At 69.6% G+C, this 55,914-nt stretch carries 57 protein-coding genes, 1 rRNA gene and 1 riboswitch (1 of these 59 only partly in view); of the genes, 45 read left to right on the forward strand and 13 right to left on the reverse strand.

Translation table 11 applies throughout. From position 1 onward, the window contains the following. Positions 1-3 precede the first annotated feature (3 nt). From rrf to recN, 7 genes are all read left to right on the forward strand, one after another. Positions 4-120 (forward strand): 5S ribosomal RNA (rrf, locus tag AAEX60_RS05580). 107 nt (positions 121-227) lie between these two features. Next, entirely contained in the window at positions 228-1,832 is a 1,605-nt protein-coding gene (locus AAEX60_RS05585; RefSeq protein WP_342101778.1) for a hypothetical protein, read from the forward strand. After that, positions 1,829-2,833, forward strand: coding sequence for an HAD-IIA family hydrolase (locus tag AAEX60_RS05590; protein ID WP_342101779.1), 1,005 nt, complete (start codon positions 1,829-1,831; stop codon positions 2,831-2,833). The genes AAEX60_RS05585 and AAEX60_RS05590 overlap by 4 nt, the downstream gene beginning before the upstream one ends. Before the next feature lie 13 nt (positions 2,834-2,846). Continuing rightward, entirely contained in the window at positions 2,847-3,104 is a 258-nt protein-coding gene (locus tag AAEX60_RS05595; RefSeq protein WP_342101780.1) for a hypothetical protein, read from the forward strand. Further along, positions 3,097-3,843, forward strand: coding sequence for a TlyA family RNA methyltransferase (locus AAEX60_RS05600; protein WP_342101781.1), 747 nt, complete (start codon positions 3,097-3,099; stop codon positions 3,841-3,843). Before AAEX60_RS05595 ends, AAEX60_RS05600 begins: the two co-directional genes overlap by 8 nt. A gap of 85 nt (positions 3,844-3,928) precedes the next feature. Continuing rightward, positions 3,929-4,804: an NAD kinase gene (locus tag AAEX60_RS05605; RefSeq protein WP_342101881.1), complete on the forward strand. Its 876-nt coding sequence runs from the start codon at positions 3,929-3,931 to the stop codon at positions 4,802-4,804. Continuing rightward, the gene (recN, locus tag AAEX60_RS05610; protein WP_342101782.1) at positions 4,804-6,507 is read left to right on the forward strand and encodes a DNA repair protein RecN; all 1,704 of its coding nucleotides are present in this window, start codon (positions 4,804-4,806) and stop codon (positions 6,505-6,507) included. The genes AAEX60_RS05605 and recN overlap by 1 nt, the downstream gene beginning before the upstream one ends. Here the strand turns inward: recN and AAEX60_RS05615 are convergent. The 6 genes from AAEX60_RS05615 to AAEX60_RS05640 all read right to left on the reverse strand — a co-directional run bounded on the left by AAEX60_RS05615 (position 6,498) and on the right by AAEX60_RS05640 (position 12,425). Beyond that, positions 6,498-7,310, reverse strand: a complete 813-nt coding sequence (locus AAEX60_RS05615) for an ABC transporter ATP-binding protein (RefSeq protein WP_342101784.1) — start codon at positions 7,308-7,310, stop codon at positions 6,498-6,500. The genes recN and AAEX60_RS05615 overlap by 10 nt on opposite strands. After that, positions 7,307-8,305 (reverse strand): iron chelate uptake ABC transporter family permease subunit, encoded by a 999-nt coding sequence (locus AAEX60_RS05620; protein WP_342101785.1) that lies wholly within the window; start codon positions 8,303-8,305, stop codon positions 7,307-7,309. Before AAEX60_RS05620 ends, AAEX60_RS05615 begins: the two co-directional genes overlap by 4 nt. Continuing rightward, positions 8,302-9,294: a FecCD family ABC transporter permease gene (locus AAEX60_RS05625; RefSeq protein ID WP_342101786.1), complete on the reverse strand. Its 993-nt coding sequence runs from the start codon at positions 9,292-9,294 to the stop codon at positions 8,302-8,304. The genes AAEX60_RS05620 and AAEX60_RS05625 overlap by 4 nt, the downstream gene beginning before the upstream one ends. Then, positions 9,291-10,331 (reverse strand): iron-siderophore ABC transporter substrate-binding protein, encoded by a 1,041-nt coding sequence (locus AAEX60_RS05630; RefSeq protein ID WP_342101787.1) that lies wholly within the window; start codon positions 10,329-10,331, stop codon positions 9,291-9,293. The genes AAEX60_RS05625 and AAEX60_RS05630 overlap by 4 nt, the downstream gene beginning before the upstream one ends. Positions 10,332-10,420: 89 nt before the next feature. Then, on the reverse strand, positions 10,421-11,302 hold the full coding sequence (locus tag AAEX60_RS05635; RefSeq protein ID WP_342101788.1) for a siderophore-interacting protein: 882 nt from the start codon (positions 11,300-11,302) through the stop codon (positions 10,421-10,423). Between the two features lie 85 nt (positions 11,303-11,387). Next, positions 11,388-12,425: an ATP-dependent DNA ligase gene (locus tag AAEX60_RS05640; RefSeq protein WP_342101789.1), complete on the reverse strand. Its 1,038-nt coding sequence runs from the start codon at positions 12,423-12,425 to the stop codon at positions 11,388-11,390. 92 nt (positions 12,426-12,517) lie between these two features. Between AAEX60_RS05640 and AAEX60_RS05645 the strand changes: the two genes are divergently transcribed. From AAEX60_RS05645 to pflA, 6 genes are all read left to right on the forward strand, one after another. Next, positions 12,518-14,155: a CTP synthase gene (locus AAEX60_RS05645; RefSeq protein ID WP_342101792.1), complete on the forward strand. Its 1,638-nt coding sequence runs from the start codon at positions 12,518-12,520 to the stop codon at positions 14,153-14,155. Then, a complete protein-coding gene (locus AAEX60_RS05650) occupies positions 14,152-14,823 on the forward strand; it encodes an NUDIX hydrolase (protein ID WP_342101793.1) in 672 nt (223 codons plus the stop codon). Before AAEX60_RS05645 ends, AAEX60_RS05650 begins: the two co-directional genes overlap by 4 nt. Then, the gene (xerD, locus tag AAEX60_RS05655) at positions 14,816-15,772 is read left to right on the forward strand and encodes a site-specific tyrosine recombinase XerD (protein WP_446721274.1); all 957 of its coding nucleotides are present in this window, start codon (positions 14,816-14,818) and stop codon (positions 15,770-15,772) included. The genes AAEX60_RS05650 and xerD overlap by 8 nt, the downstream gene beginning before the upstream one ends. A 350-nt stretch (positions 15,773-16,122) precedes the next feature. Further along, complete coding sequence (locus AAEX60_RS05660; protein WP_342101795.1) at positions 16,123-18,222, forward strand: pyruvate formate lyase family protein; 2,100 nt, start codon at positions 16,123-16,125, stop codon at positions 18,220-18,222. A 23-nt stretch (positions 18,223-18,245) separates the two neighbouring features. Then, positions 18,246-18,497 (forward strand): autonomous glycyl radical cofactor GrcA2, encoded by a 252-nt coding sequence (gene grcA2 / locus AAEX60_RS05665; RefSeq protein WP_446721275.1) that lies wholly within the window; start codon positions 18,246-18,248, stop codon positions 18,495-18,497. Continuing rightward, the gene (gene pflA / locus AAEX60_RS05670; RefSeq protein WP_342101796.1) at positions 18,497-19,375 is read left to right on the forward strand and encodes a pyruvate formate-lyase-activating protein; all 879 of its coding nucleotides are present in this window, start codon (positions 18,497-18,499) and stop codon (positions 19,373-19,375) included. Before grcA2 ends, pflA begins: the two co-directional genes overlap by 1 nt. A gap of 243 nt (positions 19,376-19,618) precedes the next feature. On the opposite strand, the gene AAEX60_RS05675 is transcribed toward pflA, so the two are convergent. Then, positions 19,619-19,831 (reverse strand): hypothetical protein, encoded by a 213-nt coding sequence (locus AAEX60_RS05675; RefSeq protein ID WP_342101797.1) that lies wholly within the window; start codon positions 19,829-19,831, stop codon positions 19,619-19,621. 303 nt (positions 19,832-20,134) lie between these two features. Between AAEX60_RS05675 and AAEX60_RS05680 the strand changes: the two genes are divergently transcribed. Genes AAEX60_RS05680 through AAEX60_RS05710 form a run of 7 tightly spaced genes read left to right on the forward strand, consistent with a single transcriptional unit; the run spans position 20,135 to position 26,484 of the window. Beyond that, positions 20,135-21,103, forward strand: a complete 969-nt coding sequence (locus tag AAEX60_RS05680; protein ID WP_446721276.1) for a ParA family protein — start codon at positions 20,135-20,137, stop codon at positions 21,101-21,103. Further along, complete coding sequence (locus AAEX60_RS05685; RefSeq protein WP_342101798.1) at positions 21,088-21,453, forward strand: hypothetical protein; 366 nt, start codon at positions 21,088-21,090, stop codon at positions 21,451-21,453. Before AAEX60_RS05680 ends, AAEX60_RS05685 begins: the two co-directional genes overlap by 16 nt. A gap of 1 nt (position 21,454) precedes the next feature. Then, entirely contained in the window at positions 21,455-22,318 is an 864-nt protein-coding gene (locus AAEX60_RS05690) for a segregation and condensation protein A (protein WP_342101799.1), read from the forward strand. Continuing rightward, positions 22,315-23,088 carry an SMC-Scp complex subunit ScpB gene (scpB, locus tag AAEX60_RS05695; RefSeq protein ID WP_342101801.1) on the forward strand — a complete coding sequence of 258 codons (774 nt, stop codon included), beginning with the start codon at positions 22,315-22,317 and terminating at the stop codon, positions 23,086-23,088. The genes AAEX60_RS05690 and scpB overlap by 4 nt, the downstream gene beginning before the upstream one ends. Continuing rightward, a complete protein-coding gene (locus AAEX60_RS05700) occupies positions 23,081-23,926 on the forward strand; it encodes a pseudouridine synthase (protein ID WP_342101802.1) in 846 nt (281 codons plus the stop codon). The genes scpB and AAEX60_RS05700 overlap by 8 nt, the downstream gene beginning before the upstream one ends. Then, positions 23,923-25,410 (forward strand): proteasome accessory factor PafA2 family protein, encoded by a 1,488-nt coding sequence (locus tag AAEX60_RS05705; RefSeq protein ID WP_342101803.1) that lies wholly within the window; start codon positions 23,923-23,925, stop codon positions 25,408-25,410. Before AAEX60_RS05700 ends, AAEX60_RS05705 begins: the two co-directional genes overlap by 4 nt. Before the next feature lie 9 nt (positions 25,411-25,419). After that, positions 25,420-26,484, forward strand: a complete 1,065-nt coding sequence (locus AAEX60_RS05710) for an FKBP-type peptidyl-prolyl cis-trans isomerase (RefSeq protein ID WP_342101804.1) — start codon at positions 25,420-25,422, stop codon at positions 26,482-26,484. On the opposite strand, the gene gluQRS is transcribed toward AAEX60_RS05710, so the two are convergent. Then, positions 26,485-27,393 (reverse strand): tRNA glutamyl-Q(34) synthetase GluQRS, encoded by a 909-nt coding sequence (gene gluQRS, locus AAEX60_RS05715; protein ID WP_342101805.1) that lies wholly within the window; start codon positions 27,391-27,393, stop codon positions 26,485-26,487. A gap of 65 nt (positions 27,394-27,458) precedes the next feature. Between gluQRS and AAEX60_RS05720 the strand changes: the two genes are divergently transcribed. The 6 genes from AAEX60_RS05720 to AAEX60_RS05745 all read left to right on the forward strand — a co-directional run bounded on the left by AAEX60_RS05720 (position 27,459) and on the right by AAEX60_RS05745 (position 31,772). Continuing rightward, the gene (locus AAEX60_RS05720; RefSeq protein ID WP_342101807.1) at positions 27,459-28,421 is read left to right on the forward strand and encodes a helix-turn-helix transcriptional regulator; all 963 of its coding nucleotides are present in this window, start codon (positions 27,459-27,461) and stop codon (positions 28,419-28,421) included. Next, positions 28,418-29,428, forward strand: coding sequence for a helix-turn-helix transcriptional regulator (locus AAEX60_RS05725; RefSeq protein WP_342101810.1), 1,011 nt, complete (start codon positions 28,418-28,420; stop codon positions 29,426-29,428). The genes AAEX60_RS05720 and AAEX60_RS05725 overlap by 4 nt, the downstream gene beginning before the upstream one ends. Further along, positions 29,428-29,667 carry a hypothetical protein gene (locus AAEX60_RS05730; RefSeq protein WP_342101812.1) on the forward strand — a complete coding sequence of 80 codons (240 nt, stop codon included), beginning with the start codon at positions 29,428-29,430 and terminating at the stop codon, positions 29,665-29,667. Before AAEX60_RS05725 ends, AAEX60_RS05730 begins: the two co-directional genes overlap by 1 nt. A 15-nt stretch (positions 29,668-29,682) precedes the next feature. Further along, positions 29,683-29,916 (forward strand): twin-arginine translocase TatA/TatE family subunit, encoded by a 234-nt coding sequence (gene tatA / locus AAEX60_RS05735; protein WP_342101814.1) that lies wholly within the window; start codon positions 29,683-29,685, stop codon positions 29,914-29,916. Positions 29,917-29,918: 2 nt separating this feature from the next. Beyond that, a complete protein-coding gene (gene tatC, locus AAEX60_RS05740; protein WP_342101815.1) occupies positions 29,919-30,767 on the forward strand; it encodes a twin-arginine translocase subunit TatC in 849 nt (282 codons plus the stop codon). Between the two features lie 99 nt (positions 30,768-30,866). Continuing rightward, positions 30,867-31,772 carry a diacylglycerol/lipid kinase family protein gene (locus AAEX60_RS05745; protein WP_446721277.1) on the forward strand — a complete coding sequence of 302 codons (906 nt, stop codon included), beginning with the start codon at positions 30,867-30,869 and terminating at the stop codon, positions 31,770-31,772. A 336-nt stretch (positions 31,773-32,108) separates the two neighbouring features. On the opposite strand, the gene AAEX60_RS05750 is transcribed toward AAEX60_RS05745, so the two are convergent. Further along, positions 32,109-32,558 carry a DoxX family protein gene (locus AAEX60_RS05750; RefSeq protein WP_342101817.1) on the reverse strand — a complete coding sequence of 150 codons (450 nt, stop codon included), beginning with the start codon at positions 32,556-32,558 and terminating at the stop codon, positions 32,109-32,111. An 82-nt stretch (positions 32,559-32,640) separates the two neighbouring features. On the opposite strand from AAEX60_RS05750, the gene AAEX60_RS05755 reads away from it, so the two are divergent. The 12 genes from AAEX60_RS05755 to AAEX60_RS05810 all read left to right on the forward strand — a co-directional run bounded on the left by AAEX60_RS05755 (position 32,641) and on the right by AAEX60_RS05810 (position 45,592). Then, positions 32,641-33,192, forward strand: a complete 552-nt coding sequence (locus AAEX60_RS05755; RefSeq protein WP_342101818.1) for a TetR/AcrR family transcriptional regulator — start codon at positions 32,641-32,643, stop codon at positions 33,190-33,192. 236 nt (positions 33,193-33,428) lie between these two features. Beyond that, positions 33,429-36,347, forward strand: coding sequence for a DEAD/DEAH box helicase (locus AAEX60_RS05760; protein WP_342101819.1), 2,919 nt, complete (start codon positions 33,429-33,431; stop codon positions 36,345-36,347). Between the two features lie 89 nt (positions 36,348-36,436). Next, positions 36,437-37,384 (forward strand): DUF808 domain-containing protein, encoded by a 948-nt coding sequence (locus AAEX60_RS05765; protein ID WP_342101821.1) that lies wholly within the window; start codon positions 36,437-36,439, stop codon positions 37,382-37,384. A 27-nt stretch (positions 37,385-37,411) separates the two neighbouring features. Further along, positions 37,412-38,173 (forward strand): imidazole glycerol phosphate synthase subunit HisF, encoded by a 762-nt coding sequence (gene hisF, locus AAEX60_RS05770; protein WP_342101822.1) that lies wholly within the window; start codon positions 37,412-37,414, stop codon positions 38,171-38,173. Positions 38,174-38,187: 14 nt separating this feature from the next. Then, complete coding sequence (locus AAEX60_RS05775; RefSeq protein ID WP_342101823.1) at positions 38,188-38,583, forward strand: HIT family protein; 396 nt, start codon at positions 38,188-38,190, stop codon at positions 38,581-38,583. A 157-nt stretch (positions 38,584-38,740) separates the two neighbouring features. Continuing rightward, a complete protein-coding gene (locus tag AAEX60_RS05780; protein WP_342101824.1) occupies positions 38,741-39,235 on the forward strand; it encodes an aromatic ring-opening dioxygenase LigA in 495 nt (164 codons plus the stop codon). A 373-nt stretch (positions 39,236-39,608) separates the two neighbouring features. Next, a complete protein-coding gene (locus AAEX60_RS05785; protein WP_446721278.1) occupies positions 39,609-41,357 on the forward strand; it encodes an acetolactate synthase large subunit in 1,749 nt (582 codons plus the stop codon). Further along, complete coding sequence (gene ilvN / locus AAEX60_RS05790) at positions 41,354-41,863, forward strand: acetolactate synthase small subunit (RefSeq protein ID WP_342101828.1); 510 nt, start codon at positions 41,354-41,356, stop codon at positions 41,861-41,863. The genes AAEX60_RS05785 and ilvN overlap by 4 nt, the downstream gene beginning before the upstream one ends. A gap of 56 nt (positions 41,864-41,919) precedes the next feature. Beyond that, entirely contained in the window at positions 41,920-42,948 is a 1,029-nt protein-coding gene (gene ilvC, locus AAEX60_RS05795; protein WP_342101829.1) for a ketol-acid reductoisomerase, read from the forward strand. A gap of 206 nt (positions 42,949-43,154) precedes the next feature. After that, positions 43,155-43,505, forward strand: coding sequence for a GntR family transcriptional regulator (locus AAEX60_RS05800; protein WP_342101830.1), 351 nt, complete (start codon positions 43,155-43,157; stop codon positions 43,503-43,505). Beyond that, positions 43,502-44,509 (forward strand): DUF1648 domain-containing protein, encoded by a 1,008-nt coding sequence (locus AAEX60_RS05805; RefSeq protein WP_342101831.1) that lies wholly within the window; start codon positions 43,502-43,504, stop codon positions 44,507-44,509. Before AAEX60_RS05800 ends, AAEX60_RS05805 begins: the two co-directional genes overlap by 4 nt. A 192-nt stretch (positions 44,510-44,701) precedes the next feature. Beyond that, positions 44,702-45,592, forward strand: coding sequence for a patatin-like phospholipase family protein (locus AAEX60_RS05810; protein ID WP_342101832.1), 891 nt, complete (start codon positions 44,702-44,704; stop codon positions 45,590-45,592). A 29-nt stretch (positions 45,593-45,621) separates the two neighbouring features. On the opposite strand, the gene AAEX60_RS05815 is transcribed toward AAEX60_RS05810, so the two are convergent. Then, positions 45,622-46,188 carry an O-methyltransferase gene (locus AAEX60_RS05815; protein ID WP_342101833.1) on the reverse strand — a complete coding sequence of 189 codons (567 nt, stop codon included), beginning with the start codon at positions 46,186-46,188 and terminating at the stop codon, positions 45,622-45,624. Between the two features lie 83 nt (positions 46,189-46,271). Between AAEX60_RS05815 and AAEX60_RS05820 the strand changes: the two genes are divergently transcribed. From AAEX60_RS05820 to ribH, 5 genes are all read left to right on the forward strand, one after another. Beyond that, a complete protein-coding gene (locus AAEX60_RS05820; protein ID WP_342101834.1) occupies positions 46,272-47,132 on the forward strand; it encodes a DUF3152 domain-containing protein in 861 nt (286 codons plus the stop codon). A 172-nt stretch (positions 47,133-47,304) separates the two neighbouring features. Next, positions 47,305-47,435: riboswitch (FMN riboswitch) on the forward strand. 145 nt (positions 47,436-47,580) lie between these two features. Further along, positions 47,581-48,621 (forward strand): bifunctional diaminohydroxyphosphoribosylaminopyrimidine deaminase/5-amino-6-(5-phosphoribosylamino)uracil reductase RibD, encoded by a 1,041-nt coding sequence (gene ribD / locus AAEX60_RS05825; protein WP_342101835.1) that lies wholly within the window; start codon positions 47,581-47,583, stop codon positions 48,619-48,621. Then, positions 48,622-49,230 (forward strand): riboflavin synthase, encoded by a 609-nt coding sequence (locus AAEX60_RS05830; RefSeq protein WP_342101836.1) that lies wholly within the window; start codon positions 48,622-48,624, stop codon positions 49,228-49,230. Continuing rightward, on the forward strand, positions 49,227-50,438 hold the full coding sequence (gene ribB / locus AAEX60_RS05835) for a 3,4-dihydroxy-2-butanone-4-phosphate synthase (protein ID WP_342101837.1): 1,212 nt from the start codon (positions 49,227-49,229) through the stop codon (positions 50,436-50,438). Before AAEX60_RS05830 ends, ribB begins: the two co-directional genes overlap by 4 nt. Continuing rightward, positions 50,435-50,908, forward strand: a complete 474-nt coding sequence (gene ribH, locus AAEX60_RS05840; protein ID WP_342101838.1) for a 6,7-dimethyl-8-ribityllumazine synthase — start codon at positions 50,435-50,437, stop codon at positions 50,906-50,908. Before ribB ends, ribH begins: the two co-directional genes overlap by 4 nt. Before the next feature lie 329 nt (positions 50,909-51,237). Here ribH and AAEX60_RS05845 read toward each other — a convergent pair whose 3' ends face one another. Further along, positions 51,238-52,311, reverse strand: coding sequence for a 3-isopropylmalate dehydrogenase (locus AAEX60_RS05845; RefSeq protein ID WP_342101840.1), 1,074 nt, complete (start codon positions 52,309-52,311; stop codon positions 51,238-51,240). Positions 52,312-52,385: 74 nt separating this feature from the next. On the opposite strand from AAEX60_RS05845, the gene AAEX60_RS05850 reads away from it, so the two are divergent. Both AAEX60_RS05850 and cimA read left to right on the forward strand, forming a co-directional pair. Next, positions 52,386-53,468: a branched-chain amino acid aminotransferase gene (locus tag AAEX60_RS05850; protein WP_342101842.1), complete on the forward strand. Its 1,083-nt coding sequence runs from the start codon at positions 52,386-52,388 to the stop codon at positions 53,466-53,468. Between the two features lie 94 nt (positions 53,469-53,562). After that, positions 53,563-55,188 (forward strand): citramalate synthase, encoded by a 1,626-nt coding sequence (gene cimA / locus AAEX60_RS05855; RefSeq protein ID WP_446721279.1) that lies wholly within the window; start codon positions 53,563-53,565, stop codon positions 55,186-55,188. Here cimA and AAEX60_RS05860 read toward each other — a convergent pair. Both AAEX60_RS05860 and AAEX60_RS05865 read right to left on the reverse strand, forming a co-directional pair. Continuing rightward, positions 55,173-55,670, reverse strand: a complete 498-nt coding sequence (locus tag AAEX60_RS05860) for a GNAT family N-acetyltransferase (RefSeq protein ID WP_342101844.1) — start codon at positions 55,668-55,670, stop codon at positions 55,173-55,175. The two genes, cimA and AAEX60_RS05860, sit on opposite strands and share 16 nt — an antisense overlap. Before the next feature lie 107 nt (positions 55,671-55,777). Further along, on the reverse strand, positions 55,778-55,914 hold the final stretch of the coding sequence (locus tag AAEX60_RS05865) for a thymidine phosphorylase (RefSeq protein WP_342101845.1). The gene runs 1,159 nt beyond the window's last position; only the last 137 of its 1,296 coding nucleotides appear in the window; the start codon falls outside the window, past its right edge — the gene reads right to left on this strand; the stop codon is at positions 55,778-55,780.

A 55,914-nucleotide genomic window follows, 5' to 3' on the forward strand; every position in this document is an offset into this window, starting at 1 on the left:
TGTTTCGGTGGTCATGTCAAAAGGGAAACACCCGGTCCCATTCCGAACCCGGAAGTTAAGCCTTTTAGAGCCGATGGTACTGCAGGGGGGACCCTGTGGGAGACTAGGACACCGCCGGACTTACAAATACCCCTGGAGGGATCATTAATTTGATGCCTCCAGGGGTATTTTCATGTTCTGGAACGGAAACGATCGCACGTGTTGTGCCCGTGCGGCAGGATGGACTCATGGCTGACTACCCAAGCAACAACTCCCGCGACGACCGTCGTCGTGATGACGGCCCACGCCGCGATGACCGCGGGCCGGGCAATGACCGCCCCTCCCGTGAGGGCCGGGGCTACCGCGGGGAGGACCGTCGGGACAATCGCTCCGGCGGATACTCGGGGCGGCCCAGCCAGGACCGTGGTGGCTACCGCGGCCGCGGGGACGACGAGGGACGCCGGTACCAGAGCAGCGGATGGACCGGTCGGAGTGAGGGCCGGGACCAGGAACGCGGCTACCGCCGAGACGATGATCGTCCTCGCTCCGAGCGGGGCCGTGGCTATGGTCGGGATGACGAGCGTCCCCGCGGTGGGGAGCGGGGCTACCGCGGTGAGGGTGAGCGGTCCGAGCGTGGTGGTGAGCGGGGCTACTCCCGTCGCCCGGAGCAGGGCCGTGGCTATGGTCGCGATGACGAGCGTCCCCGCGGTGGGGAGCGGGGCTACCGCGGTGAGGGCGAGCGGTCCGAACGCGGCGGTGAGCGGGGCTACTCCCGTCGCCCCGAGCAGGGCCGTGGCTATGGTCGCGATGACGAGCGTCCCCGCGGCGGTGAGCGTGGCTATCGTCGCGAAGACGACCGACCCCGCGGTGACGAGCGGGGGCGGGGCTACGGCCGCGACGACCGGCGCGGTGGATCGGGCCGGGGCGAGGTGCGTCGGGACTTCCGGGAGGACCGTCCCCGCCGTGACGAGGAGAACTTCGTTCGGCCCGGACTCGCGGCCCGCGCCGACGAGCCGCCGACCCCGGAGGACGTCGACGAGAAGGAACTGCCCTTCGGGGTGCGGGCCGAGCTGAAGGGCCTGCCCAAGGACCTGGGGCAGATCGTGGCCGCTCACCTGGTGGCCGCCGGTCAGCTGATCGACGAGGACCCGGAGCTCGCCTACCGGCACGCGGAGGCCGCCCGTCGTCGGGCCGCCCGGCTGCCCGTGGTGCGGGAGGCCACGGCCGAGACTGCCTACGCGGCAGGGGAGTACGCCGTCGCGCTGAACGAGTACCGCGCGCTGCGTCGGATGACGGGCGGGGCCGAGTACCTGCCCGTGATGGCCGATTGCGAGCGCGCCCTGGGGCGGGCCGAGGCGGCCCTCAAACTGGCCAAGGAAGCGGCCGAGCAGCGCCTGGACGCCACCCAGCGGGTGGAGATGCTGCTGGTGGAGGCCGGTGCCCGGGATGACTTGGGCCAGCGGCCCGAGGCCCTGCGCCTGCTCAAGAATGCGATCGGCAACAAGGCGGTCAGCCCGCAGGGTCAGGCGCGGCTGCGGTATGCCTACGCCGACCTGCTGGAACGCAGCGACCAGCCCGAGGCGGCCAAACAGTGGTTCGCCTCCGCCGCCAAGTATGACGCCGAAGGGCTGCTGGACACCGAGGACCGGCTGAACCAGCTGGACGGCTTCGTGCTCGAATTCGACGAATCCGAGGACGACGAGGAGGACGAGGGCGCTGTGGAACCGGTGGCCGAGGCTCCGAAGGATGCCGAGGACGGTGAGGACGAGGGCGCTCGGGAGGCGGCGGCCGAGGCCCCGCAGGACGACGAGGACGGCACCCGGGAATCCCACGAACGGGCGGAGCAGGAATGAGCGATCGGACTGGCCAGATGGTGGTGGACCGATACGAGGCGGCGCTGTTTGATCTGGACGGCGTGGTCTACCTGGGCCCCGCCCCGGTGGCAGGGGCTCCTGAGGGAATCCAGCAGCTCAAGGAACACGGCACCCGGCTGGGTTATGTCACCAACAACGCCGCCCGCAAGCCGCAGGTGGTGGTTGACCAACTCACCGCACTGGGCGTCCCGGCGGAGATCTCCGACGTGGTGACCAGTGCTCAGGCCGGTGCCCGGATGTTGGCGGAGGAGCTGGCGCCAGGCAGCAACGTGCTGGTGGTGGGAACCCAGGCGCTGGCCGACGAGGTGGCCGCCGTCGGGATGCGGCCGGTGTGGACCTCGAACGAGGAACCCGCGGCCGTGATCCAGGGCTACGACCCGCAGATGACCTGGCCACGGCTGGACGACGCCTGCCTGGCGGTGCAGCGCGGTGCCCGGTGGTTCGCCACCAACACCGACTCCACCCGCCCCACCGACAAGGGCCTGGTGCCCGGCGCGGGTGCCCAGATCGCGGCCGTGCAGGCGACGGTGAAGGTCACCCCGCAGGTGGCGGGCAAGCCCTGTCCGCCACTGTTGCTGGAGACCATGCGCAGGATCGGCACCGAGCGGGCGATCTTCGTCGGGGACCGGCTGGACACCGACGTGATGGGCGCGGTGGCGGTGCAGATGGACTCGCTGTTCGTGTTCACCGGGGCGCACGGCAAGCATGACCTGCTGTCCGCCGACGAAGACTCGCGACCCAGCCACATTGGCTACGACCTGCGGGCGCTGCTGGCACCGGCGCGGGAGGCCGTCGTGGATCAGGACTCCTGCACCGTGAACGGGCAGACCGCCACCTGGTCCGACGACACGGTCACCCTGGCCGCGGTGCCGGCCGAGCGGGAGCAGCAACTCGATGCCCTGTGGGCGGTGCTGCAGCTGGTCTGGAGCCATCCCGGGGCGGCGGCGCCCGTCGTCGACGAGCTCACCCTGCTGCCCTGAGCGGGGAACGACCATGACCGAACAGGACGCCGAGAACCCCCGTTTGCCGGACCCGCCACGGACCGGAAATGCGGTGATCGACCAGGCGTTGGCCGAGCTGGTGGGGCTCCAGGAGAGCGACGTCGCCGGGCACCACGACCGGTTGGCTGCCGCGCAGGATGTGCTGACCGGGGTGCTGGAGACCAGCCGCAATGCCGTACAGACCCCGATCCCCGGGGTGCTGCGGCCCCGCCCGTCCCAGGACGATCCGGGAGCACGTCGCCATGGCTGACGGGGTGCGGCTGGACGTTGCCATGGTGGAGCGCGGCCTGGCCCGCAGCCGCAGCCTGGCCCGCAAGCTGGTGGAGGACGGCCTGGTGCAGGTGGCCGGCAAGCCCGCCGGCAAGGCCTCCCAGATGGTGCCCGCCGATGCCGAGATCACCATGACCGAACACGTCCAGTGGGCCTCCCGGGCCGCCTTCAAGCTGCTCGGGGCACTGGACTCGCTGGGCTGGGAGCGGGTACCGGAACGGGTGCTGGACGCCGGTGCCAGCACCGGCGGCTTCACCGAGGTGCTGCTGAGCCGCGGGGCGCTGCAGGTCTATGCCGTCGATGTTGGCCACGGGCAGCTGGTGGATGGGCTGCGGACCGATCCCCGGGTGGTGGTCCGCGAAGGCCTCAACCTGCGTGACCTGAGCGTGGCCGACCTGGGCAACCGCCCGGTGGACCTGGTGGTCTGCGACGTCTCCTTCATCAGCCTGAAACTCCTGCTGGAGCCGCTGTTCGGGGCCCTTGCCCCTGCTGGCCGGGCGCTGTTGATGGTCAAGCCACAGTTCGAGGTGGGGCGCAAGAACCTGACGTCGACGGGTGTGGTGCGCGACGAGCAGTTGCGGCTGGCCGCCGTCGACGACGTGGTGGCGCACGCCGCGGACCTGGGCTGGCGGGCAGTCTGGCGGGAGCCGAGCCAGCTGCCGGGACCGGCCGGCAACATCGAGTACTTCGTGTTGTTCGAGCGCTCGCAGGGTGACTGAGGCGCCAGAACTGTCGGCGGGGCCAGCTAGGGTGATTTCCGTGAGTGAGCAGCTAAGGACAACGCACGGGCGCCGGGTGGCCGTGATGCTGCATCCCCACCGGGCCGAGGCGCTGGACGCCGCCGTCGACTTCGTGGTGCAGCTGGCCAACCGGGGGATCGGCACCGTGGTGCTGCCCGACTGCCGGGACCGGATGGTGCCCGCGCTGGCCGGCCGCGCGGAACTGGACGTGCTGGGCGACGAGGACCCGCAGGTGGAGCTGGTGGTGATCTTCGGCGGCGACGGGTCCATCCTGCGCGGCGCCGAGATCGCCCTGCCCTGGGGTGTTCCGCTGCTGGGCGTCAACCTGGGCCACGTCGGCTTCCTGGCCGAGCTGGAGGCCTCCGAGACGGCGCAGCTGGTGGACCAGGTGGTGGCCCGCAGCTACCAGGTGGAGCGCCGGCTCACGCTGTCCGTCGAGGTCTTCGACGCCCACGGAAAACTGCGGTGGAGCAATTTCGCCGTCAACGAGGTCTCGGTGGAGAAGATCGCCCGGGAGCGGATGATCGAGGTGCTGGCGATGGTGGACGACCGTCCGCTGTCCCGCTGGGGCTGCGACGGGGTGCTGGTGTGTACCCCCACCGGCTCCACCGCCTACGCGTTCTCCGCCGGTGGCCCGGTGATGTGGCCCGACGTGGAGGCAATCGAGCTGGTGCCATTGAGTGCCCACGCCCTGTACGCCCGGCCGTCGGTGCTCAGCCCCAAGTCCCGGGTGGACCTGGTGGTCAGCCTGGAGCGGCAGGTGCCGGCCGTGGTCTGGGCCGATGGCGCCCGCACCACCGACGCCGCACCGGGCAGCCGGATCAGCCTGCGCCGCGGGGACCATGACCTGCTGATCGCCCGGCTGGCACCGCAACCCTTCACCACCCGTCTGGTGAAGAAGTTCGAGCTGCCCGTCGAGGGATTCCGGGGCCGTCGCTGATGCTCACCGAGCTGCGGATCGAAGGGCTCGGGGTGATCGCGGAGACCGGGATCGAGTTCCATCCCGGGATGACCGCGGTCACCGGCGAGACCGGCGCGGGCAAGACGATGGTGGTCTCCAGCCTGGGCCTGCTGATGGGTGCCCGGGCCGATTCGGGCGTGGTGCGGCACGGGGCCCGACGGGCCCTGGTGGAGGGCCGCTTCACCGGCGTCGCGTCGGTAACCGAACGGGTAGAGTCCGCGGGCGGCCTGGTGGAGGACGGCGAACTGCTGTTGGCCCGGCAGGTGAGCAGCGCCGGGCGATCCCGCGCCTTCGTCGGCGGGGCGCAGAGCTCGGTGGGCGCGCTGGCGGAGATCAGCGGGGAGCTGGCCACCATCCACGGCCAGTCCGAGCAGATCCGGCTGGGCACCCCGGAACGGCAACGGGAGGTGCTGGACCGCTTCTGCGGATCGCGGCATGCGGCCGCGCTGCGGACCTACCGGGCCGACTTCGAGCGGCGCGGCCGGCTGGCCACCGAGCTGGCTGAGCTGGAGACCCGGGCCCGGGAACGCGCCCGGGAGCAGGACCTGCTGCGCTTCGGGCTGGACGAGATTGCCGCGGTGGAGCCGCAGCCCGGGGAGGACGAGGCGTTGGCGGCGGAGGCCAACCGCTTGCAGGCCGTCGACGACCTGCGCCAGCTGGCCGAGACCGCCTCGGCAGCCCTGAGTGGATCGGTGGACGGCTACGACGACGCCCCCGGTGTGGTCGGGCTGTTCGGACAGGCCCGCAAGGCGATGGAGCAGGCCGAGACGCTGGACCCGGCCGCCGCCGAGGTGGCCCGGCAGATGCGCGAGGCCGGTTTCCAGCTGAACGAGGCCGCCGCCCAGGTGGCCGGCTATCTTGCCGACCTGGATGCCGACCCGCTGCGGCTGGAGGCGATCGCCGAGCGCCGGGCCGCGCTGGCCGGCCTGCAGCGCAAGTACGGCGAGACCATCGACGACGTGCTGGAGTGGTCACGCACGTCGGCGGCCCGGCTGACCGACCTGCTCGGCTCCGACGACCGGATCGAGGAATTGCGGGCCGAGATCGGCCGGCTGGACGATTCCCTGGCCCAGCAGGCGTCGGCCCTGACCCAGACCCGCACCGACGCCGCCGAACGGCTGGCGACGGCGGTGCAGTCCGAGTTGGCCGCGCTTGCCATGCCGCATGCCCGGCTGGGCTTCGAGCTCCGTCCGACGCCGGAGCTGACCCCGCACGGTGCGGAGCAGGTGCAGCTCACCTTCGCCGCCAACCCGGGCCTGCCCGCCGCGCCGCTGGGCAAGGTGGCCTCCGGCGGTGAGCTCTCCCGGGTGCGGCTGGCGCTGGAGGTGGTGCTGGTGGACGCCGACGCGGGGGAGGCTCCCGGGGCGCACACCTGCGTCTTCGACGAGGTGGATGCCGGCGTCGGTGGCGCGGTGGCGGTGGAGATCGGCCGACGGCTGGCGATGCTGGCCCGCCACTGCCAGGTGATCGTGGTCACCCACCTGGCGCAGGTGGCGGCCTTCGCCGACGCGCACCACGTGGTCAGCAAGTCCACCAATGGCGAGGTCACGGTCAGTGACCTGCGCCAGGTCACCGGCGACGAGCGGCTGGCCGAGCTCGCCCGGATGATGGGCGGGATCTCCTCCTCGGAGTCCTCCCTGGCCCACGCCCGGGAATTGCTGGAAGCGGCCGGTCAGGACTGAGGCAGTGCGTCGCGACGCTCGTGCCGCGAGCGTGGGGCCACCACGGGGCCGCGGGGATCGTCCAGGTCCACCCGGCAGCTGATGCCGTAGACGTCGGCCACATGCTGTTCGGTGACCACCTCGGGTGGACGCCCGTCGGCCACCAATCGTCCCTGCTTCATCAGCAGCAGGTGACCGGCATAGGCGACGGCCTGCGGCAGGTCGTGCAGCACCGCCACCACGGTGCGGCCGTGGTCCACCAGATCGGCGCAGACGTCCAGCAGCTGGTACTGGGCGGCCAGGTCCAGGTAGGTGGTGGGCTCGTCCAGCAACACGATCGGGGTGTCCTGAGCCAGCACCATGGCCAGCCACACCCGCTGGCGCTGGCCACCGGACAGCTCGGAGACCCGGCGCTGCAGCAGGTGGCCGACGCCGGCCCGCTCCACCGCCCGGTCGATGGCCTCCTGGTCCCCGGCGGCGCTGGTGCGCAGCAGCGAGTGGTAGGGGTGGCGGCCGCGGGCCACCAGCTCGGTCACCGTCAGCCCGGGTGGGGCGACGGTCTGCTGGGGCAGCAGGCTGACGGTGCGGGCCAGCTCCCGTCGCGGATAGTCGCCCACCGGCCGGCCCTGGACGGCGATGCTGCCCTCGTCAGCCGGCCGGAGCTGGCACAGCGCCCGCAGCAGGGTGGACTTGCCGCAACCATTGGGGCCGATCACGGCGGTGAAACTGCCCGCCGGGATGGTCGCGGACACGGAGTCGACGGCGACGTGGCTGCCGAAGCGCACCGTGACGTCGCGGACGGAGATGGCCGGTGCGCCGCTCACAGCGCCCCCTTTCGGAATTGCGAGATCAGCAGGACGCCCAGGAAGATGCCGCCCAGCAGGGCGGTGACCACCCCCACCGGCAGGCCGTCCAGGACGGGCCAGTGGGCGACGGCCAGGTCCGCCAGGCAGACCTCCAGGGCGCCGACCAGCGCGGCGGTGCCCATGGCGGGCCGTCCGGTCAACCACCGGGCCAGGTGCGGCGCGGTCAGGGCGACGAAGGTGACCGGCCCGGCCACCGCCACGGCGGCGGCGGTCAGCGCAATCCCCAGGCCCAGCGACAGGGCCCGGGTCATTCCGGGCCGCGACCCCAGCCCGTGCGCGGCCTCGTCGCCCAGGGCCACCAGCTCCAGGTCGGTGCGCAGCGCCAGCGCCGCCAGGCAACCGGGCAGCAGCACCGCCCAGACCAGCGCGGCATCCTGCCAGGAGCGGGAGTTGAGCGATCCGGTCAGAGCGGAGGCCAGCGCCATCGCCTCCGCCTGCCGGGACCAGACCAGCACCAGCTGGGTGAGGGCCGTGGCACCAGCGGCGACGCCGATCCCGGCGACGATCACCGCCCCCGGGTTACGGAAGCCGGTGGTGGTCACCCAGCCCACCAGTGCCCCGGCCAGCAGCGCGCCGCCCAGCGACCCGGGCAGCACCGGTAGGTGCCAGAAGGTGGCCAGGGCGGTGCCCGCCCCGGCCGCGGCGGTGATCCCGATCACGTCGGGGGTGACCAGCGGGTTGGCGGTGGCGCGTTGGAACAGCGCGCCGGCCAGCCCGAGGGCCGCCCCGGTGCCCAGCCCGGTCATCAACCGCGGGCCGCGCAGCCGGCGCAGCGCGAAGCCACCGCCACCGTCGAGCAGCTCCAACAGGGCCCGCGGCTGGCGGGCCAGCGGGATCCCGAGCTTGCCGACGGCCAGGGTGAGGGCGCAGCCGGCCAGCAGCGCCGCCAGCAGGCCGAGGATGGCCAGCGGGCGTCGGACTGAGCGGGGCCGGGGAAAGGGGAGGGTACTCACAGCGCACCCCGCGCCCGGCGCACGACGGTGAGCAGCAGCGGCGCCCCGATCAGTGCCGTCACCACTCCCACCGGTACCTCGCTGGGCCGGGCCACCAGCCGCCCGGCCACATCGGCCAGCAGCAGCACCACCGGGCCGAGCACGGCACAGACCGCCAGCAGCACCCGGGCGCTGGACCCGGCCACGGACCGGGCCAGGTGGGGGACGGCCAGCCCGACGAAGGCGATCGGGCCTGTGACGGCGGTGGCGGCGGAGGTGAGCAGCGCCACCGCCAGGAAGGTCAGGCCACGCACCAACCCCGGGCGCTGGCCCAGGGCGGTGGCGGCATCATCGCCGAGCGCCAGGGCGTCCAGCCCGCGGGAGGTGCCGGCCAGCAGCAGGGCACCGATGGCCGCGGTGACCAGCACCGGCCAGGTCAGCGCGGCCCCGGCCGACAAGGAACCCGCCGACCAGAAACGCAGCGCGTCGAAGGCCCGCTGGTCCCGCAGGGCCAGCGCCTGGGCGAAGGCCATCGCGCACGCGGTGACCACCGCGCCGGCCAGCAGCAGCCGGGTGCTGTCCGGGCCGCGGCCCAGGCTGCCCAGCCCGAGCACCGCCACCGTCGCCAGCAGGGCGCCCAGGAAGGCGCCGCCCACCAGACCCAGCGGGGACAGGGCGGCCGACGTGGTCACCAGCACGATCCCGGCGGCCGCGCCGCTGGTCAGGCCCAGCACGCCCGGGTCGCCCAGCGGATTGCGGGTGGCCACCTGCACGGCGGCGCCGCTGCTGGCCAGGGCGGAGCCGGCCAACAGCCCGCACAGGGTGCGCGGCACCCGGCTGGCCAGCACGGTGCGGGTGTACTCGTCGCCCTGACCGCGCAGCGCCGGCCACAGCTCGGTGGCCGGGATGGACTTGCTGCCCAGCGCCAGGCTGACCAGCACCGCGGCCGCGAGGGCGGCCGGCAGGGCGAGGGGCAGCGCGGCGCCCGGGGCGCTCGGGCGTCGGGTCACGCGTCGATCTTCTTGACCGCGGCGTCGATCAGCGGGGTCATCTTGGGCAGCACCCACGGCACGGTCAGCGGGTTGATCATGCTCATGGCGGTGACCAGCTGCTGGTCCTCCGGGGCCACCACGGAGCCGCGCTTGATGGCGGGGATCTTGGCATACAGCGGCTGGGCCAGCACCTGCTTCTTGGTGGCGGCGTCCAGGTACCAGGTGAAGACCAGCTGGCTCCGGGAGAGCTTGTCCGCATTCTCCAGCCCGATCAGGGCCCAGTCGGAGCCGTCCTTGGCCTTGATGTCGGCCAGGGCCGGGTCGGGGGTCAGGCCCAGGGCGCTGATCATCGCGACCCGCTGCTCCGTGGGCAGGTACACACCGAGCGTGCCCTGGCCCTGGGTGTAGATGTAGCTGAAGGTCTTGCCCTTCCAGTCCGGGTGCTCGGCACCGGCGTCGGCCAGGGTCTTCTTCAGCCCGTCGACGATCTTTCGGCCCTCGTCGGGCTTGCCCAGCGCCTTGGCGACGGTGGTGATCTCCGCATCCCAGGTGGTGGTCCAGGCGGTCTTCTCGTAGGCGACGACGGGGCAGATCTCGGCCAGCAGGTCGTACTGCTTCTGGGTCAAGCCGCTCCACGGGGCCAGCACCAGGTCCGGCTCCAGGGTGGCGATGGTCTCCACATCGAGTTGCTCGCCGCCCTCGAAGGTCTTGGGCAGCTCCTTGCCGTCCTTCTCGTAGGCCTCGCGCACCCACGGCAGGTGACCGTCCTTGTCGGCGCCCCAGGTGTAGGTCTCGGTACCGACGGGGAAGGTGCCCAGCGCGATTGCGGCCTCGGTGGCGCCCTGTCCGATGGTGACGATCTTGGTCGGGGCCTGCTTGATGGTGGCGGTGCCCAGCGCGTGCTTGATGCTCACCGGGAAGCTGCCCTCGGCGGCGGCGCCGGAGCCGCTGGCCGACGAGGCCGGGGTGGACTCCTGGGAGCCGCAGCCGGCCAGGGTGGCCAGGCCGGCGGCTCCGGCCAGCCCGATCAGGGAGCGACGGGTCAGGTGGGTCATGGGTTCTCCATATCGACGTGTTGGTGGTGGGGAAGTGGTTTCTGATCGTGGAAATCGCCGGGTCGGCCACTGGTGTTCGGCGTCGGTGGTCAGCACTCCGGCCGGCCGGCGCGCCAGTAGCCCATGAAGGAGATGCACTGGCGGGGGCAGCCGCGGGCCTGCACCAGGTGGCGACGAATCCGGGTGATCGCCCCGGTCTCCCCAGCCAGCCAGGCATAGTGCGGGGTGTCGGCATCCGGCTGGGCCTCATCCCAGACCGGGGCGTCCGGATCCGGTTCGTCGGCCGCGGTCTGACGGGTGGGCAGGGGACAGTCCGGCGGCCAGGGCAGCGCCGCCAGTTCGGCCTCCAAGCGGCTGCCAGGCTCGGCCCCGTCGCAGGGCAGGATCCGCAGCTCGATCCCGTCCGGAGCCTGGATCGGGTAGTGGTCCTGGCTGGTGGGCAGCTCCAGCAGCGCGGTGCCGGTGGCATCATCCGGGAGACAGGCCAGGATGTTGGCAATGGCGGGCGCGGCGGTGGCGTCGCCGGCAATCAGCAGTTCCCGGGCGGAGCCGGGCCGCCAGGCGATGCCCACCTCGTCGCTGCCCTCGGCGTCGACGACGGGAACCACCAGCAGCAGGGCGTCGCCGGGCTGCACGGTCTCGATCCAGCGGCCGGCCGGCCCGGTGGTGCCGTGCCGGACCACATCGACGTCCACTTCCCCCAGCTCGGGTCGGACGGCGCGGGCGGTGTAGGTGCGCATCGGTGGACGTTGATCGAGCTGCTGCCAGCGTTGATACCAGTCACCGCCGCGCGGCACGTCGGGCAAGTCATCGCCGGGGTGGCGGGGGAGCAGCAGTTTGATCCGCCGGTCCAGACAGCGAGGATGCACACGGGTGAGCTCCGGGCCGCGGAAGGTCACGCGGCGGATGCTCGGGGTGAGGTCGGTCACCGTGGCGACGGTGGCCGTCAGGGACTCGTAGGGCGTGGACACCCTCCCGAGCCTAGCAACATCAGGTAAGGCTTACCTAATGTTCCGGGTGGTGACGTTCTGGGCCGTCAGCCCTGCAGCACGTCGCTCAGGTCGTAGGCAATCGGGCGCCCACCTGCTCCAACAGGCAGCTCGACGGTTCCCGGTCGGGCCGGAAACGCAGCAAGGTGACGGCGTGCCGGAAGCGGCGCCCCTCCAACTGGTCGAAGGCCACCTCCACCACCAGCTGCGGATCCAGCGGGACGAAGGAGGCTTCGGCGGCGGAGGTGAACCGGCTGCGTTCCTTGCTGGCGGCCTGCACCGCGTCGTCGTCGTCGCGCAGCACCAGCGGCTCCAACTGGTCCACCAGCGCCAGCCGCAGGTCATTGCTGAAGGCGCCGATCCCGCCCACTCCGACCAGTTCGCCGTCGTCGTCCACCATGCCCAGCAGGAGCGATCCCACACCCTGGCCCGACTTGTGCACCCGGTAGCCCAGCACCACGGCCTCGGCGGTGCGCTTGTGCTTCACCTTGAGCATGCTGCGCTTGTTCTGTTCGTAGGGCCCGTCGTTGCGCTTGCAGATCACCCCGTCCAACCCGGCGCCCTCGAACTGCTCGAACCACTGCCGGGCCAGGGATTCGTCGCCGGTGACCCGGGTCAGGTGGACAGCGGGGGAGTCGACGCTCGCGAAGACCTGTTCCAGGCGGGCCCGGCGCTCCCGGTAGCCAAGGGCGGTGAGATCCTCGTCGCCCAGCGCCAGCAGGTCGAAACAGACCAGCTCGGCCGGCGTCTCAGCGCTCAACCGCTGGATCCGGGAGGCCGCCGGATGAATCCGGGCACTGATGGATTCCCAGTCCAACTTCTGCGCGCCCGGCTCACCAATCCGCACCACCAGCTCGCCGTCGAGGATGCACCGTGTGGGCAGACTCTCCCGGACCAGCGCCACCACCTCCGGGAAGTAGCGGGTCAGCGGCTTCCTGGAACGGCTGAGCAGCTCCACCTCGTCGCCATCCCGGCAGACCAGGCAGCGAAAGCCGTCCCACTTGGGCTCATAACTCCAGCCACCGTCGACGGAATCCGCGGCGGGCAGGTCGGCGACGGCCTTGGCCAGCATCGGGGAGATCGGCAGTTCCAGGGGGAGATCCATGCCGGACAGTCTGTCAGGTGCACAGCGATGCCCAGAGCCAGCTGAGAGCAGTGGTCAAGAACACCTCCCGTGCGGGGCTAGGCTGGAATTCCGTGGGTAACAACAATCGGACCAAGCACGTCTTCGTCACCGGGGGCGTTGCCTCCTCGCTCGGCAAGGGCCTGACCGCCTCCAGCCTGGGCAGTCTGCTCGTCGCACGGGGCCTGCGGGTCACCATGCAGAAGCTCGATCCCTACCTGAACGTGGATCCGGGCACCATGAACCCCTTCCAGCACGGCGAGGTCTTCGTCACCGAGGACGGCGCGGAGACCGACCTGGACATCGGCCACTACGAGCGCTTCCTGGACCGCAACCTGTCCGCCGAGGCCAATGTCACCACCGGCAAGGTCTACTCGTCGGTGATCGCCAAGGAACGACGCGGTGACTACCTGGGCGACACCGTGCAGGTGATCCCGCACATCACCAATGAGATCAAGGACGAGATGCTGGCCATGGAGGCCGACGACATCGACGTCGTGATCCATGAGATCGGCGGCACGGTGGGAGACATCGAGTCCCAGCCCTTCCTGGAATCCGCCCGGCAGGTGCGGCACGAGATCGGCCGGGAGAATGTCTTCTTCCTGCACGTCTCCCTGGTGCCCTACATCGGCCCGTCGGGGGAGATGAAGACCAAGCCCACCCAGCACTCCGTCGCGATGCTGCGCCAGGTGGGCATCCAGCCCGACGCCATCGTCTGCCGCGCCGGCCGTCCGCTGGCCGACGGGATCAAGTCCAAGATCGCGCTGATGTGCGACGTTGACACCGACGCCGTGGTGGCCTGCATCGACGCGCCGAGCATCTACGAGATCCCGCGGGTGCTGCACACCGAGGGGCTGGATGCCTACGTCGTGCAGCGGCTGGGCCTGAGCTTCCGCGACGTGGACTGGAAGAGGTGGGATGCTCTGCTGGAGCGGGTGCACCACCCCAAGCAGGAGGTCACGATTGGCCTGGTGGGCAAGTACATCGACCTGCCCGACGCCTACCTGAGCGTCACCGAGGCGCTGCGCGCCGGCGGCTTCGCCAACTGGGCGAAGGTGCAGATCAAGTGGATCGCCAGCGACACCTGCGAGGGTGAGGGCGCCGCGCAGCAGCTGGCCGACGTGGACGGGATCTGCGTCCCCGGTGGCTTCGGGATCCGCGGCGTGGAAGGGAAGCTGGCTGCCATCAAGTACGCCCGGGAGAACGATCTGCCGGTGCTGGGCCTGTGCCTGGGCTTCCAGTGCATGGTGATCGAGGTGGCGCGTGACCTGGCCGGGATTGCCGATGCCGCCTCCAGCGAGTTCGACCCGGACAGCGCCAACCCGGTGATCTGCACCATGGAGGAGCAGAAGTCCATCGTCGACGGCGGGGGAGACCTGGGCGGCTCCATGCGGCTGGGCTCCTACCCGGCCGCGCTGGCCGAGGGGGCCGTGGTGCGCGAGCTCTACGGCACCGGCGAGGTGACCGAACGCCACCGGCACCGCTACGAGGTGAACAATGCCTACCGCGAGCAGCTGGAGGCCGCCGGGCTGGTCTTCAGCGGGGTCTCCCCGGACAACCGGCTGGTGGAGTTCATCGAGCTGCCGGCCGAGGTGCACCCCTATTTCGTCGCCACCCAGGCCCATCCGGAGCTGAAGAGCCGGCCCACCCGGCCGCACCCGCTGTTCGTCGGCTTGATCAAGGCGGCGGTGGAGCGCAAGCTAGCTTCATGACCATGCCCCTGGACCGTCCCGAATCCTGGCCGATCACGGCCCATCGCGTGCTCGGGACGGGCCGGGTGTGCAGCTTCGTCGAGGATGACATCACGCCGCCGTCGGGGGAGCAGTTCACCCGGCAGTACCTGACCCATCCCGGTGCGGTTGCGGTGATGGCGCTGGACGACGAGAACCGGGTGGCCGTGGTGCACCAGTACCGGCATCCCGTCGCCATGAAGCTGGTGGAGCCGCCGGCCGGGCTGCTGGACGCCGACGGGGAGTCCTTCCTGTCCGCGGCCCAGCGGGAACTGGCCGAGGAGGCGCTGCTCCGGGCCGCCGACTGGCGGGTGCTGGTGGACATCTTCACCACCCCCGGCGGCTGCGAGGAGTCCATCCGGATCTACCTGGCCCGTGGGCTGGCCGAGGCCCCGCGGCCCGACGGCTTCGTCGTCGAGGACGAGGAGGCCCACATGGAGATCAGCTGGGTGCCGCTCGAAGAGTTGGTCGACGCGGTCTTCGCGGGGCGGGTGCAATCGCCGTCGATGGTCAGTGGCGCCCTGGCCCTGCAGACCGCGATCCTGGCGGGCCGGCTGGAATCCCTGCGACCGGCCGAGGCCCCGTGGCCCGCCCGCGACGTCTGGGCGGAGCGGGTGGCAGAGCGCACGGCCATGGAGTCTGGTGCCTGACCCGGTGGCCCCGCTCTCCCGCGTCGCCCCGGCCTGGCTGGACCATCTGGCCGTCGAGCGCGGCCTGTCCGGCAACACCTTGGCCGCCTATCGACGGGACCTGCGTCGCTATGCCGACTACCTGGCGCTTCGCCAGATCACCCGCTTCGAGGACATCGCCACCACCGACATCACCGAATTCCAGCGCTGGCTGGCCACCGGCGACGCCGACCGCCCGGCGATGGCCCCGGCCAGCGTGGCCCGGACCATCGTCGCGGTGCGCAACCTGCACCGCTTCGCGCTGACCGACGGGCTGCTGGACCGGGACGTCGCCGCCGAGGTGACGGTGCCGAAGCTGGGCAAGCGGCTGCCCAAGGCACTCAGCGTGGAACAGGTGCAGGCCCTGCTGGAGACGCCGGATCCGGAGACCCCGGAGGGGCTGCGGGACCGCGCGCTGCTGGAGCTGCTCTACGGCACCGGAGCCCGGATCAGTGAGGTCTGTGACCTGGACGTCGACGACCTGACCCGGGCGCTGGCCGATCCCGAGGCCGGGCTCCGCCTGCTGGGCAAGGGAAACAAGCAACGGGTGGTGCCGCTGGGCAGCTTCGCCCGGGAGGCCGTCGACGCCTGGTTGGTGCGCGGCCGCCCCGGCTGGCAGGCCAAGGCCAAGAACCCCGGCCCCGCGCTGCTGCTGAACTCGCTGGGCCGGCGGTTGAGCCGGCAGTCCGCCTACGGCATCCTGCGCGGCACCGCGGAGCGCGCCGGCATTGACGCAGAGGTCAGCCCGCACAGCCTGCGGCACTCCTTCGCCACCCACCTGCTGGACGGCGGCGCCGACGTCCGCGTGGTCCAGGAGTTACTGGGACACGCGTCGGTCACCACGACGCAGATCTACACCATGGTCACCGTCGAGCACCTGCGCGAGGTCTACCTCCAGGCCCATCCCCGGGCGCGGATCAGCGGCAACTGAACGCGCTGCGCGTCACTCGTAGCGGGTCCACATGCGCACGACGTGGACTGTGTGCTCGTCGGACAGGACCTCGTAGACGAGCCGCTGTTGGATGGTGATGCGGCGCGTAGCAGCCGGCAAGGTCACCGACGAGCTTCTCGTAGCGCGGCGGGGTGGCGAAGGGATCCTCGGCGATGGCGTCGAGCAGTGCCTCCGGCCTGGACTTGAGCCCCGAAGCGGCGAGTTTCCTTGCGTCGGCCGCATCGCTATGGGCGACCCCGCCGTCGTTCTTGGTCTGACCACTGGGTATTGTCAGGTGCTGCACGTGGAAAACCGGCCCGCAGGGCCACACATCGAGGAGACCGAGCGAATTGACGACGTCCGCCGAGCACGCACCACTGGTCCAGGACAGCAGCGCCTGGGAAGGCTTCGCCGAGGGGGAGTGGCAGCGCAGCATCGACGTCCGCGACTTCGTCCAGCGCAACTACACCCCCTACGAGGGTGATGCCGCCTTCCTGGCGGGACCCACCGAGAAGACGCTCAAGACCTTTGAGGTGCTGGAGCGGGACTACCTGTCCGTCGAGCGCACCAAGCGCGTCCTCGACGTCGACACCCACACCCCGGCCGACATCGACGCCTTCGCCCCCGGCCACATCTGTGACACCGACGACGTGATCGTCGGCCTGCAGACCGATGCCCCGCTCAAGCGCGCCATGATGCCCAATGGCGGCTGGCGCATGGTCGAGACGGCCATCCGCGAGGCCGGCATGGAGCCCGACGAGCGGGTCAAGGAGATCTTCACCAAGTACCGCAAGACCCACAACGAAGCGGTCTTCGACATCTACACCCCCAACATCCGCGCCGCCCGCAGCGCGCACATCATCACCGGCCTGCCCGACGCCTATGGCCGCGGCCGGATCATCGGCGACTACCGTCGCGTCGCCCTCTACGGCGTCGACGCGCTGATCGCGCAGAAGCAGGCCGACAAGGATGCCGTGGTCGACCGTCCCTTCGACGAGCACTGGGCCCGCTACCGCGAGGAGCACTCCGAGCAGATCAAGGCGCTCAAGAAGCTCAAGGCGATGGCCGCCAGCTACGGGATCGACATCTCCGGCCCCGCCCGCACCGCCCAGGAGGCCGTGCAGTGGACCTACTTCGGCTACCTGGCCAGCATCAAGAGCCAGGACGGCGCCGCGATGAGCTTCGGCCGCCTGTCCGGCTTCTTCGACGTCTACTTCGAGCGCGACCTGGCCAACGGCACCCTCACCGAGGACGGTGCCCAGGAGATCATCGACGCCCTGGTGATCAAGCTGCGCATCGTGCGCTTCCTGCGCACCGAGGACTATGACCAGATCTTCTCCGGCGACCCCTACTGGGCCACTTGGTCCGACGCGGGCCTCGGCGAGGACGGCCGCACCCTGGTCACCAAGACCTCCTTCCGCCTGCTGCAGACCCTGCGGAACCTCGGCCCCGCCCCGGAGCCGAACATCACGATCTTCTGGGACCCGAAGCTGCCGCAGGGCTACAAGGACTTCTGCGCCGCCATCTCCATCGAGACCTCGTCGCTGCAGTACGAGGCCGACGGCCAGATCCGCGACCACTGGGGCGACGACGCCGCCATCGCCTGCTGCGTCTCACCGATGCGCGTCGGCAAGCAGATGCAGTTCTTCGGCGCCCGCGTCAACGCCGGCAAGTCCCTGCTGTACGCCATCAACGGCGGCCGCGACGAGATGACCGGCAAGCAGGTCGTGACCGGTTTCGAGCCCGTGACCGGCGACGGCCCGCTGGACTTCGACGACGTCTGGGCCCGCTACGAGAAGATGCTGGACTGGGTGATCGGCACCTACGTCGAGGCCCTCAACATCATCCACTACTGCCATGACCGCTACGCCTACGAGGCGATGGAGATGGCCCTGCACGACTCCGACATCGTGCGCACCATGGGCTGCGGCATCGCCGGGCTGAGCATCGTCGCGGACTCGCTGAGCGCCATCAAGTACGCGACGGTCACCCCGGTGCGCGACGAGACCGGCCTGGTCATCGACTACATCACCGAGGGCGACTTCCCCGTCTACGGCAATGACGACGACCGTGCCGACGAGATCGCCGCCGTCGTGGTGCACACCATCATGGACAAGATCAAGCAGATCAGGATGTACCGCGACGCGCTGCCCACCCAGAGCGTGCTGACCATCACCTCCAATGTGGTCTATGGCAAGAACACCGGCGCCTTCCCGTCGGGTCACAAGAAGGGCACCCCCTTCGCTCCCGGCGCCAACCCGGAGAACGCCATGGACAGCCACGGCATGCTCGCCTCCATGCTCAGCGTCGGCAAGCTGGACTACGAGGACGCGCTGGACGGGATCAGCCTGACCAACACCATCACCCCCGCCGGACTGGGCCGGGACAAGGCCGAACAGGTGGGCAACCTGGTCGGCATCCTGGACGCCGGCTTCATCCCCACCGCCTGAACCACCCCGAAAGGACCCACATCATGAGCACCAAGACCTTCGACGAGCGCCTCGCCGACATGAATGCCGCTCGGGCCGAGCGCTGCACCCAGCCCGGGCTGTACCACGCCAACATCAATGTCCTGAACCGGGAGACGCTGGAGGACGCGATGGCCAACCCGGAGAAGTACCCCAGCCTGACGGTGCGCGTCTCCGGCTACGCCGTGAACTTCGTCAAGCTGACCAAGGACCAGCAGCGCGACGTCATCTCCCGCACCTTCCACCAGAACGCCTGATGGTCTGGGCCGACGGCATCTCCGGCGAGTACCGGCCCGAGCCGGTCGAGCTGGAGGTGCCGCGGCTGCGCGCCTCCGGCCGGGGTACGGCGGGCATCGACTCGTCGGGGGAGATGACCCACCATGAGCACGTCCAGGCGGTGCGCGAGGGCCGGCTGGGTTCCATGCACTCCTGGGAGCTGGTGACCGGCGTCGACGGCCCAGGCACCCGGATGACGGTCTTCCTGGCCGGCTGCCCGCTGCGCTGCCTGTACTGCCACAACCCGGACACGCTGTTCACCGCCAAGGGTGAACCGGTGCTGCTGGATGACCTGGTGGCCCGGCTGAAGCGCTACCGCGGGATCTTTCGCGCCACCAAGGGCGGGTTGACCGTCTCCGGTGGCGAACCGTTGCAGCAGCCCGCCTTCCTGGCCCGGCTCCTGGCCGAGGCCAAGGCGATGGACATCCACACCTGCATCGACACCTCCGGTTTCCTGGGCGCCAACTGCACCGACGAGATGCTGGGCAACCTGGATCTGGTGCTGCTGGACATCAAGTCCGGGCTGCCCGAAACCTACCGTCGGGTGACCGGCCGCGAACTCCAGCCGACGCTGGACTTCTCCCGCCGCCTTTCCGAGGCAGGCACCGAGATCTGGCTGCGCTTCGTCTGCGTCCCCGGCCTGACCGACGCCGAGGAGAATGTGGCCGCCGTCGCGGAGCACGTCGCGACGCTGGGCACCGTGAGCCGGGTGGAGGTGCTGCCCTTCCACCAGATGGGGCGGGACAAGTGGGCCGGGCTGGGGATGACCTACCAGCTGGGCGACGTGCCCCCGCCGACGCCCGAGAGCCTGGAGCGGGTGCGCGGCCAGTTCCGTGCCCACGGGCTGACCACTTGGTGAGCTGAACCCTGGGGTGCTGATTCAGCCGCCGCGGTGGCTGCCGGTTGCCCGCGCCATCCTGTCCTGGCGCGTGTAACCGACGTCTGGCTCCCGTAGAGTGCCGCGCCAGGTGCTGGTATCGGGCGCCAACGCGTCGTGGTGCGCCAAACCGACAGTCACCTGGACATGCCGTCACCAGGTCCGCGGGCTGTGTACCTGTTCCGGCACCATGCGTCCACGTCCTGGGACCGATCCAACCCTTGGCTAGTCGGAGCGGCGCCGAGGGACCAGCTGGGCGACGGCCCACAGGGCCAGGCCGATCGACATTGCGAACAGCACCCAGCGGGCGGGGCTGAAGTGGGCGCCCTGGGCCAGGTTGATCACGTGGGCCGAGATGGTGAAGGCCATCGCCACCAGGACCAGCCACGTGCTCAGGGCGCTCTCCTTGCGCGGGTGGGAGTTGGCGGATCGGGGCATCGGACCTCCTCGGGTGGCTTGCCGTGCGGTGGGGGCCCAGTATTCATCGTCGCCGGGGGGACCTCAAGCGAACCCACCCTGCAAACGTTGCGCATCATCGCCCGGTGATGGCGCCGTCACCCGCTGGCGTCGGTGGAGGGCCGCGGTCACCAGGGAATGGTGCGCAACTCTCGCAGGGGCGGCCCGCGCCCGGATCCTCTCCCGCGGGAACGGGGGATCCGTCGGACGCACTAGGCTTGGACGGACAGGTTGCGGCCCGCCGCGCCGTCGTTGACAACTGGCACCCAGCAGGAAAGGCACATCGTGGAGCCCAATCCGAGCGATCCGCAGGACGTCCAGCAGGACAGCCGCCCGGCCACCGACCAGGCGCTGTTCGAGGTTCCCGCAGGCCAGGGCAGGAAGCGCAATGACGTGCAGACCCCGGCCGGCGAGGAGGACCCGACCGGCCGGATCTTCCCGGAGCTCCCCGAGCCGACGCCGCCGGCAGGGGGGCAGCGGCGTGCGATTGTGATCAGCAATGTGAACCAGAAGGGTGGCGTGGGCAAGACCACCACCACCATCAACCTGGGTGCCGCGCTGGTGGAGACCGGCCGCCGGGTGCTGCTGGTGGACTTCGACCCGCAGGGGTCGCTGTCGGTGGGGCTGGGGATCAACCCGCACACCCTGGACACCAGCATCTACAACCTGCTGCTCAGCAAGGAATACACCCCGCAGGAGGTGATCCAGACCTCCGTCGTGGAGGGCCTGGACATCCTGCCGTCCAACATCGACCTGTCCGCGGCGGAGGTGCAGCTGGTCAGCGAGGTGGCCCGGGAGCAGACCCTGCTGCGGGTGATCGAGAAGGTGCAGGATGACTACGACGTGATCCTGATCGACTGCGCCCCGTCGCTGGGGCTGCTGACCATCAACGCCCTGACCGCGTCGCACTATGTGCTGATGCCGCTGGAGTGCGAGTTCTTCGCGCTGCGCGGCATCGCCCTGCTGACCGACACCATCAGCAAGGTGCAGGAGCGGCTCAACCCGAAGCTGGAGATCCTGGGCATCCTGGGCACCATGTACGACGGCCGCACCCTGCACTCCCGCGAGGTGCTGGAGCGCGTCGTGGACGCCTTTGGTGAGCAGGTCTTCCACACCGTGATCAAGCGCACCATCAAGTTCCCGGAGACCACCGTCGCCGGGGAGCCGATCACCACCTACGCCTCCAGCTCGCCCGGCGCCGCGGCCTACCGCCAGCTCGCCAAGGAGGTCCTGGCTCGATGCCACGGCGCGTGAGCCTGCCCGGCGCCTCGGAACTCTTCCGCACCACCGGTGGCGTCGAGGTCACCGCGGCGCCCGAACCCGCGCCGACGCCCGCGAAGCCCGCGCCGCAGGCCAAGCCGGTCGCCGCGAAGACGGTCAAGCCGACGGCCTCCGGCCGGGTGCGGCACGACGAGAAGATCACCGTCTACGTCAGCCGCGACGAGCTGATGGCCCTGGAGCAGGCGCGGCTGATGCTGCGCGGCGACTACGGCCTGGCGGTGGACCGCGGGCGGATTGTGCGCGAGTCCATCGCGCTGGCGATGGAGGACCTGGCCGTCCGCGGCCCGGAGAGCGACCTGGCCCGACGGCTGAACGGACACTGAGGTGGCCAGCCAGCAGCCGGCGCTGATCGAGTCCCCCGAGGAGGGGGTTCACAAGGGCTTCCAGGTGGTGCTGGACAATTTCGAGGGCCCCTTCGACCTGCTGCTGCAGCTGATCAGCCGGCACAAGATGGACGTGACGGAGGTCTCCCTGAGCCGGGTGACCGACGAGTTCATCGCCCACGTCAAGGCCGGCGGCGCCGTGTGGGACCTGGAGCAGACCAGCTCCTTCCTGGTGGTGGCCGCCACCCTGCTGGACCTCAAGGCCGCCCGGCTGCTGCCCAAGGGGGAGGTGGAGGACCCGGAGGACCTGGCACTGCTGGAGGCACGGGACCTGTTGTTCGCCCGGCTGCTGCAGTACCGGGCGTTCAAGCTGGTCAGCGCCGCCTTCGCCAGCCGGATGGAGGCCGAGACCCTGCGTTTTGCCCGCCCCGGTGGGCTGGAGCCACGCTTCGCCGGGCTGCTGCCCGAGGTGCAGATCCGGGCCACGCCGCAGCGCCTGGCCGAGATCGCGGCCAGGGCGATGACCCCGCCGGAGGTGGTGCAGGTCAGCCTGGAGCACCTGCACAGCTCCACCGTGACCGTGCGGGAACAGGCGGAGGTGATCGCCGACCGGCTGCGTCGCGCCAGCACCCTGACCTTCCGCGCGCTCACGGGCGACGCGGACAAGATCACCACCGTGGTGCGCTTCCTGGCCCTGCTGGAACTGTTCCGCAACCGGGTGATCAGCTTCGAGCAGCTCACCCCGCTGGGGGAGTTGACCATCCGCTGGACCGGGGACGACGACGAGGAGCTCACCATCAGCGACGAGTTCGACCAGACCGGCGAGGACGAGGACCGCAGCGACGAGACGGGAGACCAGGCATGAGTGATCCGCAGCCGGAACCGGTGGTTGGGCCCGCCGAGGGCACGGCGGGAAGTGGGCCAGCCGGAACGGGGGCGGACTTGCCCGACCGGGAGCTGACCGCCGCCAGTCTGGAGGAGCGGGCCGAGGAGGCGGAGGGCCCCCTGGAGGCCCTGCTGCTGATGGCCGAGGAGCCCGTGCCCGCCGAGACCCTGGCCGAGGCCATCGGGCAGCCGTTGCCGGTGACCGAGCGGGCGCTGGCCAACCTGGTCGAGTTCTATGACCGTAGTCAGCGTGGTTTCGAGCTGCGCAATGTCGGCGGAGGCTGGCGCTACTGGACCCGGGCAGAGCACGCGGAGCTGATCAGCCGCTGGGTGGTCTCCGGCCAGTCCAACAAGCTCTCCCAGGCGGCGCTGGAGACCCTCAGCGTGATTGCCTACCTGCAGCCGATCAGCCGCGCCCGAGTGTCCGCGGTGCGCGGCGTGAACGTCGACGGGGTGGTGCGCACCCTGTTGGCCCGGGGCCTGATCAGCGAGGCCGGGGCGGATGAGCAGACCGGCGCGATGGTCTTCAGCACCACCGACTACTTCCTGGAGCGGATGGGCCTGGCCAGCCTGGACGAGCTGCCCCCGCTGGCCCCGCACCTGCCCGATGCCTCCGCGCTGGAAGAGGAATTGTCGCAACTTGCCGCTACCGTGGAGGTGGACACCGCGTCGGACGACGCGCCGCCGGTGCTCCCCGAGGCCGACGAACCCGTCGCCGTCGACGAACAAGAGATGGACAACCATGACTGAGCACGACGACCGTGAGGTCGACGAGACCACCAACCCTGAAGGCCCCGATACGGTGACCGAGCCCGGCGAGGCCTCCGAACACCCCCAGGCCCCGGAGGAGTCCGAGGGCATCCGGCTGCAGAAGGTGCTGGCGACCGCCGGGCTGGCCTCGCGCCGCGCCGCGGAGATCATGATCGAGAAGGGCCGGGTGGAGGTCAACGGCCGTCTGGTCACCGAGCAGGGAATGCGGGTCCACCCGGACCGCGACACCATTCGCGTCGACGGCATGCGGATCCCGCCGCCCCGCCGCCACGCCTACCTGGTGGTGAACAAGCCCCGCGGCGTCGTGTCCACCATGGAGGACCCGGAGGGCCGCCCCACCCTGGGCGACATCGAGTTCGACAAGAAGAGCTGGCAGGACCTGCGGCTCTTCCACGTCGGCCGGTTGGACGCCGAGACCGAGGGCCTGATCATCCTCACCAATGACGGGGAGTTCGCCCACCGGATGGCCCACCCGAAGTACAAGGTGCCCAAGACCTACCTGGCCGAGGTGGAGGGTTTCCTGGACAACAAGACCATCCGACGGCTGGAGAAGGGCCTGCGGCTGGACGACGGCCCGGTCAAGCCGGACAAGGTGAAGCTGGTGATGCGCTCGGAGAGCCGCTCCCTGGTGGAGATCACGCTGCACGAGGGCCGCAACCGGATCGTGCGCCGGATGATGGACTCCGTCGCCCACCCGGTGCGCAAGCTGAGCCGCACCGCGATCGGCCCGGTCCGCCTGGGCCAGTTGCCGATCGGTGAGGCCCGCGAGTTGACCCGCGACGAGCTGGGCTTCCTGCTGGACGCCGTCAAGATGTGAACCCCACCACGAGACGCGTTCGCGGTCTGGAGACCGAGTACGGCCTCCAGCTGCGGGTACGCCCGGCCGACGCCGCCAACCCCGCCGGGTGGCGGCGTCTGTCCTCCGACGAGGCCGCCCAGCAACTCTTCGCACCCGTGGTCGAGGCCAATGCCGCCAGCAATGTCTATCTGCGCAATGGCGGGCGGCTCTACCTGGACGTCGGTTCCCACCCGGAATACGCGACGGCCGAATGTTCCACCCTGGCCGAGCTGGTGGCCCAGGACCGGGCGGGTGACCTGATCATCGCCCGGCTGGCCGAGCGTACCCGGGAATCGCTGGCCCAGCAGGGATTGCAGGCCCGGATCAGCATCGTCAAGAACAATGTGGATTCCCACGGCAACAGCTACGGCAGCCACGAGAACTTCCAGGTGGCCCGCTCGGGTGATCTGGACCGGCTGGTGGGCGCGCTCACCCCCTTCCTGGTCACCCGGCAGCTGCTGTGCGGTGCCGGCCACTGGGAGCGCGACCGGCTGGGCCGCGGCCGCTTCCGGATCTCCCAGCGGGCCGCGCACATGTGGGACCCGCTGAGCTCGGCCACCACCCATTCCCGGCCGATGATCAACACCCGCGACGAGCCGCACGCCGACGCGGAACGCTTCCGCAGGCTGCACGTGATCGTGGGGGACTCCACCCTCCTGGAACCCACCACGCTGCTCCGGCTGGGCGCCACCGAGCTGGTGCTGCGCGCCATCGAGGCCGGCGGTGCCGCGCGACCCCATTCCCCGGGCGCCCCACCCCGTTCCCCGAGCCTGTCGAGGGGCATCGCGGAACCCGGCCGGATCATCCGTGACGTCGCCGCCGACGTCACCGGCCGCACCCCGGTGACCGACGACGGCGCCGCCGCCCTGCAGATCCAGTGGGACTGGTGGCGGGCGGCCGAGCCCTTCGTCGACGACGAGGAACTGGCCGAGGCCCACCGGCTGTGGGCCAGGGTGCTGTCCGCCGTCGAGGACCGGGCGCTGCACCGGATCGAGACCGAGATTGACTGGGTGGCCAAGCGGCGGCTGCTGCGGGCACAACAGGAGCGGCACGCCATGGCCGACGACGATCCGCGGCTGGCCCAGCTGGACCTGGCTTGGCATGACATCGTGCCCGGGCAGGGGCTGGCCCGGATCGCGGAGAGCCGCGGGCAGGTGGCCCGGTGGCTGGCCGACGGGGCGGCCGAGCGAGCCGTTGACCAGGCGCCGGCCAGCACCCGGGCCGTGCTGCGGGCGGCCTTCGTCGCGGCGGCCCAGCGCCACCAGCGGGACTACACCGTGGACTGGATGACCTACCAGTGCCATGACCTGGACGGCGGCACCGTCGTCGTGTCGGATCCCTTGTGCACCACGGATCCGGCCGTCGACGACGTGATCTCACGGATGGCCAGCGAGCCCCGGCGGCGGGCCTCGGCGACGTTCACCCGGGCCCGGAAGAGCTGGGGTCCTTCGGACCTCGGGTAATCTGCACGGGTGCCTCGAATCTTCTCGCAGACCATGACCACCCCGCTGCGCCGCGCCGGCGTGGCCCTGCTCGCCGTCGGCCTGAGCGCCTCGCTGGCTGCCTGTGGCAGCAAGGAGGGCGACGACGCGTCGGCCAGCCCCTCGGCCGCCGCCTCCGGCGCCTCCTCTGCCCCGGCCGCCAGCGCCTCCGGATCGGCCTCCGCGGCGGCCACCCCGACGGTCAAGCCGACCCAGGTCAAGGACCTGTCCGGCATCACCGTCGCCCCGGCCACCGTCGGCAAGGCGCCCAAGGTGACCGCCAAGTGGCCGCTGGCCATCGACAAGTCCCAGACCAAGGTGCTCACCCCGGGTACGGGGGAGACCGTCGCCAAGGGCGCCACCGTCAAGGTCAACTACCAGGGCGTCAATGCCCGCGACGGCAAGGTCTTCGACTCCTCCTTCGAGCGTGGCCAGGCCGCCACCTTCAGCCTGCGCGGCGTGGTGCCCGGCTTCACCAAGGCGATCGAGGGGCAGAAGCTGGGCAGCCGTGTGGTCACCATGATGACCGCCGCCGACGGCTATGCCGACGGCAATCCCAACGCCGGCATCCAGAAGGGGGACAACCTGGTCTTCGTGATCGACATCCTGGAGACCTCCAAGAATGTCGCCCCCAAGGCGGGCCTGCCCACCATCAAGGACGACGCCCAGGGCATCCCCACCGCCACCATGCCGAAGACCGCGGCGCCGGCCGAGACCGTGGTGCAGCCGCTGGTGCAGGCGCCGGGGGAGAAGGTCACCGAGAAGTTCATGCTGCAGGTGGCCTACCGCGCCTGGGACTGGAAGACCGGCAAGCTGCTGGAGGACAGCTACTCCGCGCAGCAGGCGCCGCAGCCCCTCCAGGTCTCCCAGCTGATCCCGGCCATGAAGAAGGGGCTGGTGGGTCAGACCGTCGGCAGCCGGGTGATGGTGGTCATCCCGCCCAAGGACCAGCCCAAGCCGCAGGCCAACTCGGCCAGCCCGTCGGCCACCCCCAGCGCCTCCACCCAGACGCTGGTCTACGTGATCGACATCCAGCAGGGTCAGGCCGGCGCCTGATCAGGCACCAACCACCCACGGGGTCCACACCAGGTCATTGACCAGGTCACCGGGAAGCAGCCGAGCCAACACCTCGGCTGCGTCCCGGCCCTTTTCCAGCCCTGCCGACGCGCACAACTCGGCCAGCACCTCGGCCGGCCCCTGGCCCAGCTCTTGGCGGTCGGCCAGCGTGACGGCACCGTCGCGTTTGGCCAGCCGCTGGCCCTGAGCGTTGAGCGCCAGGGAGACGTGCACGTAGTCCGGCACCTCGAAGCCCAGACGGCCCGCCAGCCAGCCCTGCCGTGGGGAGGAGTCCAGCAGGTCGTCGGCGCGCACCACCTGGGTGATGCCCTGCAGACCGTCGTCCACCACCACGGCCAGGTTGTAGGCCGGGGTGCCGTCGGCGCGGAAGAGCACGAAGTCGTCCACCGGGCCGCTCACCTCGCCGGCATGGGCGTCGTGGACGGTGAAGGCAGTACCCCCGGCGCGCACCCGGATTGCCGGCTGGCGGGTGAGCCGACGTTCCGCGCGCTGGGCCGACGACAGCCCGGCGCAGGTCCCGGGATAGGGCCGCCAGCTGGGCGCGCCCGGCCCGCCGTTGGGGGCCTGGGAGGCCTGGGCAATCTCGCGTCGGGTGCAGAAGCACTCATAGGTCTCCAGGCCCTCGGCGGCCCGACGGTAGAGCTCCAGCCGATCACCCTGCCGCACCACCTCGCCATCCCAGTCAATGCCCAGCGCCGCCAGGTCGGCCAGTTGCTGCTCCGCGACGGCGGGTGCGGCGGCCACTCGCTGCTGGTCCAGGTCCTCGATTCGCAGCAGGAAGCGCCGGTGCTGGCTGCGCGCCCACAGCCAGGCCAGCAGCGCGGTGCGCAGGTTGCCCAGGTGCAGGCTGCTGGTGGGTGAGGGGGCAAACCGTCCCGCTCCGCTCATCGGCTCTCCTTCCGCTGGTAGCCTCGTTCCTGCCCCGAACGCACGTCCCCGGCAGAAGGTCAGGCATGGCGCCACGCAAGAGCGAACGTATCGTGAACCTCACGATCTGCCTGCTCTCCGCGCGTCGTTTTCTGCCCAAGGAGCAGATCCGGGAGATCGTCGAGGGCTACCACGAGCTGAGCGACGTCACCTTCGAGCGCACCTTCGAGCGGGACAAGGATGAGCTGCGGGCCATGGGCGTGCCGGTGGAGACCGGCCACAATGACAGCCTGTTCGACGACGAGCCGGGCTACCGGATCCGCCGCGCCAATTTCGAGTTCCCGCCGGTGGAGTTCACCGCCGAGGAGGCCACCGCGCTGGGGGCCGCCGCTCGGGTGTGGCAGCAGGCCAGCGTCGCCGAGCAGACGGTGAATGCCCTGGCCAAGCTGCGCGCCGCCGGCGTCGAACCGGATACGGACCGGCTGGCGGCGCTCGAACCGAGCGTCACCGCGCAGGAGCCGGCCTTCGAGGCGATCTGGCAGGCCACTCTGCAGCGTCGACGGGTGCACTTCGGCTACCGCAACCGCGAGCCGGAGCGGGTACTGGAGCCGTGGAGCGTCACCTGGCGCAAGGGCCGCTGGTATGTGATGGGGCAGGACCTCACCCGCGGGGAGCCGCGGATGTTCAAGATGAGCCGGATCACCAGCCAGCCGGTGCTGGAGGAGGCGCGCGACGCCTATCAGGTGCCCGACGTGGACCTGGCGGAGCTGGCCCGACGGCTGGAGCCCAGCGGTCCCGCCTCCACCGCCCTGGTGGCGATCCGTGAGGGACACGCCCCTGGGATGACCCGACGCTCGGAGCCGAGCCCGACCGCCGTCGCCCTGCCCGCCGGTTTCACGGTGTGGCGGGTGCCTTATGCCAACCGGGCCGATCTGGTGGCCGAGATCTGCGCCGCCGCCGACGATGCGCTGGTGGTGGAGCCGGTGGCGCTGCGCTACCAGGTGTTGGAGCAGTTGCGCGCCGTCGCCCGACGGGAGGGCGCCGCATGAGCACCTCCGCGGACCAGGTGGCGCGGCTGCTGGCGCTGGTGCCCTATCTGCAGGCGCACCAGGGGATTGCCGTGACCGAGGCCGCCAAGGCCTTCAAGATCACTCCGGCGCAGCTGATGAAGGACCTCAACGTGCTGTGGATGTGCGGCCTGCCGGGTGGGCTGCCGGGTGACCTGATCGAGATCGACATGGACGCCGCCGAGGAGCAGGGCACCATCCACCTGACCAATGCCGACTACCTGGCCCGGCCGATGCGTTTCACCCTGGACGAGGTGATGAGCTTGGTGGTGGCGCTGCGCGCCGTCGCCGAGGTGGCCAGTGGCGAGACGGCTCGCTCGGTGCACAGCGCGTTGTCGAAGCTGGAGGCGCTGACCACGTCGGGGGAGTCCGAGCGGGTGGCGATCCGGGTGGCCAGCGGCGACGAGACGGTCCGCAGCGTGCTGACCGCCGCCATCGACGAGGGCAAGCGGGTGCGGCTGGTCTACGACGGCCTGACCCGCGGGCACACGTCGACACCCGAGGTGGATCCGGTGCGGATCGACCTGCGCGACGGTGCCGCCTACCTGCAGGCTTGGAGTCTGGAGCGCGATGCTTGGCGCACCTACAAGCTGGACCGGATTGTCCGCGCCGAGCTGCTGGCGCTGCCGGCCGAGGCCCACGGGACGCCGCCGAAGCCGGTGGCGGGTTGGTTCGAGACGAATCAGGCCAGCGTGACGCTGGAGCTGCAGCCGTCGGCGGCCTGGATCACCGAGTATTACCCGACGCTGGAGGTGCACGGCTCCGGAAGCGACGGTGAACTTCTGGTGGCGACGCTTCCGGTGGCCGACCCCAACTGGTTGCGTTCGCTCTTGCTGCGGCTGGGGGGCGGCGCGCGGGTGCTGGAGCCCGCCGGTGCCGGCCGGGATGCGGCGCAGGCCGCGGTGGATGCGCTGGCGCTGAATGCGTCGGTCTTCGGCACCGACCCGCCCGACGAGATCGCCTCCCAACGGGCCGCCGACAAGGGCTGATGATGGTCTGGCTGCTGCTGTGGTGCGGGATTGGGCTGCTCTGGCTGGCGATGTTGCTGGGCTGCGGCTGGATGCTGTGGCGCAAGGCTCGGGCGCTGGTACGGGAGCTCGCCGAGCAGGGCCGCACCCTGGGTGAGTTGGTCAGCCTGCTGGGGGAGCTAGAGTTGCCTGCGGAACGCGACGCCGCGGCGAAACGCTCCACCCGGACTGATGCCGACGCGGGAACCTCCTGCGTCTGATCCCTAGGAGACGAGATGCCCAACCTGGGCCCCACCGAGCTGCTGATCATCCTTGCCATTGCCATCCTGCTCTTCGGCGGCACCCGGCTGGCGGGCGTCGGCAAGGCCTCCGGCCGCGCCATCCGGGAGTTCAAGGAGGAGACCTCCTCCCTGAAGAAGGATGAGCAGGCCAAGCAGGTGGAGACGCACCGCGTCACCGAGACGGCCGACGGCACCATCGTCGAGACCGAGAAGAAGTACGAAGCCTGATCGTGGCCAGCTCCACTGGCGCCACCGTCCGGCGTAGGCGGCGCCCCGACCTGTCCTGGATGAAACCACCGCGCCCCGACGACGAGGGCGCGATGGCGCTGGTGGACCACCTCAAGGAACTGCGCTACCGGGTGATCGTCTCGGTGATCGCCGTCGTGGTGGCCATGGTCCTCTGCCTGATCTGGAACGAATTCCTGTACCGCCTGGTCTTCCGCCCCTACATGCAGTCGATCGAGATCTACAAGCAGGCCCATCCGGGAGCCGACGTGAGTCTGGTGGCCAGCGGCCTGTCGACCCCATTCATGTTCACGCTGAAGACCGGTCTCTATGCCGGCCTGGTGACCAGCTGCCCGATCTGGCTCTACCAACTGTGGGCCTTCATCGCGCCCGGCCTGCTGGCCAAGGAGAAGAAGTACTCGCTGGCCTTCCTGGGCACCGGCATCCCACTGTTCCTGTCCGGCGTCCTGCTGGGCTACTGGATCAGCCCCAAGGGTTTCGTGATGCTGCTGGGCTTCACCCCCGACGGCGTCACCAACCTGCAGGACATCAACGACTTCCTGCACTTCCTGTCCGTGATGCTGCTGGTCTTCGGCGGTGCCTTCCTGCTGCCGGTGATCCTGGTGGCGCTCAACCTGGTCGGGGTGCTCAGCGCGGCCACCCTGGCAAAGTACCGGGCACTGGGCATCTTCGCCTGCTTCGTCTTCGGCGCCGTCGCCACCCCCTCGCAGGACCCGTTCAGCATGTGCGCCCTGGCCGTCCCGATGGCCGTGATGTACCTGGTCAGCGAGGTCATCTGCCGGGTCAATGACAAGCGCCGCGCCGCCCGCGCTGACCTGGTCCTGGCCGACTGAATCACCCGAGCCGAGCGAACCATGCCCACCGGCCCCGTCATCCACCTGGTCGTCAATCCCAGCGCGGGGCGCGGTCGGGCCCGTCGACTGCTGCCCAGAGTGCACAACACACTCGCGGACGCCGTTCCCGACGGGCGGGTGGTGGTGCACCTGACCACCAGCTACGAAGACGCCCGGCGCCAAGCGCTGGAATCCGCCCGCTCGGCCCGCCCGGGCCGTTCCGGGAACGAGCGCGACAGCCTGGTGGTGATGGGTGGCGACGGGATGGCGCACCTGGGGCTCAACGCCTGCGCCGAGGCCCGAGCCGATGCGCTTGATGTCCCGCTGGGGATCATCCCGGCCGGCACCGGCAATGACTTCTGCCGCGGGATCGGGCTGCCCGCCGACATCCGCGAGGCCACTGTGGCCGTCGCTGGGCGGCGCACCCGTCGGATCGACCTCACCGAGGTGACCGGCCCGCTCACCGGCGGCGACGAGCACCGCTACGTCGGCTCGGTGGTCTCCACCGGCTACGACGCCCGGGTGAACCTGGCCACCAACGACTTCCGCTACCCGATCGGGCCGCTGGGGGCGCTGGCCTATGGCGCGCTGGCGCTGGGCGAACTGGCCCGCTTCCGGCCGCTGGACTACCGGATCGAGATCGATGGCCAGCGACGCGAATTGAGCTCCGTGCTGGTAGCCGTCGCCAATGCTGGTCACTTCGGCGGTGGGATGCACATCGTGCCCGACGCCGACGTCACCGACGGCCTGCTGGACGTGCTGATCGTCGGCGACCTGAAGCGCCGCCAGGTGCTCGCCCTGCTGCCCAAGCTCTACACCGGCGGGCACGTCGGCCACCCGGCGGTGGAATTCGTCCAGGCCCGGCAGGTGCGAATCGACGGCCAGATCGTCAACCGCGACGGCAGTCGCGCTCCGATGTTCGCCATGGCCGACGGCGAGCGCCTCGGCGGCGTCCCGCTCACCGCCACCTGCCGCCCCGGCCTGATCGACGTCTTCACCGCCTGACGAGGGCCCCTTCCACGACCTCTCGATGAGCTCGGGGACACCCTCGACAAGCTCGGGGGCCGTGGTTGCGAGAGCAGCTCTGCCACGATGGCCGAGCCTGTCGAGGCCCACTTCGAGACCACGCGATCAGTTCGCGGGCAGCGGTCTCGAGTTCGAGTGGGAACAAGGGCTGGCCTTCCTGTGGGGTGACCCTCGCACCACTGGGCACTTCGCGACACTTCGGGCCACTCCGTACGCTCACGGAACAGCCGACGTCCCGGACCTTCGTCGCGGAGTCGGCCGCTCGACTCTGCTGGCCGCAGGCAACTCTCTGACTCAGGAACACAGTTTTCTGACTCAGGCACACAGGGCGACGTAGCTGGCTGCGCTGAGGAAGACGCCCTGCAGCGCGGTGCGCCTTCCCAGGGGAGTGGCGGGGGCCGTGGCCGACCGTCGTTCTCTGGCCGCGTGGACATTCGCTGGAAAGACCGCGAGGAGGAGGACAACCAGCGCCGAGGCTGCCACGTTTCGCACCAACCCGGATGGCACGAGCAGGGCGACGGCGCCGGCCAACTCCATCAGCCCGGTCACGGTGACCAGCAGCTGAGGATGAGGCAGGGCAGGCGGGACGATGGCGATCAATCCCTCCCGCTTTGCGGGCGCGAAGTGGGCCAGACCCGTCAGGGTGAACATCACTGCGAGACCGACGGCCACGGCTTCCACCCACGTTCCCACATAGTCGATCCCGGCCAGACCCGCCAAACGGGCGATCAGGGTTGCGCTGCACAAAGTTACGAAGGGGGCCATGCTCTCTCCCATCTAGACACTGGAAAGATTAGGCTGTTCGCCGTGATCTTTCCAGTGGAAAGATTCACGTTAGGCTTGCAGGATGAGCCAGGGCTATCACCATGGAGACCTCCGTCGGGCGTTGCTGGACGAGGCGGTTCGACTGATTGACGACCGCGGTCCGACGGGCGTCACGATGCGTGAACTTGCCCGGAGAACCGGAGTCACCCACGCCGCGCCCATGCATCACTTCGGTGACCGCCGTGGACTCCTGACAGCGATGGCCGTTGAGGGGCTGGAACTGCTCACAGCGGCCATGCGGACCGCCAGACACGCGGGCTTCGATGAGGTGGCCGTTGCCTATGTGCGGTTCGCCCGGGCACATCCCGGTCATTATGCCGTGATGCATCGCCCAGAACTCCTGGACGCCAATGCGCCAGACCTGGTGGAGGCTCGTGCTGCCGCGGCCCGGGAGCTGGCTGGTGGGGTTCGCACCATTCCGGAAGAACGACGTCGCCATGTCAGTTCCGAAGAGGCGGCTCAGATCGCCTGGGCCATGGTGCACGGCCTCGCGTCACTTCTGGGGGAGGGAACGCTCCCCGAGGAGTCTGCGGAGACGGTCACCCGGCGAGCAGCACACCAACTCTTCGGCTGAAAGACGGAGGGCTCAGCAATTTCGCGGCCGTGGGACTTCGCGCCAAAGGTCCGGGCCGACGGCCGTTCCGTGAGCGTGCGGAGTGGCCCGAAGCGTCGCGAAGTGTCCAGCGGTGCGAGAGGGTATTCCCCGGGGAGCGATGGCCCAGCCGCCGTAACCACGATGGCCGAGCTTGTCGAGGCCCCTGAACCTGGTGAGCACAGAAATGTCAGATCCACCGGATACCCTCGTCGGTGATGACTGACAACGAGATTCCCCAGGTTCCCGACGACGCGTCCGAGCTGCTGGACGGGCCGCTGGCGCCCTTCGTCGTGCGGCCGGGCAGCCTGCTGGAGCAGTTCGCCGCCGGCTACAGCTTCTCCCTGGACGACTACCAGCTGCGGGCCTGTGCCCAGGTGGAGGATGGCGCCGGGGTGCTGGTCGCGGCCCCGACGGGTGCTGGCAAGACCGTGGTGGGGGAGTTCGCGGTCTTCTGCGCCCTGGCCGGCGGCAAGAAGTGCTTCTACACCACCCCGATCAAGGCGCTGAGCAACCAGAAGTTCCATGATCTGGCCGAGCGGCATGGCGCGGATCGGGTGGGGCTGCTCACCGGCGACTCGTCGATCAACTCGGAGGCGCAGGTGGTGGTGATGACCACCGAGGTGCTGCGCAACATGATCTACGCCAACTCCACCACCCTGAACAACCTGGGCTACGTCGTGATGGATGAGGTGCACTATCTGGCCGACCGCTTCCGTGGCGCCGTCTGGGAAGAGGTGATCATCGGGCTGGCCCCCAGCGTGCAGGTGATCAGCCTGTCGGCCACCGTCAGCAATGCCGAGGAGTTCGGCGACTGGCTCGACGAGGTGCGCGGCAATGTGCAGGTGGTGGTCAGCGAACGTCGCCCCGTGCCGCTCTACCAGCACATCATGGCCGGCAAGCAGATCCACGACCTGTTCGAGGGCGTCGCCCCGACTGCGTCGGCGCTGCCCAGCGAGCGCGCCGCCCGGGTCAACCCGGACCTGCTGAAACTGGCCAAGAGCGAGGCCAAGGAGGTACGCGACGACTCGCGGCGCCCCCGAGGCCGCTCCGGCAAGGGCAAGAAGAATGTCGCCTACGGCTCGGGCCAGTTCGGCGGTGCCGCGAAGGCCCACCTGGACCGGCGCGGCGGCCGCGACGGGCGCGGTGAACGGGGCCGGGACTCGCGGGATTCCCGCGACGATCGTCGCCCGCGGCTGACCCCCAGCCGGGCCGTGATGACCACCCAGCTGCAGCGCGCCAAGCTGCTGCCCGCCATCTGCTTCGTCTTCAGCCGGCAGGGTTGTGACGGCGCGGTGCGCCAGCTGCTGGGTGCCGGGGTGAACCTGACCAGCGACTCCGAGGCCACCCAGCTGATCGGCATCGCCCAGCGCCACCTCTCGGGCCTGAGCCCGGCAGACCTGCGCGCCCTGGACCACGACATCTTCCTGGAGGCCCTGAGCCGCGGCATCGCGTCCCACCACGCCGGTCTGCTGCCCGCCTTCAAGGCGGTGGTGGAGGAGGGCTTTGCCGCCGGCCTGATCAAGATCGTCTTCGCCACCGAAACCCTGGCCCTGGGCATCAACATGCCCGCCAGGACCGTGGTGATCGAGAAGCTGGTGAAGTACAACGGCGAGAGCCACGTGGACATCACGCCCGGCGAGTACACCCAGCTCACCGGCCGGGCAGGGCGTCGCGGAATCGACGTCGAAGGCCACGCGGTGGTGCTCTGGCAAGCGGGAATGGACCCACGCGCGGTGGCCGGTCTGGCCTCCCGGCGCACCTACCCGTTGAAGTCCTCCTTCTCACCCACCTACAACATGACCGTCAACCTGGTGGGCCGCGTGGGACGGGAACACGCCCGCGGGCTGCTGGAACAGAGCTTCGCCCAGTTCCAGACCGACCGCTCCGTGGTGAACCTGGCCTCGGTGGCCGCCCGCAACCAGCGGGAGATCGACGACTACCTGAAGGCCGCCCACTGTGACCGCGGCGACTTCGCCGAGTACGCCCGGCTTCGGGAGGAGATCAACCAGACCGAGGCCGAACAGGCGCGGCTGCGCAAGCAGGACAAGCGCGCCGAGGCGCTCAACTCGCTGCTGACCCTGGAGGCCGGCGACATCATCCACGTCCCGTCGGGCCGACACGAGGGCTGGGCCGCGGTGATCGACCCCGGCCGACGCGGTGGCCGCGGCGGTGAGCCGCACCCGATGGTGGTGACCGAGGACCGCGACGTGGTGCGCCTGACCACCAGCGACTTCCCGACCCCCACCCAGGTGGTGGGCAAGCTGCGGATCCCGCGCAAGTTCGACCCGCGCCAGCCCGCCAGCCGTCGCAACCTGGCCGCCTCCTTCCTGGACAAGCTGCACAGCCTCAACCCGCAGTTGGCCACCCTGCACGGCCCCAAGGCCGACGCCGAACTGACCGCCCGGATCAGCGAGCTGCGCCGGGAACTCAAGCGCCACCCCTGCCACGAGTGCCCGGACCGGGAGACCCATGCCCGCTTCGCCGAACGGGCGATGCGGCTGGAACGCGACCGCAACCAGGCGCGCTCCCGGGCCGAGGCGCGCAGCAACACCATCGCCAAGCGCTTCGACAAGCTCTGCCAGGTGTTGGAGAGCCTGGGTTACCTGGGCAGCGAGGACCACGAGGTGACCGACGCCGGCCGAATGCTGGCCCGGCTGTACTCGGAGCTGGATCTGGTGGCCGCCGAGTGCATCCGCGACGGAGTCTTCGACGGGCTGGATGCCCCGCAGCTGGCCGCCGTGCTCAGCTCACTGGTCTACGAGACCCGACGGGTGGAGCAGGGGCGGATGGCCCGCATGCCCGACCGAGCCACCGAGATCGCCCAGCAGGCGCTGCGCACCAAATGGCGCGAGGTGAGTCTGGTGGAGCGGGACTTCCGCCTGGAGCGAAGCGCGGAACCGGACATCGGCTTCGCCGGGGCCGCCTATGCCTGGGCATCGGGCGAACCGCTCGCCCGGGTGCTTGGTGATTGCGGCCTACCGGCCGGTGACTTCGTCCGATGGGTCCGTCAAGTGATCGACATGGCCGGTCAGGTGGCGGCCGCCGCCGGGCCGGGAGACCTGCGTCGGACCTGTCGGGAAGCCGTGGTGGCGATGCGTCGCGGCGTGGTGGAGTTCGACCCCGACGAGGACTAGCCCGTTACCATGGACGTGGCCCGGTCACCGGGCCATCGTCCTGCCCGGACGTCTTCCCCTGACTGACGCATCCTGAATCGGAGAAATCCATGGCCGGTGGCCTCGCAGCACTGCTCGACGACGTGGCGGCAATCGCCAAGGTGGCAGCCGCATCCATTGACGACGTCGGGGCGGCGGCCGGCAAGGCCAGCATCAAGGCCACCGGCGTCGTGGTGGACGACACCGCGGTGACCCCGCAGTATGTCGCCGGCGTCACGCCCGACCGGGAACTACCGATCATCCGCAAAATTGCGATTGGCTCCATCCGCAACAAGCTGGTCTTCATCCTGCCGGTGGTGATCCTGCTCAGCATCTACGCCAAGTGGGCTCTGACCCCGATCCTGATGTTGGGTGGTGCCTACCTGTCCTATGAGGGTGCCCACAAGATCTGGGGGAAGCTCACCGGCCACGGGCACGGGGAGGGTGCCGGTGGTGACCCGGAGACCCCGGTGGTGCTCGAGGGGCCGGAGCAGGAAGCGAAGATGATCAAGGGGGCCATCACCACCGACTTCATCCTCTCCGCCGAGATCATGGTGATTGCCCTGAACGAGGTGACCGACCAGCCATTGCTGACCCGGATCGGCAGCCTGATCGCGGTGGCCCTGCTGATCACCTTCCTGGTCTACGGCGTGGTGGCGATCATCGTGAAGCTGGACGACATCGGCCTGAAGATGACCCAGAAGGGTCTGAAGTCGGGCGCCATCGTGGTCAAGGCGATGCCGGTGATCCTGTCCATCCTGTCCACCGTCGGCCTGGCCGCGATGCTCTGGGTGGGCGGCCACCTGATCATGGTGGGCGCCAACGAGCTGGGCCTGCACGCCCCCTACGAGTTCGTGCACCACCTGGAACACGTCGTCACCCACGCCGTCCCGCACGCCCTGTCCGCGACGCTGGGTTGGTTCACCAACACCCTGGGGTCCGCGGTGATCGGCTTCGTGGTGGGTTCGATCATCGTCGGCATCCTGGCGCTCATCCCGCACGGCAAGAAGAGCCACTGACACAGGGGCCCGGCTACCCTTGGGCCCATGAGCCTTGCCCTGCGCGTCATCCCCTGCCTCGACGTCCATGACGGACGGGTCGTGAAGGGCGTCAACTTCACCAACCTGCGCGACGCCGGGGATCCGGTGGAGCTGGCCCGTGCCTACGGCGAGGCCGGTGCCGACGAGCTGGTCTTCCTGGACATCTCTGCCTCCGGCGAGGGCCGGGCCACGACGCGGGAGATGGTCACCCGGTGCGCCGAGACGGTCTTCATCCCGCTGTGCGTCGGCGGGGGAGTGGGCAGCGTCGCCGACGTCGACGCGCTGCTGCGCTGCGGCGCGGACAAGGTGGGTATCAACACCGGCGCCATCCGCCGCCCCGAGGCGATCAACGAGATCACCCAGCGCTTCGGCAATCAGGTGCTGGTGCTCAGCCTGGACGCTCGACGCGAGCCCGGTCAGCCGTCGGGCTTCGGGGTCACCACCCACGGCGGCAAGAGGCCGGCCGGTCTGGACGCGATCGCCTGGGTGAAGGAGGCGGTGGAGCGTGGCGCCGGTGAGGTGCTGCTGAACTCCATGGATGCCGACGGAACCACCGACGGCTTCGACCTGGAGATGATCCGGGCGGTGCGTCAGGTGGTGGACGTCCCGGTGATCGCCTCCGGCGGTGCCGGCACGGTGCAGCACTTCGTCGATGCCGCCGCGGCCGGTGCCGACGCGGTGCTGGCGGCCAGCGTCTTCCACTACGGCACCCTGACCATCGCCCAGGTCAAGGACGGGCTGCGCGCAGCCGGTTACACCGTTCGCTGACTACCATGGGCCGCATGGATTGCCTGTTCTGCAGCATCGTGTCCGGGGACCTGCCCAGCCGCAAGGTCTACGAGGATGACCATTCCTACGCCTTCCTCGACATCGCCCCGTTCCACAAGGGGCACACGCTGGTGGTGCCCAAGCGGCATGTCGACGACCTGACCGGGGACGCCGAGGTCCTGGCCGAGATCGCGCCCGCGGTCAGCCACGTCTCGCGACTGCTGGTGGACAAGCTGGACGCCGACGGGCTGAACATGCTCTCCAGCGCCGGCCCGGTGGCTGGCCAGGAGGTCTTCCATCTGCACGTGCACCTGGTGCCCCGCTATGGCGAGAACCCCGGTCTGGCCGCGCTGCTGCAGAAGGACGACGCGGAGGACCTGGACGAGGTGCTGGCCCAGATCCTGTCCTGATCCGGAGGTCGACGAATTGTCGACCCCGGTGGTTGAGGGCTGAACTACCATGTCTAAGGTGGTCAGTAGTTGACCGTTGCACAACGTCGTGGATCCCTGATCGGCACGGCGTGTGTGGTGGCCGACGTCCATTCCCTCGAACCAAAGGACACCCATCATGAGTGCCAAGCCCATCAAGCTGATCGGCATCTGCTCCCTGATTGCCGGGCTGATCATGCTGGTTGCCGGTGCCGTCACCTGGGGCACCGTCACCAGCCAGCTGAAGAGCGAGAACATCACCGTTCCCGCCGACGCCAAGACCAATGCCGGCAAGAAGGTCGGTGGCCCCTTCACCGCCTGGAGCCAGGCGGAGATCATCAAGGAGCACGCCCTGCACGGCGCGGAGAACAAGACCTATGCCGAGCTGGGCGCCGAGATCAAGAAGGCCGAGGCCGCCAAGGATACCGCCGCGGTGGAGAAGTGGACCAAGGCCCGCACCAGCGCCATGAACGGCTCCTTCCTGCGTGCGTCGCTGTTCACCTCCATCGTCAGCTACGGCGTCTCCGCCCTGGTGATGGGGCTGGGCCTGCTGTCCGCCCTGGTGGGCTGGGCGCTGATGCGCGCCGGCAAGATTCTGGACGCCACCCGCACCGGCGGCGCAACCGCCGTCTGAGCCCTTCCGGCTTGCTGTCAGCCCCGTCGGCCACCGCAGCCGGCGGGGCTGACCCGTCCCCGGCGTCCCGCCGTGAAGTCCACAATACGGAAATGCGTCTCATGATGTGGAAAGCTGGGGTAGGGTCATTGACCGGGCCGTCGCCGGTGCGGGAGAGTCAAGCCATGCACAGCTTCCTCGTACTGATCAGGCGCTGAGACCAGCCACCACCGGTTCTCAGCGCTACCTCCGTCTGCCCAGGGCAGCGGAGGTTTTTTGTTGGCCGGGCAGGGCTTCACGTCCGGCTGGCGGACAGGTTCAGCAGAGCAAGCAGCGCACGAAATCATCGGGTCAGGGGTCACAGCCCACCCGAACCAACGACGAAGGGAATGCCATGGCACCCGCAGATGCCACACCCAAGATGATGACCGGCGCCCAGGCGCTCGTCGCCTCGCTGGAGCGTCTCGGGGTAGAGGTTGTCTTCGGCCTTCCCGGTGGCGCCATCATGCCCGCCTACGACGCGCTCTACGACTCCAAGATCCGCCACATCCTGGTCCGCCACGAGCAGGGCGCCGGACACGCCGCGGAGGGCTACGCCACCGCCACCGGCCGGGTCGGGGTGTGCATCGCCACCTCCGGCCCGGGTGCCACCAACCTGGTCACCCCCATTGCCGACGCCTACATGGACTCCGTGCCCATGGTGGCCATCACCGGCCAGGTGAACTCCACCTTCATTGGCACCGACGCCTTCCAGGAGGCCGACATCCGCGGCATCACGATGCCGATCAGCAAGCACAACTTCCTGGTCACCAAGGTGGAGGACATCCCGCGGGCGGTCAAGGAGGCCTTCCACATCGCCGAGACCGGCCGCCCCGGCCCGGTGCTGGTGGACATCGCCAAGGACGCGCTGGTCAGCTCCGCGCCCTTCGTCTGGCCGTCGGGAATCAACCTGCCCGGCTACAAGCCCACCACCAGGCCGCACAGCCGCCAGGTGCGTCAGGCCGCCAAGATGATCGCCGAGGCGAAGCGCCCGGTGCTCTACATCGGTGGCGGCGTGATCAAGGCGCGCGCCGCCGAGGAGTTGGCCAAGCTGGTGGAGGCCACCGGCATCCCCGTGGTCACCACCCTGATGGCCCGCGGTGCCTTCCCGGACAGCCACGAGCTGCACATGGGCATGCCCGGCATGCACGGCTCGGTCTCCGCCGTCGGCGCCATCCAGCAGTCCGACCTGCTGATCGCCGTCGGCACCCGCTTCGATGACCGGGTGACCGGCAAGCTGGACACCTTCGCGCCGCTGGCCAAGGTGATCCACGCCGACATCGACCCGGCCGAGATCAGCAAGAACCGGGTGGCGGACCTGCCGATCGTCGGCGACGCGCGCGCCTTCCTGAAGGAGCTGAACGGCGCGATCGTCGGCGTCGAGCTGGAAGACCTCAAGCCCTGGCAGGACAACCTGGCCTCCCTCAAGCGGCGCTACCCGCTGGGCTGGGAGGAGCCGACCGACGGCCGGCTCAGCCCGCAGTACGTGATCAAGCGGCTGGGTGAGCTCAGCGGCCCGGACACCATCTTCGCCAGCGGCGTCGGCCAGCACCAGATGTGGGCCGCGCACTTCCTGCCGCACGAGAAGCCGGGCAAGTGGCTCAACTCCGGCGGCGCCGGCACCATGGGCTACTGCGTGCCGGCCGCGATGGGCGCCAAGGCGGGCGATCCCGACGCGGTGGTCTGGGGGATCGACGGCGACGGCTGCTTCCAGATGACCAACCAGGAGCTGGTCACCTGCGCCCTCAATGACATCCCGATCAAGATCGCGGTGATCAACAACAACGTGCTGGGCATGGTGCGGCAGTGGCAGACGCTGTTCTTCGACCAGCGCTACTCCCACACCGACCTGAACTCGGAGCGGATCCCGGACTTCCCGAAGCTGGCCGAGGCAATGGGCTGCGTCGGGCTGCGGGCCGAGACCATCGACGAGGTGGACGAGGTGATCAACAAGGCGCTGAGCATCAACGACGGCCCCGTCGTGGTGGAATTCGTCGTCGAGAAGGACGCCATGGTGTGGCCGATGGTGGCCGCCGGCACCAGCAATGACGACATCAAGATTGCCCGCGACATGGCCCCCGACTGGGAAGAGGAAATCCTGTGAGCACCACCCATACCCTCAGCGTCCTGGTCAGCAATGCCCCCGGCGTGCTGACCCGCACCGCGGCGCTGTTCAGCCGTCGCGGCTTCAACATCGAGTCCCTGGCGGTGGGTCCCACCGAGCGCGAGGACCTCTCCCGGATGACCCTGGTGGCCCAGGTGGACGACCCGATCGTGCTGGAGCAGCTGGTCAAGCAGCTCAACAAGCTGATCGAGGTGATCAAGGTGGTGGAGCTGGAGACCAATGCGGTCAAGCGCGAGCTGCTGCTGGTCAAGGTCCGCTCCGACATCACCACCCGTAGTCAGGTGATCGACACGGTCAGCCTGTTCCGCGGCAAGGCGGTCGACGTCGGGCCGGAGTCCATTACGGTGGAGGCCACCGGCAGCCAGGAGAAGCTGGCCGCGATGCTGGAGATGCTGCAGCCCTTCGGGATCATCGAGCTGGTGCAGTCCGGCCAGGTGGCCCTGGGTCGCGGCAGTCGTCCGATCACCGACAAGTCCCGTTCCTGACCCAGACCCGTACAACCCAAGACCCCTGCACAACCAACACAAGGAGTTCCACCCTCATGGCAAAGATGTTCTACGACGACGACGCCGACCTCTCCATCATCCAGGGCCGTACGGTCGCCGTGATCGGCTACGGCTCGCAGGGGCATGCGCATGCGCTGAGCCTGCGGGATTCCGGCGTCGACGTGCGGGTCGGCCTGGCCGAGGGCAGCAAGTCCCGCGCCAAGGCCGAGGCCGAGGGGCTGCGCGTCCTCAGCGTCGCCGAGGCCGTGGAGGAGGCCGACGTCATCATGATCCTCACCCCCGACCAGGTCCAGCGTGGGCTGTACAAGGCCGAGATCGAGCCGAACCTGCAGGATGGCGACGCCCTGTTCTTCGCCCACGGCTTCAACATCCGCTTCGGCTACATCACCCCGCCGGAGGGCGTCGACGTCTGCATGGTCGCCCCCAAGGGGCCCGGCCACGTCGTGCGTCGCGAGTACGCCGACGGCCGGGGCGTCCCGGTCATCGTCGCTGTCGAGAAGGACGCTTCGGGTGATGCCTGGCCGCTGGCCCTGAGCTATGCCAAGGCCATCGGTGGCCTGCGTGCCGGTGGCATCGAGACCACCTTCACCGAGGAGACCGAGACCGACCTGTTCGGTGAGCAGGCCGTGCTCTGTGGCGGCATGTCGCACCTGGTGCAGGCCGGTTTCGAGACCCTGGTGGAAGCCGGCTACCAGCCCGAGGTGGCCTACTTCGAGTGCCTGCACGAGCTCAAGCTGATCGTCGACCTGATGATCGAGGGCGGCATCTCCAAGCAGCGCTGGAGCATCTCCGACACCGCCGAGTACGGCGACTACGTCTCCGGCCCGCGCGTCGTGGACGACCACGTCAAGCAGAACATGAAGGCCATCCTGACCGACATCCAGAACGGCACCTTCGCCAAGAACTTCATCGAGGACCAGGACGCGGGCGCGCCCGAGTTCAAGAAGATGCGCGAGACCGAGCAGGGCCACCAGATCGAGGCCACCGGCAAGGAGCTCCGCAAGATGTTCAGCTGGATCAAGGAGACCGACGAGGACTACACCGAAGGCAAGGCCGACCGCTGATCTGAGCGCTACGCCAATCTCAGGATGGTCCCCGAGCTTGTCGAGGGGCGAGGCCCCTTCCGCAGCATGCGGAAGGGGCCTCGTGCTGTGTCCACCCCCGATCTGCGAGTACCCACGCAACCCCGGTCCCCGGGTAACCACGCAACCCCGGTCCCCAAGCCGGTCGAGCGGTTGAAAAGCAGGCTTCTTCTAGTAACAATAGAACTATGTTGTGGACGGTGAATCCGGCGTCACCGACGCCCTTGTTCGAGCAACTCGCCGCGCTGGTGCGCCGCGCGATCGCCGATGGGAAGCTGGCCAAGGGCGAGAAGCTGCCGTCGGCCAAAGAACTGGCCGCCTCGCTGGAGATCAACCTGCACACCGTGCTGCGCGCCTACCAGAGCCTGCGCGACGAAGGGCTGATCGAGCTGCGGCGCGGCAGGGGAGCGGTGGTGATCGCCGAGGATCCCGGTCTGGTGAACCTGCACCTGATGGCCGACGAGCTGCTGGCAGAGGCCGGACGGCTGGGGCTGGCGCATGAGCACCTCGTCGAGATCCTGGAAGGTCGTCGGGCATGAACACCACCACGACGACCCAGGAATTCGTCGATCACCCGCCCGCTCGGGTCTACTGGCTGCCCGCGCTGGTCTGCCTGCTGTGTACCGCTGGCGGGGTCGTGCTGGTGTGGAGCGTGCGGGGTCAGCTGCCGGACCCGGTGGTCGCCCACTGGGGAGCCGACGGCAGGCCCGACGGCTTCACTCCGCTCAGCCAGGTGGTGAGCCTGCACGCCATCCTCACCCCGGCCCTCAGCCTGCCGATGCTCGCCGTGGGTGCGGCCATGAAGCAGGCCCGGGTGATGGCACCGGTGGTGGCAGGCACCGCCACCTTCGTCGCCACGACCTTCTTTGGCGGAATCTGGATGCAGCGCGGCCGGCCCACCGGACAGGCCGGCGACGAGTGGAGCAGCGTCGCGGCGGGTGTAGTGGCGGCAATCGCCGTGGGTGGTCTGGTCTGGCTGGCCACGCGTGCTCCCAAGGTGCTGGTTCCCGCCTCGACGGTGTTGCCGGACGGTGTGCCCACGGTCACCGGCCCCACCAATGGCCGCTTCGCGTGGACCGGCTCCCTGGTGCGCGGCAGGGCCGTCCACTGGTTCTTCGGACTGGCGGCGCTCCCGGTCGTTGCTATGGGCGTGCTGTTCGCGGTGCTGGGGAACCTCCCGGGGGCGCTGTTCATGCTGCTCACCCTGCTGGTGGTGCTCGTGCCCTTCCAGATGATGTTCGCCCGCATCACCGTCGACTCCCGGGGGCTTCGCACCGCGGGACCTATCCGCTGGGTCAACATCCCGCTGGAGACCATCGTCTCGGCCGAGGTGGGCAGGACGGTCAATCCGCTCGGGGATTTTGGCGGCTATGGGCTGCGCGGTGCCCTCTTTGATGGCGCCAGGGGCCTGGTCACGGCCGAGGCGCCCACCCTGCTGGTCCACCAGGCCGGCAAGCCGCCGATGTACCTCACCGTCGCCGACCCCGAGACCGCCGCGGCCACCCTGAACACCTTGCTCGCGACGCAACGTCGCGGACGATGAGAAGGCGAGTGAGATAACGGTGCCGGCCATCGAGTTGGTCGTCGTGGGCCTGGTGTGTGGCGCGGCTTCGGGGCCGCCGCGGGGGTGTCATTGGCCGGTCTGGTGTTGATGCTGATCCTGACGATTCCGGCCAGTGTCATCGGCATCCGGGCGGCGAACCGCGTCGAGTGAGCAGCGGGCTAGGGTGGCGGCGTGCCCGATTCCCTGACCAGCAACATCCTTGACACGGCCCTGATCTTCGAGGGCGGCGGGATGCGGGCCGCCTACACCTGCGCGGTGGTGCAGGAACTGCTGGCTCAGGAGATGTATTTCGACTTCGTCGCGGGGATCTCGGCCGGCTCGTCCAACAGCCTCAACTACGTCGCCCGGGACAGCGCCCGGGCCGAGGCCAGCTTCCTCGACATCGCCGAGCACCCGGACTTCGGCAGCTGGCGCACCTGGGTGCGCGGCAAGGGCGTCTTCAATGCCGAGTTCATCTACGAACAGACGGGGCTGCCGGACCAGCCGCTACCCCTGGACTGGGAGGCCTTCCGGGCCAATCCCGCCACCCTGAACGTCGGCGGCTTCAATGCCCGCACCGGGGAGCACGTCTACTGGAGCCAGGCGGACATGCCTGACCTCCCGGCCTTGGCGAAGCGGATCCGCGCGTCGTCGACCATGCCGGGGCTGATGCCGATCGTGCAGATTGACGGCGATCCGTGGTGCGACGGCGCGCTGGGCCCCAGCGGTGGCATCGCGCTGGATGCGGCCAAGGAAGCGGGCTATCAGAGGTTTTTCGTGGTGCTCACCCGCGAGGCTGGCTATCGCAAGGCACCGGCGCGGCACCCGCGCGCCTACGACGTGGTCTTTCGGCGCTATCCAAAGATCGCTCGCGCCCTGCTGGATCGGGCGGAAAACTACAACCGCACCTTGGACGAGCTCGCCGAGCTGGAACGGCAGGGGAGGGCCTACGTCTTCCGGCCCACCCACATGAAGATCGCCAACCAGGAGCGCCGGATCGACCGGCTGCGGGAGGCCCATGCGCTGGGCGCCGCCCAGGCCAAGGAGGAGCTGCCCGCCTGGGAACGCTTCCTGGGCCGCTGACCCCACGGGTCCCCGAGCTTGTCGAGGGGTCAGTTCTTGGTGGCCAGCACCACGGCCAGGTCCGGGGCGACGGCCACCTCGCTGGAGGTGAACCGCTCGTCGCTCAACCAGCCCTGCCGCAGGGTGTCGATGGCCCCGGTCACCTCGCGCGGCGGCCAGCCGGGGGAGGGGTCGAAGTCGTCGATCACCACCACGCCGCCCGGCTCCACCAACTGCCAGGCCAGGTCCCGGGAGATCAGTTCCGCGGTGCGTCGGCTGAGGTAGAGCAGGGAGAAGGGACCCCGGGCGCGCAGGGTCTCGCAGCCGCCGTCCAGCACCTCCACGTCGGCGCCCTGCAGGGTCTGCCGGGCCTGCTCGGCGCGTTCCGGGTCCTGCTCGACGCACACCACGTGGGTGCTCTGCGGGGCGCCGCTGCGCAGCCACGCCACCCCGGCGCCACCGCCGGTACTGGCCTCCGCGATCGTGCCCTCCCGGCCGGCCGCCAGGGTGGCCAGCAGACGGCCGGTCTCATTGCGCGTGGTCTGCAGCCAACCGGTCAGCAGACACTGGTGCAATGCCCGGCTGACTAGCTCGGGAACCTCGTCTGGGGTGCTCACCCGGTCAGTCTCTCAGGTGGCCGACGGGGAGCCTGTGCGGGTCACTTCCTGAGACCGGGCCCCGGTGGCCCTACGCTGTTGGCGTGACGACGTCCCCCCCGCCCTGGAAACGACCACCCATCCGCCTGACCCGGCGTGGCAGCCGAGTGGTCTCGGTGGCCGTGCTCGCCCTGGCCGGGCTGCTGGTGCTCACCATCCTGGGAATGCTGGTCCGGGGCTGCTCATCGAAGGAGGAGCGTGACCTGGCGGTGGCCCCGGGGGAGTCGGCGACTCCGGCTGTCACCCCCTCGGCTAGTTCGAGCGCCACGCCCAGCTCCAGCCCAACGCCCAGTGCACAGACCCCGTCACCCATGCCCAGCGCGGGAACCGGGGACGACGACGCCAACACCGACACCACGGGCATGAAGCACTCGGGCCTGAAGGGCAAGGGCAGTTGGAAGGTGGCCAACCTGAGCGTGGCCCCGGCGAAGAAGACCGTCGCGGTGCACCGCTATGTGGTCAAGAGCGAGGACGGCACCGGGATCGACGCCACCACCGCGGCCCGCCAGATCAGCGACACCCTGAATGATCCCCGTGGCTGGATCGGCCACCAGGGGCACTCCTTCGAGCTGGTCAAGGACCCGGCCAGGGCGGAGTTCACCATCTTCCTGGCCTCTCCGGGCACCGCGCAGACGATGTGCCCGCTGGACATCAAAATGACCTGGAGCTGCCGGGCGGGGCAGAACGTCATCCTGAACACGGACCGCTGGCTCTACATGACCCCCAGCTTCACCGACCTGACCGACTACCGGGCCTACATGGTCAACCATGAGGTGGGTCACTTCATCGGCAAGGACCACGTCGGCTGCCCCGCCAAGGGACGCAAGGCGCCGGTGATGATGCAGCAGAGCAAGAAGACCGATGGCTGCACGCCCAATCCGTGGCCCAGCCAGGACGGCAAGTAGCCGCTGCCGATGCCATGACCCAGAGGGGGCTGCACAAAGTGGCAACTTTCTGACGATTCGAAGGTTCAAGAAATTTTCTGCGTCAGCCTGGCTGCCAATTTGAGCAGCAGGTTGCGGGCTGCGAGGCATGGGATCGCGTGGCAGGGGCTTGGCGGTCGTGGCACAATGGCCGCAACGTGTTCCGGGGTCGGTGCAAGTCCGAACCGGCGGTGACAGTCCGCGACCCGTCAGCTGCCAGCTGACGGTTGATCTGGTGCAATTCCAGGACCGACGGTGAAAGTCCGGATGGGAGGAAACACGTGGAGCCGGGTTGGCGCCTGTGGCGCAACCGGTTGCTTGGCCGTATGTCCTTGGTCGATGGACTTGGCGACGTGCGGCGCGAACGCGCATCCGTGCGCGGCCTCGCACACCCCGGAGCACGGCAGTGGTGCCGATGCAGGGGAGTGAGATGGATCAGACACAGTGGCCGACGCACGAACGCGTCGCCATGCGGCGCGCCCTGGAGCTTGCCGCCGGTGGCCCCGAGGCCGATCCCAATCCCCGCGTCGGCTGCGTCCTGCTGGATGCCGACGGCGCCACCGTGGGGGAGGGCTGGCATGAGGGCGCCGGCACCGACCATGCCGAGGTGGTGGCCCTCAAGGCTGCGGGCGAGCTGGCCCGCGGTGGCACTGCCGTCGTCACGCTGGAACCCTGCAATCACACCGGCCGCACCGGACCCTGCGCGCAGGCGCTGATCGCCGCCGGAGTCTCCCGGGTCGTCTTTGCCCAGGCCGACCCCACCGCTCAGGCCAGCGGCGGCGCCGCCACCCTGCGGGCCGCCGGCATCCGGGTGGAGACTGGCCTGCTGGCGCACGAATCCGCGGGGCTGAACCACAGCTGGACCTTTGCCCAGAAGAGTGGCCGGCCGTGGGTGAGCTGGAAGTTCGCCGCCACCCTGGACGGCCGCAGCGCCGCCGCCGACGGCAGCTCCCAATGGATCACCGGCCCCGTGATGCGCCGGGCAATGAACCAACGCCGGGCTCGGTGCGGTGCCGTGGTGGTGGGCACGGGCACCGTGCTGTCCGACGATCCCCGGCTCACCGTCCGGGATGAGCAGAATCAGCCGATGGGCAGGCAGCCGCTGCGGGTGGTGGTTGGGGACCGGCCGGTGCCAGCCGAGGCCCGGGTGCGCGGTACCGACAGCCGTTTCCGGCAGCTCCCCGGCGGCAAGCCGCAGGAGGTGCTGCAATCCCTGTCCCAGCAGGGAATCCACCATGTCTGGCTGGAGGGTGGGCCGGCCCTGGCCGCCGCCTGGTGGCGCGCCGGGGTGATCGACGAGGTGATCTGTTGCCTGGCTCCTGCCCTGCTGGGCGCCGGGAAGGCTGCCGTCGCCGATCTGGGCATCACCACCATCGCCGACATCGCGCGGCTGCACCTCGTCGACGTCGAGCGCCACGGCGAGGACGTCGCCCTGATCCTGAACCCCATCCGAAATCCGAAGGAGAAGTGAATGTTCACCGGAATCGTCGAGGAACTGGGCAGCGTCCAGTCCATCCAGCACGGCGAGGAGTCCGCAGTGTTGCGGATCCGCGGCCCGCTGGTGGTCAGTGACGCCAGCCCCGGTGCGTCGATCTGCTGCAATGGCGTCTGCCTGACCGTCGTCGAGCACGATGCCGAGTCCTTCAGCGTCGACGTGATGGCCGAGAGCCTGCGCCGGTCCTCGCTGGGTGAGCTCGCCGAGGGTTCGCCGGTCAACCTGGAACGGGCGATGGCCGCCAATGGCCGGTTCGGCGGGCACGTGGTGCAGGGTCATGTGGACGGCACCGCACGGATCCTGCAGCGCACCCCCGGCGAGCGCTGGGAGGTGGTGCGCTTCGAGCTGCCCGCTGCTCTGGCCCGCTATGTGGTGGAGAAGGGCTCCATCACCGTCGACGGGGTCTCCCTGACGGTCAGCGGCATCGGTGAGGACTTCTTCGAGGTCTCCCTGATCCCCACCACCCTGGAGCTGACCACGCTGGGCAGCAAGCAGGTGGGGGATGCCGTGAACCTGGAGGTGGACGTGCTGGCCAAGTATGTCGAGAAGATGCTGGCTGCCAAGGATTCGGAGGCGCGGGAATGAACACCATCGAGGCGGCCCTGGAGGCCATGCGTCAGGGCCGGCCGGTGCTGGTGCTGGACGACGTGGACCGGGAGAACGAGGGCGACGTGATTGCCGCCGGCCAGACGCTGACCGACGAGTGGACCGGCTGGGCCATCCGGCACAGCTCCGGGTACCTGTGCGCGCCGATGCCCAATGACTGGGCCGATCGGCTGGAGCTTCCCCTGATGGTGGAGCAGAACCAGGACAGCCTGCGCACCGCCTATACCATCACCGTCGACGCCGCCGTGGGCACCACCACCGGGATCAGCGCCCATGACCGGGCCACCACCGTGCGGCTGCTGGCCAGCCCGGACGCCGTCGCCACCGATTTCAACCGGCCTGGGCACGTGGTGCCGCTGCGGGCGCGCGACGGGGGAGTGCTGACCCGCCGCGGCCACACTGAGGCGACGGTGGACCTGTGCCGGCTGGCCGGGCTGGCGCCGGTGGGGGTGATCGGGGAGCTGGTGCATGACGATGGCAGCATGATGCGCACCGACGCGGTGCTGGAGCTGGGCGCCAGGGAAGGCCTGCCGGTGGTCACGATTGCCGACCTGGCCGCCTGGCGCGCGCTGCACGACCGGGTGGAGGAGGTGGCCCGCACCGTGGTGCCCACAGAGGCGGGACGGTTTGAGACCGTCGGCTTCGCCGATCTGGTGACCGGCGCCGAACACGTCGCGATGATCAGCCCGCACGGGATCGGGCAACGCAACCTGGTGCGGCTGCACTCCGAATGCCTCACCGGCGACGCGCTGGGTTCGCTGCGCTGTGACTGCGGCCCGCAGCTGCGCCGCGCCCAGGAACTGCTGGGGGCCGAGCCGGGCGTGCTGGTCTACCTGCGCGGCCACGAGGGCCGCGGCGTGGGGCTGCTGAACAAGCTGCGCGCCTACCACCTGCAGGACGGCGGCGCGGACACCGTCGATGCCCAGACCCAGCTCGGGTTGCCCGTCGACGACCGGGAGTACGGCGCCGCGGCGGCCATTCTCACGACCCTGGGCGTGCCGGGAATCACCTTGCTCACCAACAATCCAGAGAAGGCCGAGGCTCTGCGGGAGGCCGGACTGGAGGTGCTCGGGGTGCGCTCCGGGGCCACCGGTGTCGGCGCAGACAACATTTCCTACCTCACCACCAAGCGAGACCGGATGGGCCACACCCTGCCCACCGACCTGAAGAACGGAGAACCCGCATGAGCGGCGCAGGAGCACCCACCATCAGCGTCGACGGTAGTGGCCTGAAGGTCGCGATCGTGGCGGCCAGCTGGCACACCGTCGTGATGGACGGCCTGATCGACGGCGCCCAGCGCGGGCTGGTCGACGCCGGGGTCAGTGACGTCACCCTGGTCCGGGTGCCTGGCACCTTCGAGTTGGCCGGGGCCTGTTCCGCGCTGGCCGAGCGTTTCGACGCACTGGTGGCGCTGGGCGTGGTGATCCGCGGCGGCACCCCGCACTTCGACTACGTCTGCCAGGGCGCCACCCTGGGGCTCACCGAGGTGAGCGTGCGCACCGGCAAGCCGGTGGGCTTCGGCGTGCTGACCTGCGACGACGAGCAGCAGGCCCTGGACCGGGCCGGGCTGGAGGGCTCGGCGGAGGACAAGGGCCACGAGGCGGCCACCGCCGCGGTGGCGACGGTGGCAGCAATCAGGGCGGTCATTCCCGCCTGATCACGATCCCCGAGCTTGTCGAGGGGCCATCGAGAATCTGTTGGTCAGGCGTCCTGTGGAACTTTTGGTAGCGAAGTCGCTACCAAAGTTCCACAGGACAACTGCCCCATTTCAGGGAGGAGCGGAATGGTCCGTGGGCCGCAGGTTGGAGTTGTCCGGGTGCCGTCCGCACAACCGCGCCGACGCTCATCGCCCGCAGGTATACCGTTTCAACGCCTCACACTGTACTTTTCCAACACCCCTTTGCCTTCCTCACACAACAACGTGTGGGTTCCGTGCCCTTGGGTGGGAACCCACACGTGTGTGGTTCGGGGGTGCTGAAGAGCTGGTCAGCCCCTGACGGCGGCGGCGATCGCGTCGCCCACCTCGCTGGTGGAGCGCTTCTGGTCGCCACGGCTGGCGATGTCGGCCTCCACGGCGGCCTCGATCCGGCGGGCATCCTCCGGGCGGCCCAGGTGATCCAGCAGCAGCACCATGGAGCTGATCGCGGCGGTCGGGTCGGCGATGCCCTGGCCGGCGATGTCCGGGGCTGAGCCGTGCACCGGCTCGAACATGCTCGGGAATTCCCTGCTGGGGTTGATGTTGGCGCTGGCTGCCAGGCCGATGCCGCCGGTGATCGCGCCCGCCTCGTCGGTCAGGATGTCGCCGAACAGGTTGTCGGTGACGATCACGTCGAAGCGCTGCGGGTCGGTGACCAGCATGATCGTCGCCGCGTCGATGTGCAGGTAGTCGGTGGCGACCTCCGGGTACTCGGCGCCGACCTGCTCCACGATCCGCTTCCACAGGCCACCGGCGTTGACCAGCACATTGTGCTTGTGCACCAGGGTGAGCTTCTTGCGGCGGGTCATGGCCCGCTCGAAGGCGTCACGCACCACCCGTTCCACGCCGAAGGCGGTGTTGATGCTGACCTCCGTGGCGATCTCGTGCTCGGTGCCCACCCGCACGGCGCCGCCGTTGCCGCAGTACAGGCCCTCGGTGCCCTCGCGCACCACGACGAAGTCGATCGGGCCGCGGCCCACCACCTCGTCGGAAAGGGGAGTGGCGGTGCCGGGGTAGTGCTTGCTGGGGCGCAGGTTGACGCAGTGGTCAAACAGGAAGCGCAGCTTGAGCAGCAGGCCGCGCTCCAGCAGGCCCGACGGGATCTCGGTGGAGCCCGGGGCGGCACCCACGGCGCCCAGGATGATGGCGTCGGAGGCCTTCAGCTCCTCGATGGTGGCCTCGGGCAGCACCTCTCCGGTGTGCAGCCAGCGCTCGGCGCCCAGGTCATGCTCGACGAAGGTGAAGGCGTCCTCGCCCACCGTCGCCTTGAGCACCTTGAGCGCCTCGGCGGTCACCTCGGGGCCGATGCCGTCGCCGCCGATCACGGCGATGGTGGGGGTCTTGCTGGGCGTCGTTGTGGTCATGACTGCATTCTAGGATAAGAATCCCACTCAGCGAGACGATTGTCTCATGATTGGGACAGGTCTACGCTGGCCCCATGGCACTCGAGTTCACCGTCCGTGACGACCAGCAGCACACCGACCAGGCCCGGATCGAGGAGATCTTCGCCAATCCCGGCTTCGGTGACCACTTCACCGATCACATGGCCGTCGCGACGTGGACCAAGGATGAGGGCTGGCACGATGCCCGGATCGACCGCTATGCGAGCGCCAACTTCACCCCGGGCAGTGCCGTCTTCCACTATGCCCAGGAGATCTTCGAGGGATTGAAGGCCTACCGTCGCGCGGATGGTTCGGTCTGGCTCTTCCGCCCCGAGGCCAATGCCCAGCGGATGATCAACTCCGCCGCGCGGCTGGCGCTCCCGGCACTGGAGGTGGAGGACTTCGTCTCCAGCGTCACCGAGCTGGTCAAGGTCGACGCCCGCTGGGTGCCCGGCGGCGCCGAGCAGAGCCTCTACCTGCGGCCCTTCACCATCGCCAATGAGGACTTCCTCGGGGTGCGCGCCGCCCAGACCGCCACCTACTGCGTGATCGCCTCCCCGGTGGGCGCCTACTTCAAGGATGGGGTGGGCCGGGTGGACATCTGGGTCAGTCTGGACTCCTCCCGGGCCGGCGCCGGTGGCACCGGTGCCGCCAAGTGCGGCGGCAACTACGCCGCCAGCCTGCAGGCCACCAACGAGGCCTACGCCCACGGCTGCAGCCAGGTGCTCTTTCTGGACGCCAGTGACCGCAGCCACATCGACGAGCTGGGTGGGATGAACTTCTTCCTGGTCACCCGGGACGGCCAGCTGGTCACCCCGGAGCTGAACGGGAACATCCTGCCCGGCATCACCCGGGACTCGATCCTGACCATGGCTCCGGACCTTGGCCTGCAGCCGGTGGAGCGACGGATCACGCTGCAAGAGGTGCTGGACGGGATCGCGGACGGCAGCATCGCGGAGGCCTTCGCCTGCGGCACCGCGGCCGTGGTCACCCCGATCGGCAGCCTCAAGGTTGGCGACCAGGTGCACAGCCTGCCCGAGGTGGCCGATCCCCAGTCGCTGCGGATCCGCCAGCGCCTGGTGGGCATCCAGTACGGCCGTGCCGAGGATGTCCACGGCTGGACCCGCCGGGTCTGCTGACCTCGGCTGCCCACTCACCAGGTCCATTGGGCGAGATTGCAGTCTCGCCCAATGGTTCCGGGTCAGACTGGTGGGACCCGCCGAAAGGACCCCCGTGAGCGTGCAGCCCCCCTTGCCACCGGACAATTTCCAGATCTTCGACACCACCCTGCGCGACGGCGCGCAGCAGGAGGGGCTGCGGCTGTCCGTCGCGGACAAGCTCAGGATGGCCGGGCATCTGGACGAGCTGGGCGTCAGCTTCATCGAGGGGGGCTGGCCGGGTGCAAACCCCAATGACACCGCCTTCTTCCAAGCGGCCCAGCGGGACCTGAAGCTCACCAATGCCCAGCTGGTGGCCTTTGGGTCCACCCGCAAGGCGGGCGGCCGGGCCGCCGACGACCCGCTGACCGCCGCCCTGCGCGAGGCCGGCACCGACTACGTCTGCCTGGTGGCCAAGAGCCACGACGCGCACGTCACCCACGCGCTGCGCACCAGCCTGGAGGAGAACCTGGCGATGGTGGCGGACACCGTCAGCCATCTCGTCGAGCACGGCAAGCACGTCTTCGTGGACTGCGAGCACTTCTTCGACGGCTACCTGGCCAACCCCGGCTACGCGCTGGACGTGGTCCGGACCGCGGCGGAGGCCGGCGCCGAGGTGGTGGTGCTGTGCGACACCAATGGCGGGATGCTGCCCAGCCAGATGGGCGACGTGGTCTCGGCGGCCGGCGCGATCGGCGTCGATCTGGGGATCCACTGTCACAACGACACCGGCTGCGCCGTGGCCAACACCCTGGCCGCCGTCGAGGCCGGCGCGATGCACGTCCAGGGCACCGTCAACGGCTATGGCGAGCGCACCGGCAATGCCGATCTGACCACGGTGGTTGCCAATCTGCAGCTGAAATTCGGATGGCCGCTGCTGACCGGTCACCAGCTGGCCAACCTGAGCCGCACGTCGCACGCCATCGCGGAGATCACCAACCAGGCCCCGCACGCCCGGCAGCCCTATGTGGGCAATTCCTCCTTTGCGCACAAGGCTGGGCTGCACGCGTCGGCCATCCGGGTGGACGCGGATCTCTACCAGCACGTGGATCCGGCGCTGGTGGGCAATGACATGCGGATGCTGATCAGTGACATGGCGGGCCGGGCCAACATCCAGATCAAGGGCGAGCAGCTGGGTTTCGACCTGTCCGACCGGGAGCTGGCGGCGCGGGTCACCGAGGTCGTCAAGCAGCGCGAGGCCGACGGCTACTCCTATGAGGCGGCCGATGCCAGCTTCGAGTTGCTGCTGCGGGACGAGATCGGTGCGTTGGAGGCGCCCTTCGGGATTGCCAGCTGGCGGGTGCTGACCGAGCACCGCCCCGGTGAGGCCGCCAATGACACCTATTCCGAGGCGACGGTGAAACTGGTGGCCCACGACCCCGCGTCCGGGCCCAAGCGGCTGGCCGTGGTGGGGGAGGGCAACGGTCCCGTCGACGCCCTGGATGACGCCCTCACCCAGGCACTCACGCCGGTCTTCAGCCAGGTGGAGCGCTTCAACCTGACCGACTACCGGGTGCGGATCATGGAGACCGGCGGCACCGACGCCATCACCCGCACCCTGATTGACATGTCCGACGGGGACCACACCTGGACCACCGTCGGGGTGGGCGGCAATGTGATCGAGTCCAGCTGGGAGGCCCTGTCCGACGCCTACTGCTACGGCCTGGTCAAGGGGTACGGGACGGATCAACCGATCCAGTAGCGCCGCTTGGGTACGCCTTCCCCGGTGTCGACGGTGTTCTCCAGGATGCCGCCGCACGCCTCGATGGTGCGCGCCGAGGCCGTGTTGTCGTCGTCGCAGGTGACCAGCACCCGGTCGACGCCCAGCGCGTTGAGCCGGGAGACCGACTGCCGCAGGATCTCGGTGGCGTGGCCGCGACGGCGAAAGTCCGGACCCACCGCATAACCGACGTGCCCGCCCACGGCGAGCAGGTACCGGTTCAGTTCGTGACGGATGGACACCCGGCCAACCACCTGGCCGTCCACCTCGGCGAGCAGGAAGTCCGCCGGGACCCGCCCCGGCGGCAGATCCCGCGCATCGGCCTCGGCGGCGATCGTGGCCAGCACCTCGTCCCAGTCACCGTCGGCCAGCAGGAATTCGAAGTCGTCGGCGCGGAGTTGTTCGTGCAGGGCGCGCACGACGGCCTCGTCGGCTGGCGTCACAGGACGCAGGATCAGGGTCATGCAAGGAGTCTGGGCCCCTCCGCCCCCGGCTGTCCACCGACTTTCAAGGACATGCATGTCCCCATGCCACCCCCCGCTTTGCTCGGGCGGGATCAGCGCGTGATGGGTCAGCTGATCCGGTCGATCAGCAGAGGCTGACGCTCCACGGGCTGCGGCCCGATCTCGATGCCGCCAGCCAGCGCCTCGCGCGCCCGCTCGAAGGCCTCGGGAGTGTCGGTGTGCAGTGTGAGGATCGGCTGGCCCT

This window comes from Luteococcus sp. H101 (genome assembly GCF_038433155.1).
In the GTDB taxonomy this organism is placed as follows: Bacteria; Actinomycetota; Actinomycetes; order Propionibacteriales; family Propionibacteriaceae; genus Luteococcus.

Excerpts from the sequence above, each read along its gene's own strand:
- AAEX60_RS05585 (WP_342101778.1), top strand. The coding sequence starts at position 228 with ATGGCTGACTACCCAAGCAACAACTCCCGCGACGACCGTCGTCGTGAT.
- AAEX60_RS05590 (WP_342101779.1), top strand. The coding sequence starts at position 1,829 with ATGAGCGATCGGACTGGCCAGATGGTGGTGGACCGATACGAGGCGGCG.
- AAEX60_RS05595 (WP_342101780.1), top strand. The coding sequence starts at position 2,847 with ATGACCGAACAGGACGCCGAGAACCCCCGTTTGCCGGACCCGCCACGG.
- AAEX60_RS05600 (WP_342101781.1), top strand. The coding sequence starts at position 3,097 with ATGGCTGACGGGGTGCGGCTGGACGTTGCCATGGTGGAGCGCGGCCTG.
- AAEX60_RS05605 (WP_342101881.1), top strand. The coding sequence starts at position 3,929 with ATGCTGCATCCCCACCGGGCCGAGGCGCTGGACGCCGCCGTCGACTTC.
- recN (WP_342101782.1), top strand. The coding sequence starts at position 4,804 with ATGCTCACCGAGCTGCGGATCGAAGGGCTCGGGGTGATCGCGGAGACC.
- AAEX60_RS05630 (WP_342101787.1), bottom strand. The coding sequence starts at position 10,331 with ATGACCCACCTGACCCGTCGCTCCCTGATCGGGCTGGCCGGAGCCGCC.
- AAEX60_RS05640 (WP_342101789.1), bottom strand. The coding sequence starts at position 12,425 with ATGGATCTCCCCCTGGAACTGCCGATCTCCCCGATGCTGGCCAAGGCC.
- AAEX60_RS05650 (WP_342101793.1), top strand. The coding sequence starts at position 14,152 with ATGACCATGCCCCTGGACCGTCCCGAATCCTGGCCGATCACGGCCCAT.
- grcA2 (WP_446721275.1), top strand. The coding sequence starts at position 18,246 with ATGAGCACCAAGACCTTCGACGAGCGCCTCGCCGACATGAATGCCGCT.
- pflA (WP_342101796.1), top strand. The coding sequence starts at position 18,497 with ATGGTCTGGGCCGACGGCATCTCCGGCGAGTACCGGCCCGAGCCGGTC.
- AAEX60_RS05675 (WP_342101797.1), bottom strand. The coding sequence starts at position 19,831 with ATGCCCCGATCCGCCAACTCCCACCCGCGCAAGGAGAGCGCCCTGAGC.
- AAEX60_RS05685 (WP_342101798.1), top strand. The coding sequence starts at position 21,088 with ATGCCACGGCGCGTGAGCCTGCCCGGCGCCTCGGAACTCTTCCGCACC.
- scpB (WP_342101801.1), top strand. The coding sequence starts at position 22,315 with ATGAGTGATCCGCAGCCGGAACCGGTGGTTGGGCCCGCCGAGGGCACG.
- AAEX60_RS05700 (WP_342101802.1), top strand. The coding sequence starts at position 23,081 with ATGACTGAGCACGACGACCGTGAGGTCGACGAGACCACCAACCCTGAA.
- gluQRS (WP_342101805.1), bottom strand. The coding sequence starts at position 27,393 with ATGAGCGGAGCGGGACGGTTTGCCCCCTCACCCACCAGCAGCCTGCAC.
- AAEX60_RS05720 (WP_342101807.1), top strand. The coding sequence starts at position 27,459 with ATGGCGCCACGCAAGAGCGAACGTATCGTGAACCTCACGATCTGCCTG.
- AAEX60_RS05725 (WP_342101810.1), top strand. The coding sequence starts at position 28,418 with ATGAGCACCTCCGCGGACCAGGTGGCGCGGCTGCTGGCGCTGGTGCCC.
- AAEX60_RS05730 (WP_342101812.1), top strand. The coding sequence starts at position 29,428 with ATGATGGTCTGGCTGCTGCTGTGGTGCGGGATTGGGCTGCTCTGGCTG.
- tatA (WP_342101814.1), top strand. The coding sequence starts at position 29,683 with ATGCCCAACCTGGGCCCCACCGAGCTGCTGATCATCCTTGCCATTGCC.
- AAEX60_RS05750 (WP_342101817.1), bottom strand. The coding sequence starts at position 32,558 with ATGGCCCCCTTCGTAACTTTGTGCAGCGCAACCCTGATCGCCCGTTTG.
- AAEX60_RS05755 (WP_342101818.1), top strand. The coding sequence starts at position 32,641 with ATGAGCCAGGGCTATCACCATGGAGACCTCCGTCGGGCGTTGCTGGAC.
- AAEX60_RS05760 (WP_342101819.1), top strand. The coding sequence starts at position 33,429 with ATGACTGACAACGAGATTCCCCAGGTTCCCGACGACGCGTCCGAGCTG.
- AAEX60_RS05765 (WP_342101821.1), top strand. The coding sequence starts at position 36,437 with ATGGCCGGTGGCCTCGCAGCACTGCTCGACGACGTGGCGGCAATCGCC.
- hisF (WP_342101822.1), top strand. The coding sequence starts at position 37,412 with ATGAGCCTTGCCCTGCGCGTCATCCCCTGCCTCGACGTCCATGACGGA.
- AAEX60_RS05775 (WP_342101823.1), top strand. The coding sequence starts at position 38,188 with ATGGATTGCCTGTTCTGCAGCATCGTGTCCGGGGACCTGCCCAGCCGC.
- AAEX60_RS05780 (WP_342101824.1), top strand. The coding sequence starts at position 38,741 with ATGAGTGCCAAGCCCATCAAGCTGATCGGCATCTGCTCCCTGATTGCC.
- AAEX60_RS05785 (WP_446721278.1), top strand. The coding sequence starts at position 39,609 with ATGGCACCCGCAGATGCCACACCCAAGATGATGACCGGCGCCCAGGCG.
- ilvC (WP_342101829.1), top strand. The coding sequence starts at position 41,920 with ATGGCAAAGATGTTCTACGACGACGACGCCGACCTCTCCATCATCCAG.
- AAEX60_RS05800 (WP_342101830.1), top strand. The coding sequence starts at position 43,155 with ATGTTGTGGACGGTGAATCCGGCGTCACCGACGCCCTTGTTCGAGCAA.
- AAEX60_RS05805 (WP_342101831.1), top strand. The coding sequence starts at position 43,502 with ATGAACACCACCACGACGACCCAGGAATTCGTCGATCACCCGCCCGCT.
- ribD (WP_342101835.1), top strand. The coding sequence starts at position 47,581 with ATGGATCAGACACAGTGGCCGACGCACGAACGCGTCGCCATGCGGCGC.
- AAEX60_RS05830 (WP_342101836.1), top strand. The coding sequence starts at position 48,622 with ATGTTCACCGGAATCGTCGAGGAACTGGGCAGCGTCCAGTCCATCCAG.
- ribB (WP_342101837.1), top strand. The coding sequence starts at position 49,227 with ATGAACACCATCGAGGCGGCCCTGGAGGCCATGCGTCAGGGCCGGCCG.
- ribH (WP_342101838.1), top strand. The coding sequence starts at position 50,435 with ATGAGCGGCGCAGGAGCACCCACCATCAGCGTCGACGGTAGTGGCCTG.
- AAEX60_RS05845 (WP_342101840.1), bottom strand. The coding sequence starts at position 52,311 with ATGACCACAACGACGCCCAGCAAGACCCCCACCATCGCCGTGATCGGC.
- AAEX60_RS05850 (WP_342101842.1), top strand. The coding sequence starts at position 52,386 with ATGGCACTCGAGTTCACCGTCCGTGACGACCAGCAGCACACCGACCAG.
- AAEX60_RS05860 (WP_342101844.1), bottom strand. The coding sequence starts at position 55,670 with ATGACCCTGATCCTGCGTCCTGTGACGCCAGCCGACGAGGCCGTCGTG.